The sequence below is a fragment of the Alkalicoccobacillus gibsonii genome (assembly GCF_016798245.1).
Classification (GTDB): Bacteria; Bacillota; Bacilli; order Bacillales; family Bacillaceae_D; genus Alkalicoccobacillus; species Alkalicoccobacillus gibsonii.
Window position 1 is genome coordinate 115,344 of the sequence record NZ_JAEUZA010000004.1, and the last position, 57,671, is coordinate 173,014.

Below are 57,671 nucleotides of genomic sequence, written 5' to 3' on the forward strand. Positions count from 1 at the left end.
TGAAACAAGTGACAGAAAAGGTTGAAGAGGCCATCTCATTGATTGAAGCGAATGATGAATTAATTGCTGAAACCATCAAGTCAGCAGAGCTAGCAGAACGAGTGATTCAGTACAGTAATCGATATCGTAATCGTAGTGAAGAAGCTCGTCAATTACTTGCTCAAGCCGAACGATTGTTCAGAAATTATGAATATGATGAAGCGATTGAATGTGCTGTACGTGCTGTGGAACCCTATGAAAAAGGGGTCGTAGAGCGAGTATCAGAGCATGTTTCTGCGTAGAGAAAAGCTCCTTCTATGGAAGGAGTTTTTTTACGCCTTTTTCATGCCCACCTTTGTCAATTTCATAAGATGATGCTACTATATACGGATGCACAAAAAGGAGAATGAACGACATGATTTATTTAGATAACAGTGCAACAACCGCTCCAAATGAAGAGGTTTTGAAAACATATCTAACGGTGTCCAAGCAATTCTTCGGAAATGCCTCATCTCTTCATCGACTAGGTGTTGAATCTGAAAAAGTGCTTAACCGGTCTCGGGCATTGATGGCTGAGTTACTTGAAGTGGCACCGTCTTCGATTCTATTTACAGCGAGCGGAACAGAAAGCAATAACTTGGCGATTAAAGGAACGCTTTTATCTTCCTTTCAAAAGGGAACCCATCTCATCACAACAGCTAGCGAACATGCTTCCGTTAATGAAACATTTAAATGGCTTGAAACAAATGGTTATCACGTGACGTATCTGCCTGTTGATGAATATGGTTGCCTTTCTATGAAAGAGCTGGAGCAAGCTATTACAAAGGAAACGTCCTTAGTATCAATTAGTCATGTGAATAATGAAACAGGTACGATTCAGCCTGTGGAGGAAATTGGTGCATTACTAGCGGGTTACCCACAAGTGCGGTTTCATGTTGATCATGTTCAAGGAGCTGGTAAGGTTCCATTATCCATTAAAAAAGCTAAAATTGACCTTTTAACCATGTCAGCTCATAAGTTCCATGGCTTAAAAGGTACAGCTATCCTTTACATTCGACCAAATCTTCAATTAACCCCATTGCTTCACGGCGGTGATCAAGAGTTTGGTTATAGAGGCGGAACCGAACATGTAGCAGGAGCCGCAGCGATGGCGAAAGCATATAAAATGGAGCTTGAGAGGTTAAAAAATGAAAAGCAGAAGCTTCCAAGACTTCGTAAACGTCTAGTGGATTATGCGAACGCATCTAATGCACTGGTTTTAAATTCCGACCCTGAGCAAGGTGCGCCACATATTATTAATTTTTCAGCACCCGGTTATAAGCCTGAGGTCATTATCCAAGAGCTTGCTGAACAAGAGATCTATGTGTCAACACAGTCGGCATGTTCCTCTAAACAGCTTGAACCAAGTAGAGTTTTACTAGCGATGGGAAAAACAGAGGAAATAGCAAGCAGCGCCATCCGTATTAGCTTGTCTTATGAATCAACTGATCAAGAGATAGACGTATTTATATCGGCAATGGATACACTCCTGCCTAGAATTAGAAAAGTGGTGAAAGAACGAGTATGAAGTATGATCATGTTTTAATACGTTATGGAGAATTAGCGTTAAAAGGGAAAAATCGTGTCGCTTTTGAGAAGCAGCTCCTTTCAAATATCCGACAAGTACTAAAGTCTATACAAGGCATTAAGGTCAAACGCACATTTGGTCGAATCATTATTGAATTAAATGGGGCAGAACCAGCACCTATTGTTGAATTATTAAAAGATATCTTCGGCATTCATTCATTTAGCTTGGCAATACGTGTTGATCATGTCGTTGAGGATATGCAAAAAGCCGCATTAAAAGCGGTACAGGAATCAGAAGGCACCATCCGCACGTTTAAAATTGTCACACGTCGTGCGTATAAGCCATTTCCCGTTGATTCACAAACGTTGAATCACAAAATTGGTGGGTATGTACTAGCAAATACTGAGCACTTAACGGTTGATGTTCATCATCCGGATGCAACCATTCATGTAGAGGTCAGAGAGACGGCTGCATACATTACAACCAGTTCGTTTAAAGGGGCTGGAGGATTGCCGGCAGGGACAAGCGGCAAGTTATTGTTGATGCTTTCTGGTGGGATTGATAGCCCGGTTGCAGGTTACTTAGCGATGAAACGCGGCGCTGATCTTGAAGCCATCCACTTTCATAGTCCACCGTACACAAGTGAGCGTGCAAAGCAAAAGGTCATGGACTTAGCGAAACGGTTAAATTCGTTTGGAGGCAATATCAAACTTCATATTGTGCCGTTTACGGATGTCCAAACTCATATTCGCGATGAAGCTCCAAGCAATTTTCAAATGACGATTATGCGACGAATGATGATGCGTATCGCGACAAAGGTAGCAGAAGAAAAAGAATTCCTTGGAATCGCAACGGGTGATAGCTTAGGCCAGGTGGCAAGTCAAACATTGCACAGTATTCATACCATTAACGAAGTGACGAACTATCCCGTGATTCGCCCATTGATAACAATGGATAAGCTTGAAGTCATGGATATGGCAAAGAAAATCGGCACATATGAAACATCGATTTTGCCATATGAAGATTGCTGTACCATCTTTTTACCTTCAGATTCAAAAACAAAGCCTTCACGTAAGCATGCGAATAAGTTCGAACAGTACATTAAGGTTGAGGAACATGTAGCGCGTGCTGTAGAAGGAATAGAGACCATAGATCTAACAAACTTAAACGACGTGGAACAAGCCATTGAAGATTTATTTTAATTAATAAATTTTACCAAATTTATTTTTGCATGTTTCTCCTCTCTCGGGTCATTCTATAATTACCGAGGGAGGTGAAACAACATGGCAGACAACAAAAGTTCAAACGATCTTTTAGTACCTGGAGTACAACAAGCTCTTGACCAAATGAAGTACGAAATCGCTTCTGAATTTGGTGTTCAACTTGGAGCTGATACTACAGCACGTGCTAACGGTTCTGTAGGTGGAGAGATCACTAAACGTCTTGTACAAGCGGCTGAAAAGCAACTTGGTGGCGGAAGCTATTAATTTCATACGTATTGGATTCGAGGGGAAGCATTGAGCTTCCTCTCTTTCGTTGTGGACAAAAATATTGCCGAACAGGAATGTTTCTGTCACGATAGAAAGACGTAGGCAACATTACACGAAGGGAAGATTACGATGGGGACTCTTTGGCAAAATGGAACGTTTTTTACGCTTGGTGATCAAAACGAAACAGTTGAAGCGGTTTATGTTGTAGATGGAAGAATTGCAGCGATGGGAGCAAAAGAACAGTTACTTGAACAATTTAAAGAGAGTATTACAGAGATCAAGGATGTAGCAGGAGGTTATGTATATCCAGGGTTTGTTGATAGTCACTTACATATGATTGGTCATGGAGAAAAACTGCTGAGGCTTGATTTGTCACAAGCAACCTCCTCTCTTGAAATGGAACAATGGCTAACTAAAAAAGCTCAGGCAAATGAAGATGAAAAATGGGTCATTGCTGAAGGCTGGAACGAATATAATTTTCCAGATGAAAAAATATTTACGCGATATGAATTAGATAAAATGAGTCCACACAAACCATTATATGCGTCTAGAGTATGTCGTCACGCAGCCTTAGTTAACTCGGAAGCTCTTATGCTTGCTGGAATTACAAAAGAAACACCGAATCCTCAAGGTGGAGTGATCGAGCGCGATGAACAAGGTGAACCGACCGGGTACTTAATGGATACGGCAGTTGATCTCATTAAAGAGGTGATGCCTCCTGTAGATCGCAAGTATGTCTATCAAGCCTTAAAGCTCTCCGTTCAAGACTTGCTCGCTCACGGAATTACTGGTGGACATACAGAAGATATGAACTATTATAATGGATTTTCTGAAACCTTAGATGTGTTTCAATCGTTAATACATAAGGAAGGGTTTCGCTTTAGGACTAATTTTCTCATTCACCACGAGCAAATGGATGCGATGAAAAAAAGCGGGTATGGTTCGGGCAAGCTCACGGATTATCTTGAAATTGGGTCGATGAAAATTTTTGCCGATGGTGCATTAGGAGGCCGTACAGCAAGACTTTCAGAGCCATATTCAGATGATCCTGAAAACTATGGCGTGTTTATGCATTCTGAAGATGCATTTAAAGAGCTTGTTCAAAAAGCGAGAGATTACCAAATGCCAGTAGCTGTGCACGTCATAGGAGATGCAGCACTCGAACAAGCCCTTGACGCACTTGAGGAATGTCCGCCGGTAGAAGGACGTGATCGTTTGATCCACTTACAAGTTGCACGTCCTGAACTCATTGAACGGATCAAGCCATTAAAAGTCATTCTCGACCTGCAGCCACGTTTTGTCGTAACGGACTTTCCTTGGGTAGAAGACCGGTTAGGCTCTGAACGACTCGCTTCGTCATTTGCATGGAAAACGTTATTAGATGAAGGGTTGCACTGTGCTGGTGGATCGGATGCTCCTATTGAACCGCCTGGACCATTACTAGGGATGCATGCTGCCTTAACTCGACGCCATCCTGATGATAAAGTGCATGAAGGGTATTTGCCTGAACAGAAATTAAGTCGATATGAAGCCGTCCAGTTATTCACATCGGGAAGTGCGTATGCTACTGGAATGGAAGAAAGACGGGGGAAAATCGCATTAGGATTTGATGCGGATTTTACTGTGTTATCTCATAATTTATTTACATGTGACATTGAAGAGTACTTAACAGCGGATGTGTTAATGACGATTGTAGATAACACGGTGATGTATGAAAAAGAAGCTCGGTAAACTGGTTTTTTATGGTATAGTGATAGGTGATTTAAATTGCTTTAAAGGAGTGGAATGATGAACTGGAAACGTTGGACAGCTTTAGCGGTCGTAGTAGGATTACTAATTATCTCAACCATTACAAATCTTGCAGTCGGTTTTGCGAACTTAGACTTGGATGAGTACACTGGCTCCGAATTTGGAGAGGAAGTGATTCAACCAGGAACAAGTGGAAAAATTGTTGTCTTAAATTTAGATGGGGTTATTCAAGATTTAGGAGCTCAATCCATTTTTGATACTGGTATGTATGATCATCAGGCATTCCTTACTCAAATTGAAAATGCAAGCAATGATGATGAAGTCGACGGCATCATTATCCGAGTGAATACTCCAGGTGGTGGGGTACTCGAAAGTGCTGAAATCTATGAAAAGATTGTCGAAGCGAAGGAAGAGCATGATAAAACCGTGTACATATCAATGGGTGGAATGGCAGCCTCAGGTGGGTATTATATTGCAGCTCCAGCTGACAAAATTGTTGCCAATCCTAATACCATAACAGGGTCGATCGGAGTCATTATGGAATCCATAAACTTCGCAGAGCTAGCAGAAAATTATGGAGTGAAATTTAATACGATTAAGAGCGGTCCATATAAAGATATTATGTCTCCATATAAAGAAATGACAGATGAAGAACGTGAGATCCTTCAATCATTTGTTGATGAGTCCTACGATGAATTTGTTCGAATTATTTCAGAAGGACGAGGCATGGATGAAGAAACCGTTCGAAGCGTTGGGGATGGTCGAATTTATAGTGGAAAACAAGCACTAGAGAACGGCCTTGTAGATGAACTTGGCAGTCTTGATGACACCATTGAGCTATTAAGTGAAGATTTAGGTGGCGGAACCTACCAAGTTGTGAGCTACAATTACTCGATGGGTCTTTATAATTTCCTTGGATTAACGGCTCACAAAATGTTTGGTCAGGATCCAGAGATTACAATGCTGCAAAAACTTATTTTTGAAAATCGTGCGCCGTCTTTAAAATATTTATACGCTGAATAGGAAGGGGAGTTTCTTATGATGAATCAACACGCGTCAACTCCTCTTTCTCGCTCAAGGAGGGCTCGCTTAAAGAAAAATCAGGAACCCATTCAAACGGATGAGCTGCACTTAGAGAGCCAGCAACCACAGGCAAACGAATCAACAGTCATTCAAAAAGAAGAAGCGACCGTGCAATATGCTGGATTTTGGGTTAGGTTCTGGGCATTCCTGCTTGACCAGGTTGTACTATTATCATTAAATAGTATCCTTATTAACTGGTGGTTTACTTTCTTAGGCGAAGGAGTCAGAAGCATTGGTCCGTTTGCGACATTAACATTTGTGCATGCCATAACGTTCTTTATCTACTATGCACTTATGACCAAATTTATAGGCAAAACCGTGGGGAAAATGGTTCTTGGGATAAAGGTTGTTTCAGACAATGGTCAGCCTTTAAGCTGGAAGCAAATGATCTTTCGCGAAGGAATCGGTCGATTATTTTATCACCTTCAAATCTTTACCTTACCGATTTTCTTAATTCTTTACTTGTTTGTTGCGTTTGTTCCAACGAAACGGGGACTTCATGATCTCGTAGCGGATACAAGCGTCATTCATGACAAGAAATAAGTCACCATAACCTGTCCATTTTGGGCAGGTTATTTTTGGTTATAACGGACACAATAAGAGCCTGAAAGGAGCGAAATCATGATCTGGATTGGGATTTTATTAACCATCACTTCTCTTATAATTTGGTTGTGCTTTTTAAAGATTAACGTAAGCTTAGATTACTCCTTTATTGATCAGAAACAATCGCTACAATGTACATTCACAGTCCTCGCCCTTCGAATCTACACATATGAATTACCAGATGATCGTAAGACGGCTAGTGTTGTAAAAACGGAACCCGAACAAAGTGATAGTCAAGAAACAACAAAGAAAAAAACACTTAGTCTCCTTAATCTGTTAGCGGTTTTTCAAAAGATCAAGGAATGGGAAGGCTATCTCCTTAGCTTTCATACATTGATTCGAGCAAGGTTCAAACACATCTATATACATAAACTGAAATGGCAAACAGAGTGTGGAGTAGGAGATGCCATGGTCACAGCCCAAACAATCGGTTATTTATGGACGATTAAATCACTGCTTGTAGGTCTCCTTAATCTATACGTAACATTCCCTCGTTTACCGGAACTTCAGATTGCTCCGTTGTACCGGTCACCAGGGACGCACACTCATGTACAGTGCATGTTTTCCTTTCGGATCGGACATGCTATTCGAGCAGGACTATCGGTTTTATGGCATTGGAGAAAACGTCCAATGGCCGAGTCAAACTAAAAGATAAGAAATAAAGGAGGATACATCATGTCAGATCACCCAATTCAAGGCTTAATGAAAACAGCCATGGAAAACTTAAAAGAAATGGTCGATGTTAATACAATTGTAGGGGACCCTGTTGAAACACCTGACGGAAGCGTTATTATGCCTGTTTCTAAAGTAGGATTCGGTTTCGCGGCAGGTGGTAGTGAATTCATTATTGAACATAAAGGTCAACAGTCACCTGAGCACACACACCCGTTTGGAGGAGGAAGTGGTGGTGGAGTTTCAATTACACCTATTGCTTTCTTAGTTGTTGGAAAGTCTGGTATTAAGATGATTCATTTAGACAGCCAAACTCACCTTTATGAAAGACTTCTTGATCTAGCTCCACAGGTTGCTGAAAAAATTCAAAGCATGCTTCGAACTTCTTCTCATGAAAAAGGAAGAGATCCTGAACATCCACCAATCTAAAACTTGCCCACATTCCTTGCTAGTCCTCTCCTTCATAAAGTATGATATAGATTGAGGAAACGCAATCTAAGGAGGAACTAAAGACATGGCAACTATTACATTTAAAGACAATCCAATGACGATTTTAGGAACAGAAGTAGAAATGGGCCAAAAAGCTCCTGATTTTTCCGTTTTAGCAAACGATCTATCTGAATATCGGCTAGCAGACGCGAAGGAAAGTGTAAAGCTTATTAGTGTCATTCCTTCTATTGACACGGGTGTGTGCGATGCACAAACACGTCGTTTTAACGAAGAGGCTGGTTCCATTGATAACGTAGAGGTACTAACAATTAGTGTTGATCTACCATTTGCACAAAAGCGCTGGTGTGCAGCATCAGGACTTGAGCACGTACAAACTCTTTCTGACCACAAGGACCTTTCATTTGGTAAAGCATACGGTTTAGTGATGGAAGAGCTACGCTTACTCGCACGTGCAGTGTTTGTTATTGATACGAATGGTACTCTTGTACATGCTGAGTACGTGTCAGAAGCAACAAACCACCCTGATTACGAAAAGGCAATTGCTGCTGCAAAAGAAGCTAAATAAATTTCTGGGATCCCGCTGAATGGTCAGCGGGATTTTATTGTGTAAGGACAGAATCTCCTGTACAATAACGAACAGTGTCATAAACCGGAATAAGGAGTTGTACAAGCTTTGGCTACTTTAACATTTGATGAATTATATCGTTGTATAGATGAAGGGGCAATGCGAATCGAGAAACAAACAGATGTTACGTATCTTGAGGCGATTGCTAAAGTAGGAGAAATCATTTTTCAAGACCGAACGGGACAAGTTGATGAAATAGATGAAGAGCTTCTGCGCATACTAAGCCAGATAGATAGCGAATCACTAGAGAGAGAAACTGTACGAAAAGTGTTTCAAATGTGCGTATTAAAAGGAATGAAAGGGGCAGTACAGCCACATCATTCTATGACGCCTGACGCGGTCAGTCTCTTTGCTTCATACTTGATTAATAAAGTCACGTCAAAACAAACGTCTCCTGTGCGTGTATTAGACCTAGCTGTAGGAACGGGAAACTTATTAACGACGATTTTAAATCACTCTCCACTCAATATGGAGGCAAGTGGTTTTGAGGCAGATGAAACGCTTCTTCAAATTGCATACATGAATGCGAATCTTCAAAAGCACCAAATTGACCTATTCCACCAGGATAGTTTACAAGTAGCATTAGCACCTGGTGAGCTTGTTGTTACTGATTTGCCAATTGGGTATTACCCTAAGGATGAGGTCGCTTCAACCTATGACCTTAAGGCTGAAGAAGGACACGCGTATATTCACCATCTAATGATTGAACAAGGTATTCGTTCTCTTCATCCAGGTGGTTATGCCTTGTATCTTGTGCCAAACTTCCTATTTGAAAGTGATCAAGCTGAGTCTCTTCACGCCTATTTAAAAGAACATACAACAATTCTTGCTTTGCTACAATTGCCTAAAACCATGTTTAATGAAAAGCAGCATGGTAAAAGCTTTTTACTTGTGCAAAAGAAAAGTGAGAAAACCATTGTGCCTAGACATGCGCTTCTAGCTGAACTTCCTTCCTTTGATAAAAAAGAAGCATTGGCAGATATGATGAAACAAATCAATAAATGGTTTGAAGAGGAATTAAAGCTGTAATACAACACAGAATATGTAGGATCCATGTGATAAAAAATGAAGCGCTTTAAAGACGTTTAAAAGGGCAAAATTAGCAATTACTAGAACAGTTTTCATAACAACGAAACGTGTTCAGAATTCACTGACTTTACTTTAAAATCGCCTGTAACACTTGAAATACAAGGATTTCGGTGCTTAAATATGATAAGAAGGACAACCTTATGATAAAGAGATAGGTGTCTAAAAAAGGAGTGGGCTTTTTTAATGTCTAAAATTATTGCAATTAATGCTGGAAGTTCATCTTTGAAATTTCAGTTACTTACCATGCCTGAAGAAGAAGTCTTAACAATTGGTTTAGTAGAACGAATTGGTTTAGAGAACGGAGTATTCCAAATCTCTGTTAATGGAGAAAAGGATGAAACGATTACTGATATTCCAAACCATGAAGTAGCAGTTAAGCTTTTACTTGAGAAATTAACGGGTCTTGGGATTATTCAGTCTCTTGATGAAATTAATGCCATTGGCCACCGTGTTGTACATGGTGGAGAGTTATTTAACGATTCAGTTCTGATTACGGATGAAGTGCTAAAAGGAATCGAAACGGTTTCAGAGCTTGCACCTCTTCATAACCCAGCTAATATTGTTGGAATCAAAGCATTTAAAGAGATTCTTCCAAATGTTCCTGCTGTAGCCGTTTTTGATACGGCGTTCCATCAGTCGATGCCTGAAGAATCATTTTTATACAGTCTTCCGTATGAATACTACAAAGAATTCGGTATTCGTAAATATGGATTCCATGGTACCTCTCACAAGTATGTATCTGAGCGTGCCGCTGAGCTACTAGATCGTCCAATTGAACAGCTACGCATCCTTTCGTGCCACCTTGGAAATGGAGCAAGTATTGCTGCAATCGAAGGTGGAAAATCAATTGATACATCAATGGGCTTTACGCCACTTGCAGGTGTAACAATGGGAACACGTTCTGGTAACTTAGATCCAGCGCTTATTCCTTTCATTATGGATAAAACGGGCCAAACAGCAGTTGAAGTTCTTGATACACTTAACAAAAGAAGTGGATTACTTGGCTTAACTGGCTTCTCAAGCGACCTTCGTGATATTCAAGAGAAGGCAGATGCTGGAGACGAGCGTGCCGAAACAGCTCTTAACGTGTTCACTTCGCGTATTCATAAGTATATTGGGTCTTATGCAGCACGTATGAGTGGTGTTGATGCGATCGTCTTTACTGCTGGTATCGGTGAAAATAGTATTACAATCCGTGAGCGTGTCTTGCGTGGACTTGAGTTTATGGGTGTATACTTTGATCCATCTCTTAACGAGGTTCGTGGAAAAGAAGCTTTTATTAACTTCCCGCATTCACCAGTTAAAGTCATCATTATTCCAACAAATGAAGAAGTAATGATCGCTCGTGATACAGTAAGACTAGCAAGTGTATAAGCATTCATAAAAGGTGCTACTCTCTACTTTTAAGAGAGTAGCACCTTTTTTGTATATTTTCTTAATCTGAACTTAGTTATGCATAAAAAAATGTTAAAGAAATATGCAGTTTCCTCTTGCAAAATGAGCAAAGCCTTGTTAAAGTTATGTATATTAATAAGAAAAGATGATTGCTTATGCAATTATTCTTCATCTAAATCATATGTAGATGCATTTTTTTTGAATATGTTTGTATAAAAATAATAAAAAGAGTATGAATATTCATTGGAGGGACTAGTTATGAGTAAAGAGAAAGTGGTTTTAGCTTATTCCGGAGGATTAGATACATCAGTCGCTGTAAAGTGGCTTACAGATAAAGGGTATGACGTCATTGCAGTAGGTCTTGACGTAGGTGAAGGAAAAGATCTTGATTTCGTAAAGCAGAAAGCATTGTCTGTGGGAGCTATTCAATCCTATTCAATTGATGCGAAAAAAGAATTTGCAGAAGACTTTGTTCTTCCTGCACTTCAGTCTCACGCGATGTACGAGCAAAAATATCCACTGGTTTCAGCTCTTTCTCGTCCACTAATCTCCAAAAAATTAGTTGAGATTGCTGAGCAAGTAGGTGCAACAGCTGTTGCTCATGGTTGTACAGGTAAAGGGAATGATCAGGTTCGGTTTGAAGTATCTATTCAAGCACTAAATCCAGATCTAAAAGTATTGGCTCCTGTTCGTGAGTGGGCTTGGTCTCGTGATGAAGAGATTGAATATGCAAAAAAACACAACATTCCAATTCCAGTTGATCTTGATAACCCTTATTCAGTGGACCAAAACTTATGGGGTCGTAGTAATGAATGTGGAATTCTTGAAGATCCATGGGCTACTCCACCAGAAGGTGCATACGAGTTAACAGCTCCACTTGATAAAACACCGGATGTGGCAGATGTCATTGAAATTGGATTCGATAAAGGGGTTCCTGTTTCCATTGATGGCGTTGCGTACCCATTAGCAGAGCTTATCCTACACTTAAATGATGTAGCAGGAAAACACGGCGTAGGACGCATCGATCATGTTGAGAACCGTCTTGTAGGAATTAAATCACGTGAAGTGTATGAATGTCCAGGTGCGATTACACTACTTAACGCTCATAAAGAGTTAGAGGACTTAACACTGCCTAAAGAAATGGCTCATTTTAAACCAGTTGTTGAAAAGAAACTAACAGAACTAATCTATGAAGGTCTTTGGTTCTCACCATTACAACCAGCTCTTCAAGCATTCTTAAAAGAGACACAAAAGTCTGTAACAGGTGTTGTACGTGTGAAACTATTTAAAGGTCATGCGATTGTAGAAGGTCGTAAGTCTGAGTTCTCTCTATACAATGAGAAGCTTGCTACGTATACACCAGACGATGAGTTCGATCATAATGCTGCAATCGGATTTATCTCACTTTGGGGTCTTCCAACCAAGGTTCATAGCATGATTAATAAAGAAACAAAAAAAGAGGTTACTCTGTGACAAAGCTTTGGGGTGGAAGATTCACAAAAACGGCTGAGGAATGGGTGGATGCATTCGGTGCATCCATCGGTTTTGATCAGGCCCTTGTTATGGAAGATATACAAGGAAGCATCGCTCATGTAACGATGCTTGGTAAATGTGGAATTCTGACTTCTGAAGAAACAGAGCAAATTAAAGCAGGTCTTGAAACATTAAAAGAAAAAGCCAAAGCCGGTGAGCTTGAGTTTTCTGTTCAAAATGAAGATATTCATTTAAATCTTGAGAAATTTTTAATCGATGAGATTGGACCAGTGGGTGGAAAACTTCACACTGGTAGAAGCCGGAATGATCAGGTTGCCACTGATATGCATTTGTACTTACGCAATGAAACCAAGAATATTATGGAAGCTCTGCGTAACGTTCAACAAGCTCTTTTAAATCAAGCCTCAAATCACGTTGAAACGTTAATTCCTGGATATACTCATCTTCAACGCGCCCAACCGGTTTCGTTTGCGCATCATTTGATGGCTTACTTTTGGATGCTAGAGCGTGATTTTGGTCGCTTTCAAGATAGCTTAAAACGCGTGAATGTGTCCCCTCTTGGTGCAGGTGCACTAGCTGGTACAACGTTTCCGATTGACCGAGCGTATTCAGCAGAGCTGTTAGGCTTTGATAGCATCTACGAGAATAGCTTAGATGCTGTAAGCGACCGCGATTTTATTGTTGAATTTTTAAGTGCTGCTTCTGTTACAATGATGCACCTTTCCCGTTTATGTGAAGAATTGATTCTTTGGTCTTCCCAAGAGTTTCAATTCATTGAAATGGACGATGCGTTTGCAACAGGAAGCAGTATTATGCCTCAAAAGAAAAATCCAGACATGGCAGAATTAATTCGCGGTAAAACAGGACGAGTATATGGGGGATTATTCTCACTGCTTACTACATTAAAAGGTCTTCCTCTTGCCTATAATAAGGATATGCAGGAAGACAAGGAAGGTATGTTTGATGCGGTTCATACAGTAAAAGGATCGTTAAAGATCTTTGCTGGTATGATCGACACGATGGACGTGCGGACCGAAGTGATGGAAAAAGCAGTGCATAACGACTTTTCAAATGCGACGGAGCTTGCTGACTATCTGGCAGCAAAAGGTCTTCCGTTCCGTGATGCACATGAAGTTGTAGGAAAACTTGTGTTAACAGCCATTAATAAAGGTGTATTCTTACTTGATCTTAGCTATGAAGACTTCCAAGCGGCTCATCCATTATTTGAGCAGGATATCTATGAGGTATTAGAGCCAAAAACGGTCGTTGCGAGACGGAATAGTGCGGGTGGAACAGGCTTTGAGCAAGTGAAGATCGCTTTAAAAAAAGCAGCATCTATTTTAGAGAACGAGTAACACATAATTTAGCAAACCTCTTGCCATACTAGGACTGTAAATAGACTAGTGGCAGGAGGTTTTTGTTATGGTTAAAGAGAACCAAGAAAATGAATGGGTAAGTGAAATGTCTGAAGGCGAAAAAGAAGTCAATCAACAATTAATGGATTCCTATAACATGGGAACGATTGAACAAGATGTGAAGTCAGCTTCTCCAAAAAAATCGACGAACGAACGATTTTAACGAGGGATTACTATGAAACGACTAACGCGTATTCTTTTAAGTATCATCCTTTTTTCGAGTCTGAGCTCTCCATTGCAAGCAGTGGCTAGCGGTTTTGAGCTTATGGAAGTCTTCTCACTTCGAGTGACCGTGGTAGAAGGCGGAATTGAACATGAATGGGAATATGATAGTCCAAACCAATATGAATACGAAACGGGTCATACGGTCATAAAGGGAAACGAAGCGAAAATAAAGGTTGATCAAATGGTTCAGACCCTTCAGATAGACAAAGATCGTACGAAAGAACAGTATAAAGCTATACTTGAACAAACATTTCCAAAGCTTGAGTCCTTTGATATCCGCTTTATTGATGAAACGGATCATCTATATACATGGGGCTGGTATAAGTCTTGATAGACAAAAGAAACGGCCCCATTCGTTGGGACCGTTTCTTTTATATTAGCTCGTTGGCTTCACAATCTGTAATTCTTTGGGATACTTCGTTAAGAGCTCGTAGCTATCTTCAGTAATTAACACATCATCTTCAATGCGAACGCCACCTTTATTTGGCAAATAGATACCGGGTTCAATGGTGAACGTCATACCAGGCTTTAGCGTCTCGGTATTTGTTTCATTAATTGAAGGGAGTTCATGGACGTCAGCACCTAACCCATGGCCAAGGCGATGTGGAAAGTACTCTCCAAATCCTGCTTCTGTAATGATCGAACGAGCTTTCCGATCAAGAGCTCCAAGCTCTGTTCCAGGTTTACAGAGGGATACGGCTCCCATTTGCGCATCTAATACCGTTTGATATACATGACGTAACTCATCAGTTAAATCGCCGTAAGCAACCGTACGAGTAATATCTGAGCAATACCCATCAAGAACAACACCAAGATCAAATAACACAAGATCCCCATGTTGAATCGTTTTTGTGCCCGGTTTTCCGTGGGGATCCGCAGAATTCGCTCCACTAATCACAGTTGTTTGAAAAGCCATTTCTGTGATGCCTTTACGTTTTAATTCGTATTCAATCGTCGCTAAAATGTCGATTTCCTTACGTCCCTCAGCAATTGCTTCAACACCGATTTGGACACCAAAATCAGCAAGGCTTGCAGCTTCGCGTAAAACGGCAATTTCCTTCTCCGTTTTGATTGAACGAAGGCTCATTAAAGCGGGTTCTGCATCATGCATCTGATTAATACCAAACAATGCTTGAAGTGCCTCCGCTCTTTCAAGAGGAATGAGGCGTTTTTCTACCCATAACGAGTCGCCCTTTAATGTGTAACGAGATAAAGCCTGTCCAAGAACTGTCCAAGGATTATCCGTGTCGCTGTATGTAAGGATGTCCCCTGTCCAACCGGCTTTTTGAACCAAGGATTTCTCCATACCTGGTACAATTAAAAAAGGTGCTTCATTTGGTAAAATAATAAGTGCGACCATTCGTTCATGCGGATCCGTCCGGAACCCAGTTAAGTAGAATACATTTTCCTTGCCTTGAATGAAAGCAGCAGCAACCTGTTGATCACGAAGGGCTTGCTGGATCGTTTCGAGTCGTGTGAGTGACATGATCATCCTCCTTTGTTGTTTGTTCTACTTTACCATAATTATGCGAAGTCGTTCGAATGTAGCGTTTTAAAGAGGGGATTATCGGTTACAGATAAGAGTGATAAAATCATAAAAGGGAGATGAGCGTATGAAGATCAGCTACCACGGACATTCGGTTGTCAAAATTGAAACAAATGGGACAACGATTTTGATTGATCCCTTTATTAATGGGAATGAACAAACTGATTTGAAGGTTGAAGACCAAAAAGTAGATGTGATTTTACTTACACATGGCCACAATGATCATGTGGGAGACACGGTAGAACTCGCAAAGAAAAATGATGCACTCGTTATTGGAACCTTTGAGCTTGCAACTTATTTAAGCTGGCAAGGTGTTAAAACACAGCCTCTACATATTGGTGGAGCGCATGAGTTTGAATTTGGTAAAGTAAAATTAACGCAAGCCTTTCATGGATCATCTGCAATTGATGAAGAAAATCAAACCATTGTCTATACAGGAATGCCTGCGGGAATTCTTTTTACAGCGGAGGGCAAAACCATTTATCATGCAGGAGACACAGCGTTATTTGGAGACATGAAGATCATTGGCGAGCGAAATAACATAGATCTTGCTTTCTTGCCGATCGGAGATACATTAACAATGGGACCTGAGGATGCGGCGGCAGCGGCAGAATGGATTCAAGCAAAAACAGTTGTGCCGATTCATTACAACACGTTCCCCGGAATTGAGCAGGATCCAGATGCATTTGTTTCCAAGCTTGAAGCAGGCGTTGGACAAGTCATGCATCCAGGTGACGAACTGACATTATAATCATAGCAAGACTAGGACCAGCTAAAGGCTGGTCTTTTTTTGTACAAGCTCACATAGGATAGCAAAAAGGAGTGTGAGTACAGTTGAAACAGCGATACTTAATTTGTTTGTTACTAGCAGGCGTCCTTATCTCATATGGCATTCAATATTTACCTTTAGGTGAAGGAGGTGCGAGCGGGTGGTTTGCGCTTAGTTGGCTTGTGTTTGCAGGAATGGTCTTACTAAGTAATCTGTTTGCTTGGGTTCGCTCCCATCCTAAAAATCAAGCTCGCAAGCAAACACAAAGAGAAACCGTTCTTACCAGAGTCAGACAAAACGAATACGAATGAACTTGAAGCCCTATTCTTTCAGACGTATAATAAGGCTATACATGAATCATTGATGAGCTGGAAGAATAAGGGCGTGAGAGCAGATGGCTACAAAGCATGAGCAAATTCTTGATTACATAACGCAATTGCACGTGGGCGAAAAAATATCGGTCCGTCGAATTGCCAAAGCTCTTTCCTTAAGTGAAGGTACAGCATATCGGGCAATAAAAGAAGCGGAGAATCAAGGTCTGGTCAGCACCATTGAACGTGTGGGGACCATTCGGATTGAGAAAAAGAAAAAAGAAAACATTGAAAAACTAACATATGCCGAAATTGTTAATATCGTTGAAGGCCAAGTTCTCGGTGGAAAACAGGGCTTGCATAAAACGTTAAATCGTTTTGTAATCGGTGCGATGACAAAAGATGCGATGATGCGTTATGTCACTGCAGGGAATTTATTAATTGTCGGAAATCGTTATGACTCACACAGGTTAGCATTAGAAGCTGGATCTGCAGTCCTAATAACAGGTGGCTTTGATACAGACCCTCATATTGTAAAACGAGCAGATGAGCTGGATTTGCCAATCATTTCAACGACATATGATACATTTACAGTAGCAGCCATGATCAATCGGGCTATTTATGATCAATTAATAAAAAAAGAAATTGTCCTTGTGAACGATATACTCATACCACTAGAAGAGACTTCACTCCTGTATACAGATGATATTGTTCATCGTTGGCATGAGCTTAATGAACAAACTGGACATAGTCGGTACCCTGTGGTGGACAAGCTAACAAAGGTTAAAGGAATGATTGCCGCAAAGGATGTTGTCGACATCTCAAAGCAGACTACCATTGATAAAGTGATGACAGCGGATCCGATAACAGTTAGCGAGAGGACATCTGTAGCTTCAGCTGCTCATGTCATGGTATGGGAAGGAATCGAGTTACTACCGGTTGTCGACACGCATAATCATCTTACGGGAATTGTGAGCAGGCAGGACGTCTTAAAAGCCTTGCAGATGATTCAACGTCAACCACAAGTAGGAGAAACAATTGAAGATATTGTTGTTAGTCGAATGGAACAAGTCCCAGGTATAGAAGGGCAGTATCAATGTTTGATTTCACCTCAAATGAGTAATCATCTTGGTACGGTTTCTTATGGAGTAATGACCACACTTGTTACGGAGGCAGGGAGCAGGGTTTTACGGTCACGTTCTAAAGGAGATCTTGTGGTTGAAAACATGACCTTGTATTTTTTGAAGCCAGTTCAAATTGATAATTTGATCACAGTCATTCCAAATGTCCTGGAGCTTGGAAGAAAGCACGCAAAAATAGATGTAGAGCTTTATGACGCGGAACGAATCGTAGGGAAGGCGCTCGTGATGGCTCAATTAATTGATTAACTTGATAAAAAACAGGAACCCATAAGCCAATCATATGGCTTATGGGTTCAACGGCTTTCATTTAAGACGGCTCAGCTTGAGCAATATAATGTTTATATGCTTTATAACCATAAATGGTATTGGCAAGTGCAAAGACAATTAGCACAAGTCCAATGATAATATCTATGATTCCTCTAGGAATAATTAATAAGTTTAAGCTGAATACAAGTAAGAACAATCCCAGAAAAAGTCTGGAGCGAGTTTCGTAAATCTTTTTAATTAATGAATCTGGTTTTCTCCAAGCCTGGATACGGTTATAGAGAAAAAAGACCCCCGTTAAAACAATTAAAATGATGAGTAGCTTGTCCATTGTTCACCCTCCCTAAAAAACAGATCATAGTTGCATTGTAGCGTGACACGTTCGAAATTACTAGATCTTACATTAAATGATCCTAAAGGAGCCACAAAAAATGAAGAACGAAATAGTAGATTTAATTCAAGCACATGAAACGATCATTATTCACAGGCATAGCAGACCTGATCCGGATGCACTAGGTTCACAATTGGGATTAGCAATGCTTTTGAAAGAGTCCTATCAAGAGAAACAGATTTACACGGTTGGGGATGTGGAGCCATCGCTTCAATTTTTAGGTGAAATGGATACAATCTCTGATGAGGTCTATAACGGAGCACTTGTCATTGTATGTGATAGTGCGACAAAAGAGCGCATCAGCGATGATCGATACCAGAATGGCGCGAGGCTCGTTAAGATTGACCATCACCCAAACGTTGAACCTTATGGTGATGTAGTATGGGTGGATGTAGAGGCAAGTTCTACAAGTGAAATGATTGTTGAACTGGTTGCGCAGTCTGATTCCCTCCATCTATCAGAAACCTCATCCCTGTTATTGTATGCTGGGATTGTTGGGGACACAGGTAGATTTAGATATCCAAATACCAAGCCAGAAACGTTACGTCGTACTGCCTTGCTTCTAGAGCACAATATTGATGTAAATGCTTTTTATGCGGAACTTTATAAAAGAGACCTGAAAATGACTCGATTTGAGGGACATGTACTGCAACATTTCGACATTCAAGAAGGCCAAGTAGGTGTAATGAAGCTTCAAAAAGAAGTGCTTAAACAATTTGATGTGACAAGTAACGAGTCATCTCAGTTAATTAATAGTTTTTCATCAGTAGAAGGGCTTAAGGCTTGGGTGTTCTTTGTGGAAGAAGAGGACCGAATTCGAGTCAGATTACGTTCGCGTGGACCTGTCATTAATACAATTGCTGCAGAGCATCAGGGTGGCGGTCATGCGTTAGCTTCTGGAGCTACGGCCTATTCTTGGGAAGAGACTGATGAGATTGTACGTAAGCTCATTCAAGCATGCAATAGCCACTAACGTGCAAAAAAAAGAGGCCTTCAGCAGAAGTCCTCTCCTTACTCTCTTATTCACTTTTCTCTGTCTCAGGGATAAACCAGGCGCCTAAATCGGTATGATCTTCTTGAAAAGCCACGCCATCTTCCTTGGCAAGCTTTCGCAAGAGTTCAGCAACTTCATTTGTTTCTGCGAAGGCACTTTGACCTGCTTTAAGCTTTGCAAGTTTTTTTCGTGCCATATCCTTACGATTAATGACCATATCTTTACCAGTCATGTCCATAGTGGATGGCCTCCTATCCTTATGTCTATATTCTAGTATAAAGGAAAAGTAAGCTAAATCCAGTCTTTTGATGAAATTTCAGATAAATTAACGATGATCCACTTCGATTTCGGCATAAAGATGCAATGTTGTAAATAAATACACTTCATTAATTTTTACCCGATAGTTTTTATCTTCGACAGTGAAGGTCTTATTTTCAATGGTTCGTATCAGCAGGTCCTTTGTATGATGAACGGATTCAATATCTTTTCGTTCCAAATAGGCAAGCTCAGATAAAATGGATTGACGAATATCATAGATTGTTAATTGATCAAGTGTCAGACGTGGATCTGTTTTAAAGTGCACCTCAATTTGCTGGATGGTTAGTTTCTTTTGATTCTCTGCGTTTTGGCTTTTTTGTTCGCTAACGAGCTGATCAATTCGTTCTTGAAGCGTTTCAATTTTCAAATCCTGCTGAATTCGTGTCACAATCAACCCATCATAAATTTGTCCATACTGATATAAAAAGAAGACCCATCCTACAATACTACCGAGCATGATTCCTGCAAAAAAACGTAACCAGCCTGGTCGTGATACTTTAGATGGAATGCGCATTATGAAATAGGTTCTCCAACAATCCACTGGATCAGAATTGTTCCAGTGTGAGCACCACATAAAGCAGCAAACACCATCATGAGCGTTTTATAAATATCATCATGAATTCCACTGAAAAGACCTCTTTCAAGTGTTGTGATTGCGTCAAAGGTTCCACCAAGAGCGGCTACAATGGCCCAAATCTTCAAACTACCTGCCAGATTATGAATAGCTAGTAACGGTGGTTTGCCAAGTAGAAAGGCTCCGATACCGCCGATTAATGCACCACCAATTATGACACCAAATGCAACAAAGAAATCAATTACAAGCGTTGCAAGCATTTCTCTCGTCAATTCAGGCGCCTCCTCGTGTAGGGTCGTCCTTATACATATGAGTCAAGCCTTTAAAAGTATGACAGTTAATCCAATAGAAAAAGAAAGGAGAATGAAAAATGGGTGTTGTTCAGACCGCAATCTATAGTGAATACAGTTTATTGAACTCATCTATACGTATCGATGAGCTTGTTCAAACCGCTAAAAAACGTGGGTATGATGCGCTAGCTCTGACGGATCACCATGTCATGTATGGTGCTGTTCCTTTTTATCAGGCATGTATTAAATACGGTATTAAACCACTGATCGGCTTGGAGATTACGGTATCTGAACCAACAAAGAATGGTCAAAATGAATACTTTCCTCTTCGTGTAATCGCGAAGTCTAACGAAGGATATCGTTACTTGCTGGAGCTCGCTACATTGATTGGAATGAAGGAAGATAAAAAGCAATATCTGACAAAGCAAGAGTGGTTAGCGGCTGAAATCACAGACTGTGCCATCATAATCCCTTACAAGCAAGTGTTTGTATCACGTTGGCTCAAAGCGAACAGTCAAAAGTCAATCATTCAATGGATGGATAGCTGGAGTGGGCCAAATCAAACATGGTACGTTGAATTACAACAGGATGGTGATGAGGCCTTTCAGAAACAGGTAGCGTTGTTTGCTGAGCAGGAGGGTGTAAATGTAATCGCAGCTAAACCTGTTCGTTATCTAAACAAGGAAGATCAAACGAGCTATAAGCTACTACGAGCAATTGATTTAGAGATACATCCGGATCAAGTTGAGGTTGAAGAAGGTAGCTTACCATCCGCTGAAGAGATGACTCATTGGTTTCAAGCTTTTCCGCAAGCCCTTGAACAAAGCCAAGAGCTAGCTGATTCAGTTAACATTGCTTTGCCTTTGGACCGCCAGTTACCTAAGTATCCACTTGCGAATCAGTCAGTCTCAGATTATTTACGCTCATTATGTGAACAAGGATTGCGTGAAAGATATACGAATCTGACTAACATAGATGCTGTCACAGAGCGGTTAGATTATGAACTCTCGGTTATTCATGATATGGGATTTAATGATTACTTCTTAATCGTGTGGGATTTTATGAGGTTTGCCAGAAACCAAGGAATATTAGCTGGGCCGGGACGTGGGTCAGCCGCTGGTTCTCTTGTTGCGTATTGCTTGTATATTACTCATGTAGATCCAATTCATTATAACTTGTTGTTTGAGCGTTTTTTAAATCCTGAACGAGTTACATTACCAGATATTGATATTGATTTTCCAGATCATCGCCGCGACGAAGTCATAGAGTACGTTGAAGAAAAGTATGGACCGAACCATGTAGCGCAAATTCTGACGTTTGGTACATTTGCTGCAAGGGCTGCTTTACGAGCAACCGCTAAGGTTATGGGAACCGAGCCGGGATTACTTGAACGTATTGTGAAGGAAGTGCCAGCTACTCCGAAAATGACCATTCAAAAGGCATTAGAACAGAGTAAGACGCTTCACCAGCTTTATGTAGATAACCCAAAAGCCATTACTTTAATTGATGCAGCTCAAACGATTGAGGGGTTACCAAGACATACATCAACGCACGCAGCTGGGGTCATTATTAGTGCGGAGCCATTAACGAATCGTGTAGCACTTCAGAAAGGCAGGGACCGAGTTGCCCTAACACAAGCTTCGATGGAGGTTGTTGAAGATATAGGATTGTTAAAGTTCGACTTTCTTGGTCTTAGAAACTTAACATTACTCGAAACGATTGCAGCGAATATTAACCAACAAACGAAACAATCATTCTCGCTCCAACACCTGCCGTTAGATGACAGTGCAACGTTCGCATTACTTGCAAGTGGAAACACGACCGGAGTCTTTCAGTTGGAATCTGATGGGATGAGGAGTGTATTAACTCGATTAAAGCCTACTGAGTTTGAAGATATTGTTGCAGTGAATGCCCTGTATCGACCGGGCCCAATGGATTATATTCCTGTTTACATTGAAGGAAAACAACAGAAGCGAACAGTTGATTATTTGCATAAAGATGTTGAAATGATTCTGAAACCAACTTACGGAGTCCTTGTTTATCAAGAGCAAATTATGCAACTCGCGTCTAAGCTTGCTGGTTACTCTTTAGCTGAGGCAGATCTTTTAAGAAGAGCCATCAGTAAAAAAGACGAGGGGACGCTTCTGCAACAAAAAGAGACCTTTATTTCTCGTTCCATCGATCTCGGATATGACGAGTCTATTGCTACACGTGCGTACACGTTAATAGAACGATTTGCTAATTATGGGTTTAATCGAAGTCACGCGGTTGCATACAGCTTATTGAGTTATCAGCTTGCTTATGTAAAAACCCACTACTCTTCTGCATTTTATACTGCACTTCTTTCATCAGTATGGCATAATCAAGAGAAGTTAGCATTATACCTAACCGAAGCTAGACAGCAGGGACAAACGATATTACCTCCATCCATTAGTAAGAGTGGGCACTTATTTACATATGACGAGAAGGGAATTCGATTTGGGCTGCTATCTATTGAACATGTTGGAGTGAAAGCTGTACAAGAACTGGTTCGTGAGCGTACTATCAAACCGTTTGAACATTTATTTGATCTTTGTACAAGGCTACATCCACAAATTGTGTCAAAACGGGCGGTTGAAAGCTTGATTAAAGCAGGTGTATTTGACGAGTGGGGACTTGAGCGATCTACTCTGCTACGATCGTTAGATGAAGCGGTTGAATACGGGGAAAGCGTAAGAGAGTTTCAAGCGGAAACAGAAGGTTTGTTCACACTTAATCCTGACTTGCCTGATTATTTAGAAGCAGAACCCCTTCTTCCTACAGAAAAGCTGATGTATGAGAAGCAGGCACTCGGATTTTATTTGTCCGGACATCCTGTCACTGAATTTAAACGGGTGTTAAGTCAGTATCGTCGTGTGACAATTGAACAAGCCTTCACGGAAAAAGGGAAAGTGCGAATCGCGGGTCTGGTGGAAGATGTACGTAGAATTACAACCAAAAAAGGGGACCCTATGGCATTCTTAAAGCTTGGCGATGAGAGTGGTCATTGTGAAGTGACGGTCTTTCCTAATGCATGGAAAGAGTGCGGAGAACTACTTAAGCCAAATGGTTTGCTTTTTCTTGAAGGCAAGATAGATAACAGCCGTGATAGACAACAATTTATTATGGATAAGGCAGTCCCGTTAGAAACATTAAAGGGAAGACATAAAGATCGTTTATTTATCCGATTATCTAAACAGTCATCAAGAAAATGGTCACAAATTGAGCCTATGCTTTTGGAAACAAAGGGTAACACGCAAGTCGTGCTTTATTTTGCAGATACAAACGAAAGAAAAGTCCTATCAAGTGATTATGATATTGACCTAAACCAATCTCTTTTAAATGAATTAAAGGAACTGGTAGGAGAAGAGAATGTCGTCATTCAATGATGAGAGTGTAAATAAGAGAATCATAGACTTTTTAAACTAAAAAAATTGAGATTTTCTGAACTTACCCTTCCATGTACTTGGCGGGTTCGAAACTTTTGTTTATAATGAGTGTGTTTGTTAGAGGACAGGCCGGGAGTAGGTCATTGTATATAAAAAAAGAGGAGAGTGGATATTTTGCCAACGACAAGAGAAGAAGCCCTGCACATTCACAGATTAAACAAAGGGAAACTAGAATCGAAAGCGAAAGTTCCAGTCAAAAATGCTAGAGATCTCAGCTTAGCTTATTCTCCAGGTGTAGCAGAGCCTTGCAAAGAGATATTTGAAGATGTTGAAAACGTATTCGAATACACAATGAAAGGAAACATGGTAGCAGTTGTAAGTAACGGTACAGCAGTCCTTGGGCTTGGAAACATCGGACCTGAAGCTTCTTTGCCTGTAATGGAAGGAAAGGCCGTACTATTCAAATCATTTGCTGGTGTAGATGCATTCCCAATTTGCTTACGTACAAACAGTGTTGACGAGATCGTTCAAACTGTTAAGCTTCTTGAGCCAACATTTGGTGGGGTTAACCTAGAGGATATTGCTGCTCCTGATTGCTTTGAAATTGAAGAAAGATTAAAGAAAGAAACAAATATTCCTATTTTCCACGATGATCAACACGGAACGGCAATCGTTACTCTTGCTGGATTAATTAATGCGCTTAAATTAAGCGGCAAAAAACTTTCTGAAATTAAAGTTGTAGCGAACGGTGCTGGAGCAGCAGGAATTGCGATTATTAAATTAATGCTAAGCATGGGTGTGCGTGAAATCGTAATGTGTGATACAAAAGGTGCCATTTTTGAAGGCAGATCTTACGGTATGAACCCAGTTAAAGATTCGGTTGCGAAGCATACGAATGCAAAACGCCAAGAAGGTTCACTTGCTGATGTCATTAAAGGAGCCGATGTCTTTATTGGTGTATCTGCAGAAGGTGCTGTAACCAAAGAGATGGTTGAGGACATGAATGATGATCCGATCATATTTGCTATGGCGAATCCAGTTCCAGAAATTATGCCAGAAGATGCAAAAGCAGCAGGAGCATCTGTAATTGGTACAGGACGCTCAGATTTCCCTAACCAAGTAAACAATGTACTAGCTTTCCCGGGGATTTTCCGTGGTGCACTTGATGTAAGAGCCACACATATTAACGAGGAAATGAAAGTAGCAGCAGTTTATGCTATTGCAAACCTAATCGATGAATCCGATTTAACAACAGACTATGTTATTCCAGCACCATTTGATGCGCGTGTAGCACCAGCTGTAGCTGCAGCAGTTGCAAAAACAGCGATGGAAACAGGGGTTGCTAGAATCAAAGTAGATCCTGAAGAAGTAGCAGCACGTACAAGAGAGTTAACGTTAATTAACGAGTAATACACTAGATCAATTATACATACAACAAGCCGGAGGATAACCGCCGGCTTGTTGTATGTTATAATTGATTTCGGCAGGAATGCTTGGACCGGTCATAGAATATAGTCAAGGTAAATCATTCTTTTTTTAAAGGTTGATTGAAATTGACATGTGGTTCTTATATATTATTTTTAGAAATTATATTGTATATGTTTTATCTGGATCTCTTTTTAGAGACCCTACTACTACTTGTTCAGCAATTGACGATTCTATAAGGAGCGTCGGATGCTAGTGAGGTGCAAATATGCTTAAAGATTTATTTTCAAAGAAAAAACGTTACGCAACCATTCCTTCTGAAAGAGCAAAGCAAGAAGTACCAGAAGGATTAATGACAAAGTGTCAAAACTGTGGAACCATCCTCTATACGAAGGATTTCAAAAAGAATCTGCAGGTTTGTCCTTCGTGTGGTCACCATCACCGGATGAGTGCATACGAACGTATTGACTTTTTACTCGACGAAAATTCATTCGTTGAATACGACAAAGGAATGATTGGCAAAAACCCTCTTAACTTTCCTGATTATGATGAGAAACTAGCGTCTGATCGTAAAAAGACTAAGCTTAACGAAGCTGTCGTAACAGGAGAAGGGACTATCAATTCGTATCCGGTAGTTATTGCAATTATGGATTCTCGTTTCCGTATGGGGAGCATGGGTGCTGTTGTAGGAGAAAAAATCACAAGAGCGATTGAAAAAGCGATTGAGCTTAAACGACCTCTTATTTTGTTTACGGCATCTGGTGGTGCACGTATGCAAGAGGGTGTATTAAGCTTAATGCAAATGGCTAAAACAAGCTCAGCTCTTCAAATGCTGAACCGTGCAGGTGGATTATATATTTCCATTATGACACATCCAACAACGGGCGGAGTATCAGCAAGTTTTGCGTCTCTTGGAGACTATAATTTTGCAGAACCACGTGCATTAATTGGCTTTGCAGGACGTAGAATTATTGAACAAACAACAAGACAAGAACTTCCAGAAGACTTTCAGACGGCGGAGTTTTTATTGAAGCATGGACAACTAGATAAAGTTATCCCAAGGCATGACATGAAAGATACACTTACAAAAATTCTAGACATGCACACGCCGTCCTAAAGAAGGGAGTCACGTACTAATGGGAAATGAAATGGTGTTTGAAAAACCAATTAATGAATTAAAAGAGAAAATAGAAGAATTACAAACCTTTGCACATGAAAAAGACATCGATCTTTCAGCTGAGATTAAGCGAATGGAAGACCGTCTACATGAACTGGAAAAAGAAATTTACGGCAATTTGAAGCCTTGGGAACGGGTTCAAATTGCACGTAATAGCAAAAGACCAACAACGCTTGACTACATTAACTTTTTGTTTGAGGATTTCATCGAGCTTCACGGTGATCGGTTGTTCAGTGAAGATGAAGCCATTGTAGGTGGAATTGCAAAATTTAATGGACAGGCGGTTACCGTTATTGGTCACCAGAGAGGTAAGGATACGAAGGAAAACATTCGCCGTAACTTTGGATCACCTAGACCTGAAGGGTATCGAAAAGCTTTACGATTAATGAAGCAGGCTGAGAAGTTTAAGCGGCCAATTATTTGTTTTATTGACACAAAGGGTGCAGACCCTGGGAAAGAATCAGAAGAACGTGGACAAAGTGAAGCCATTGCACGCAATCTTCTCGAAATGGCAGGGTTAAAAGTACCTGTTATCTCAATTGTGATTGGAGAAGGTGGAAGTGGTGGAGCTCTGGCACTAGGAGTAGCCGATCATATCCATATGCTTGAGAACTCTACGTACTCTGTAATCTCTCCTGAAGGAGCGGCTGCACTGTTGTGGAAGGATGCAACACAAGCACAACGAGCTGCAGAATCAATGATGATTACTGCTCCAGATTTAAAGAAGCTTGAAGTAATCGATGAAATCATCTATGAACCTAAAGGTGGAGCGCATCTGGACGTTAAGACACAAGCCGAGAGTATTGGGCGTGTCATTGAACAATCATTACAAGAATTAAGTGTGCACACAGAGGACGAACTTCTTTTATCAAGACACGAAAAGTATAAGCTAATGGGTAGCCATTCAATAGAAATACTGTGAATAGATAGGAGAAAGAAGGATTCTTGACACAAGAATCCTTCTTTTTTTGTTGAAAGTTTGTATTCTTTATATGAACATGGTATTTTTTTTAATTGAGAGCATGATAAAATAGAATGGAAACATGTTGAATGTTTTTTCGAGTGAGTGAAGGAGGAAATAGTTTGAAAAGAATTGGTGTGTTAACAAGTGGTGGAGATTCTCCAGGTATGAATGCTGCAATTCGTGCAGTTGTGCGAAAAGCCATATACCATGACATAGAAGTGTACGGAATTTACTACGGTTATGCTGGTTTAATTGCTGGAGATATAAAGAAAATGGAACTTGGTTCTGTTGGAGATATCATTCATCGTGGTGGAACGATGCTTTACACAGCACGTTGTGAGGAGTTCAAAACACTTGAAGGTCAGCAAAAAGGAATTGAACAATTAAAGAAATTTGGGATAGAAGGTCTAGTTGTTATTGGTGGAGACGGTTCATTCCAAGGAGCTCAAAAGCTTACAGGACATGGTTTCCCAACAATCGGGGTGCCTGGTACAATTGATAACGATATTCCTGGAACTGACTTTACAATTGGGTTTGATACTGCTTTAAATACAGTCATCGATGCCATTGATAAAATTCGAGATACAGCAACTTCTCATGAGCGTACGTACATCATTGAAGTAATGGGTCGTCATGCTGGAGATTTGGCTTTATGGGCAGGTCTAGCTGATGGTGCGGAAACAATCTTGATTCCAGAAGCAGACTATGATTTTGACCAAATCACGTATCGGCTTAAGCGTGGACAAGAGCGTGGCAAAAAACATAGTATTATTATTGTAGCTGAAGGTGTAGGCAGCGGCATGGAATTTGGACAACGCTTAAAAGAAGCCACAAATATGGAAACGCGAGTAACTGTGCTTGGTCATATTCAACGTGGAGGTTCTCCGACCGGAGCCGATCGTGTCCTTGCTAGCCGCTTAGGAGCAAAGGCTGTTGATCTTTTACTTGAAGGTAAATCAGGCGTAACTGTAGGTATTCAACAGAACAAGCTTGTCTATCATGATATTGACGAAGCATTATCTAAAAAGCATACAGTAGATTTAGACATGTACACGTTATCTCAAGAGCTGTCCATCTAGCAGATATAGAGTTCTTGATTTTACAATAGAAAAGACATCTAATCATTTCAGGAGGAATTTATGCGTAAAACAAAGATCGTATGTACAATAGGACCTGCAAGTGAAACAGTAGAAAAACTGGTTCAACTAATTGAAGCGGGAATGAATGTGGCAAGATTGAACTTCTCTCATGGAGATTTTGAAGAGCATGGTGCTCGTATTCGTAATATCCGTGAAGCTTCAGAAAAAACTGGAAAAACAGTGGCTATTCTTTTAGATACGAAAGGACCAGAAATTCGTACTCAAACTCTTGAAGGTGGAGTAGCTGAATTGAAAGCGGGACAAGAGTTAATCGTTTCTATGAAAGAAGTGGTCGGGAACTGCGAAAAGATTTCGATTACATATCCGGGTCTAGTAAATGACGTAGAGCCTGGCTCTACCATTCTTTTAGATGATGGTCTAATTGGACTCGAAGTAGTAGAAATTGGGCAAGATGAGATCAAAACAAAAGTACTTAACAATGGAATTCTAAAAAATAAAAAAGGCTGTAATGTCCCTAATGTAAGTGTAGACTTACCAGGTATAACGGATAAGGATGCAGCAGATATTAAATTTGGTATTGAGCAGAATGTAGACTTTGTTGCTGCTTCTTTTGTGCGCAGAGCTTCAGATGTGCTAGAAATCCGCGAATTACTAGAGCAAAATGATGCGCATACGATCGGAATTATCCCTAAGATTGAAAATCAAGAGGGTGTCGATAACATTGACGAAATCCTTGAAGTATCTGACGGTTTAATGGTTGCTCGTGGAGATCTTGGTGTGGAAATTCCAGCCGAAGAAGTACCACTTGTCCAAAAAATGCTTATCAAAAAATGTAATGCCGTTGCAAAGCCTGTTATTACAGCTACTCAAATGCTTGATTCCATGCAACGTAACCCTCGCCCAACTCGTGCTGAGGCAAGTGACGTAGCAAATGCGATTTTTGATGGTACAGATGCCATTATGCTATCAGGTGAAACAGCAGCAGGAGACTATCCTGCAGAAGCTGTACAAACGATGCACAATATCGCGACAAGAACAGAAAAAGCTTTAAACTATGAAGCGATCCTAAGAAGAAAAACAAAAGAAGCAAAACCGTCTATTACAAGTGCTGTTGGTCAATCCGTTGTATTCACTGCTGAGTCTCTAAATGCAGCAGCAATCCTTACAGCTACTGAAAGTGGTTATACAGCTCGAATTGCTTCTAAGTATCGTCCGAAGTCTCCGATTTTGGCTGTTACTGGAAACGAACGTGAATATCGCAAGTTAAATCTTGTATGGGGTGTAGAGCCGCTTCTAGGTGAAAGAGCTGGAACAACAGATGAAATGCTTGAATCAACGGTTGAACGAGCTAGAAAATCTGGACGTATCAATCAAGGCGATCTTGTTGTTATCTCAGCAGGTGTTCCAGTAGGTGAACCTGGTACAACAAACCTCCTTAAGGTACACATTATTGGTGAGGTTGTTGCTAAAGGACAAGGAATTGGCCGACGCTCTGCTTCTGGAAAAGTTGTTGTCGCAACAACAGCAGCAGAAGCCAACGAAAAAATGGTTGAAGGTGCGATCCTTGTTACCTACAGCACAGATAAAGATATGATTCCTGCATTTGAAAAAGCGGCAGCGGTTATTACAGAAGAAGGCGGGTTAACTTCTCACGCAGCTGTTGTAGGTTTAAACCTTGCTACACCAGTTATTGTAGGTGTTGAAGGAGCCTTGAAATTATTTGTTGATGGTGAAGAAGTCACTGTTGATGGAGCACGCGGTGACATTTACAGAGGCCACGCGAGTGTACTATAATTAATGCTGGAGAAGGATTTCCTTCTCCAGTTTTTTTATCTCCATTTTTAAATATAAGGAGTTTTTAAATGAAAAAATACTTGATAGCTTTAGCGGTTATTATCCCCGCAGTCGAGATTGCAGGGTTTTATTTTATGGTCCAATGGGTTGGCATATGGGCCACAGTGGCTCTGATGATAGCGACAAGTCTACTTGGGATTGTACTTGCCCGAAAGGAAGGCTTACAGGCTGTACGTCTAATGAAAATGCAGGCAAGAAGTGGTCAGCCACCGACTGGCTCTGTAGTAGACGGAATATGCATATTCCTTGGAGCTTTATGTCTGTTTCTTCCAGGGTTCTTTACAGATCTCATAGGTATTCTACTGTTTCTTCCTTTCTCAAGAGCTGCTGTGAAGGCTCTAGCTGTAAAGTGGATGTATCATCTGTTTCAAAAAGGACAAGTTATTGTTAGAACACGTCGATAAAAGTATAATATTCTTACTTTGGTTGGCAGATTCTGCTGTAATCGACAGATATAGCGGAATGAATTAAACTATGATATGATAACTATGAATTGCTAAGAGGAAAGTTGGATAATACTTTGATTTCTCATGCGACCTTGTTTATGTTGATTCTAATGGGGATTGCAATCGTGGCGAAAAATCAGTCGCTATTGGTTGCTGTTTTATTTTTGCTCGTTGTGAAATGGGTTGGGCTCGGAGATAAACTATTCCCGCTTCTTCAGCAAAAAGGGTTAAATATTGGTGTGACTTTTATCACGATTGCTGTGTTAACACCAATCGTAACGGGTGACATCGGGTTTAAACATCTTGCTGAAGCTGCTAAGTCATCATATGCCTGGATTGCGCTCGGCTCAGGTGTACTTGTTGCGCTAATTGCTGCAAATGGAATAGATCTCTTACAGAATGACCCTCATATCACAGTTGCACTTGTCATTGGAACCATTTTTGCTGTTGCCGTTCTGAATGGAGTGGCAGTAGGTCCATTAATTGGGGCCGGTGTTGCGTATCTAACAATGAAGGCGGTCACATTTTTTATGAATCTTGGTGGATAATGTCTAATAATTCGTCAGTTTCATAAAAAATGAAGTCGCTTTTATTGAGCATTAATCACAGTCAAGGTAAGATAAATGGGATTGAATAAGTCAACTTTTAATTAGTAATGGTATCTCTAAAATGAAATGAAAGCATTTACTTTTTAGTACATTAAAGTTTGATTAAAAAGGGGAGATCTGCGTGACTACTACAAAAGGTTTAGAAGGTATTGTAGCTACAACGTCTAGTGTAAGTTCAATTATTGATGATGTTTTAACGTATCAAGGCTATGACATTAACGATTTGACTGAACATGCTAGTTTCGAAGAAGTTGTCTATATTCTTTGGAACGGTCGATTACCAAATCAAGATGAACTAAAAGATTTCTCAAATGAACTTGCTCAATACGCGGAAGTACCAGAACAAGTAATTGATCAATTAAAAGCCTTACCTTTAGATAAGGTTCATCCCATGGCTGTTTTACGTACAGCGATTTCAACACTTGGATTGTACGATCCAGATGCGGACAAGATGGATGAGGAAGCAAATCGTACAAAAGCATTGCGTATTCAGGCTCAAATTCCAACGATTGTGACAGCGTTTTCTAGAATCCGCCAAGGCAAGGAGCCTGTTAAGCCGAATTCGGATTTAAGCTTTGCTGCTAATTTCCTTTACATGCTTAAAGGGGAAGAGCCAAATGACTTAGAGGTCACTGCTTTCAACAAAGCCCTTGTTTTACATGCGGACCACGAATTAAACGCTTCTACTTTTACTGCTCGCGTCTGTGTTGCAACGCTATCTGATGTTTATTCAGGTATCACTGCAGCAATCGGTGCTCTAAAAGGACCTCTACATGGTGGAGCCAACGAAGCAGTTATGAAAATGCTTTCTGAGATTGGCGATGTAGAACAAGTAGAGTCATATATTAAGAACGCGTTCGATAATAAAGAAAAGATTATGGGATTCGGACATCGTGTTTACAAAAATGGTGATCCACGCGCGAAGTTTTTGCGTGATATGTCTAAGCAGTTAACGGACACTACAGGAGAATCAAAGTGGTATGATATGTCGGTACGTATCGAAGAACTCGTAACCAATGAAAAAGGTCTTCTTCCAAATGTAGACTTTTATTCTGCGAGTGTTTATCATAGTTTAGGAATCGATCATGATTTGTTTACTCCAATTTTTGCGATTAGTCGCACATCAGGATGGACAGCTCATATTCTTGAACAATATGCAAATAACCGTTTAATTCGTCCAAGAGCTGAATACGTTGGACCTGGCAAGCAAGAATTTGTTCCTTTAGAGCAACGTTAATCACGGTGTTACAGGAGGGGAACCCCTCCTAGTACATATAATTTTCAGTATGTCCGATCAATGCATCGGTCAAAACTTTTCAGGAGGTCTATATTATGTCTAGTGGAGAGATTATTAAAGTAAACAATGGTGTGTTGGATGTACCTAATGAGCCAATTATCCCTTATATCGAAGGAGATGGAATTGGTCCTGATATCTGGGCGGCAGCTTCTCGCGTATTAGATGCTGCAGTTGAAAAAGCATATAACGGCGAAAAGAAAATTGTATGGAAAGAAATTTTAGCGGGTGAAAAAGCGTTTAATGAAACAGGTAGCTGGCTACCAGAAGAAACGCTTGATGCCGTTCGTGAATACTTAATTGCAATTAAAGGACCTTTAACGACTCCAGTTGGTGGCGGAATTCGTTCTTTAAACGTAGCACTTAGACAAGAGCTTGATCTTTATACTTGCTTACGCCCAGTTCGTTATTTTGACGGAGTACCTTCTCCAGTTAAACGTCCTGAAGAAGTGGACATGGTTATTTTCCGTGAAAACTCTGAAGATATCTATGCTGGAATTGAGTATCAAGAAGGATCAGATGAAGTGAAAAAGCTGATCGAATTCTTAAAAAATGAAATGGGTGCTAAGAAAATTCGTTTCCCTGAAACATCAGGTATCGGAATTAAGCCTGTTTCTAAAGAAGGAACGGAGCGCTTAGTTCGTGCAGCTATTGATTATGCTCTAACTGAAGGACGTAAGAGTGTAACGCTTGTTCATAAAGGAAACATTATGAAGTTCACTGAAGGCGCATTTAAAACGTGGGGTTACGAGCTTGCTGAACGTGAGTATGGTGATAAAGTATTTACATGGGCTCAATATGATAAGATCGTAGAAGCAGAAGGAAGAGAAGCTGCAGATAAAGCACAATCTGAAGCTGAAGCTGCAGGTAAGATTGTCGTAAAAGATTCAATTGCTGATATCTTCTTACAACAAATCCTTACTCGTCCTAAAGAGTTTGATGTTGTAGCAACAATGAACTTAAACGGAGATTACATCTCTGATGCACTAGCTGCACAAGTTGGTGGAATTGGTATTGCTCCAGGAGCAAACATCAACTATGACACAGGACATGCTATCTTTGAAGCAACTCACGGAACAGCACCTAAGTATGCTGGTCTAGATAAAGTGAACCCATCCTCTGTTCTATTATCAGGAGAGCTATTACTTCGCCACTTAAACTGGAACGAAGCTGCTGATCTGATCATGAACTCTATGGATAAGACAATTGCTAGTAAGGTTGTAACGTATGACTTCGCTAGACTGATGGATGGTGCAACTGAGGTATCTTGCTCAGGCTTTGCAGATGAATTAATTAAAAACCTCTCATAATTTGCAGAGAACCAGATGATATCGAGTAAAGGAGTGGACAGCAAATGGCTATTAAACGCAGAAAGATCTCAGTAGTTGGTGGAGGCTTTACAGGAGCCACAACCGCTTTAATGGTTGCTCAGAAAGAACTGGGAGATGTGGTTCTTGTAGATATTCCAAACATGGAAGGACCAACTAAAGGGAAAGCGTTAGATATGTTTGAATCAACGCCAGTTCAAGGGACAGATGCAAAGATTACTGGTACATCAAGCTACGAAGATACAAAGGACTCTGATGTGGTTGTTATTACAGCTGGTATCGCTCGTAAACCGGGCATGAGTCGTGATGATCTTGTTAGTACGAATGCCGGTATCATGAAATCTGTGACAAAAGAAGTTGTAAAACACTCACCTAATTGCTTTATCATCGTACTTACGAATCCGGCAGATGCCATGACCTATACGGTTTATAAGGAATCTGGTTTCCCGAAAAACCGTGTGATTGGTCAATCTGGAGTGCTTGATACGGCACGATTCCGTACATTTATTGCAGAGGAGTTAAACATCTCTGTTGAAGACATTACTGGATTTGTGTTAGGTGGCCATGGAGACGACATGGTGCCATTGATTCGCTATTCGGCAGCTGGTGGCGTTCCACTTCAAAGCTTACTTTCTGAGGAGCGTATCAACGAAATTGTTGAGCGTACTCGTAAAGGCGGCGGAGAGATTGTCGGGTTGCTTGGAAATGGCAGTGCATACTATGCACCGGCCGCTTCTCTAACTCAAATGGTGGAGGCGATCCTAAAAGATAAGAAGCGAGTGTTACCAACAATCGCTTATCTTGAAGGGGAGTATGGTTACGACGATCTTTATCTCGGAGTCCCAACCATTCTTGGTGGAGACGGAATTGAAAAGATCATCGAACTAGACCTTACAGAGGACGAGAAAAACCAACTAGATCGCTCAGCAGACTCTGTTCGAAACGTAATGGAAGCTCTGCCAAACGAATAATTAATACAAAAACAAGCCACGCTTCTGTGTGGCTTGTTTTTTGCATTCGTATTTCGAATAGGGAGTAGAATCATAATGGGAGACCCTGACACCGCTACCGGAATGGCTGGCACGCTTTCCTAGGGAGGGCGTTGAACTAACCTGGCATTCGCCATATCATTTCAACCTTGCCCTTAAATCCCTTAGGAGTCGGCCTGCCATTCCGTCCGCTAGTTGGTGGGGTGCTGTAAAATTCTTTTCTTATCAATAGGTTTAAAAGCAAGTTGGAAAATGTTTCAGCTAAGCTTGTTGGTTTTAACGTTAATAATTTTTCAGTTCATGTTCCAACACAGAGCGAACAATAGAAGGTAGCTGTTTTTTTGAAGATAGAACAAGAAGACTCAAGACTAACTCATGAATTTTGTAATTAAAATTAAAGAAAAAGTGTGTGACCCGCTCCCGGGAAGGGGGACGTTGAACTAAAACTGGCTAATCGCCAGTTATTATTTCAACCCTGCCCTTTCACCCTTCAGGAGTCAGCCGCCCTTCCCGTCCGCTTTATGTGGAGGTTAATCTTTGGTGCAGCTTGTCCATTAAAAAAGATTCAAGAAAATCTAATTCTTTAATCTAAGTCTATCCAAAGATTTTTTACATAAACGAGCGGACAGAATAGCCGGCCGACTCCTAAGGGACTAAAAGGCAGAGGTGAAATGAATTGGCGCCAGCCAATTTAGTTCAGCGCCTTCCCTAGGAAAGCGTGCCGGCTATTCTGGTAGCGGATAAAATGCACGTAACATCAATTTTCCTGTAGCAATTTTTTGTTTTTAGCTTTTTGTACTCCGACTAAATATCTTAAACTCTTGTAAGCTCATCGAAGCATTTATTAACTCATGTAAAGATTATCGCAAATGTTTGAATGAAATTTGTTATACTACATGTAAATAGAGAGAAGACTGTTCAATTAAAATATAAGGAGTGTAGGGTATCCTTTATGGGAAAACGACTTTTAGTAGTAGATGATGAGGAATCAATTGTAACGTTACTCCAATTTAATCTTGAACAGGCAGGGTACGAAGTTGAAACAGCAAAAGATGGAGCAGAAGGGCTTGAGCTAGCAAAACAACAGCCATTTGATCTAATCGTGCTTGATTTGATGCTACCCGAAATGGATGGAATTGATGTGTGCAAACAACTCCGCATCAGCAAAGTGCAAACACCTATTCTAATGCTAACAGCAAAGGACGATGAATTTGATAAGGTGTTAGGTCTTGAACTGGGTGCGGATGACTATATGACAAAGCCGTTTAGTCCAAGAGAGGTTGTGGCTAGAATACGTGCCATTCTGCGGAGAGCGGCCCAAGCGAATCAGCAACCACAATCAACTGAGGATGTTTCTGAGATGATTCGAATTGGAGAGGTTGATATCTTTCCGGAGAATTATGAAGTGAACTGCAGGGGACAAGCGTTATCATTAACACCAAAAGAATTTGAACTGCTATTATATCTTGCAAATCATAAAGGTCGAGTACTTACTCGAGATCAATTACTTAATGCAGTCTGGGACTACGAGTTTGTAGGAGATACTCGTATTGTGGATGTCCACATCAGTCACTTGCGAGAAAAAATTGAACCTAATACAAAGAAACCCGTTTATATTAAAACGATCCGCGGCTTAGGCTACAAAATGGAAGAACCGTTGTTAGATGCATAAGCTGCGTTTTCGTTTAATTTCTACAGTTACACTAATTACACTCATTGTCATGTCGGGACTTGGGCTAACCATTGGACAATGGTATAAGGATTTTTATTTAAAAACGATCACGGAAAGGCTAGAGAGTGAGGCGCAGTTAGGCTCATATATGGTCCAAGAGCTTAGAAGGAATTCAACTTCTGAAGCTGATCTTGATCAGCTAGCTGAAATAATTAGTGAACGTATTCTTGCGCGAGTTACCATTATTGACCTAGAGGGTCAGGTGTTGGGTGAATCCGCAGAAACAGGACAGCCTTTAGATAACCATCTCGATCGACCAGAAATTCGGGAGGCAGATTTAGAAAAAGATGGTTTTGAGATTCGGTATAGTCAAACATTAGATCAAGAGCTCCTTTATTATGCTGTTCCTATTTATGATGAAACAAATGATCAGGTGGGATATTTTCGATTAGGGTTACCAATGGAAGATTTAAATTCTGTTGATCGAACCATTTGGTTAATTATTGGGGCAAGCTTCTTTATAGCAGTTTCACTCATTTCATTCTTAGCTTTTAGGGTAACGAAGGAAATGATGAAGCCGATTGATGAATCAGTGAAGGTTGCGAAACGATTAGCAAAAGGGGACTATTCTGCTCGTACCTTTGAGAACCAGCATGCTGAGATTGGTCAGCTAAGCAGGTCGCTCAATATGTTAGCCTATAATTTAGATTACATTTCAAAACGACATCAAGCGCAACAGGAACGAATGGAAACGCTTATTGAAAACATGGGAAGTGGGTTACTCCTTATTAATGTTCGCGGTGACATTTCTGTCATGAATAAAGCAAGTCGGATGATTTTCCAGGTTGAAGATCAGGCATGGTTAAATCGTCTATACCATGATGTCATGGATGAGTCTGGTTTAGTGCAATTTATTCAATCGGTATTTATTACTGAAACTAAACAGAGAGATCAGCTCACACTTGGAGAGCCATATATGGCGAAAGTGTATGATGTGTATGGAGCTCCTGTTTTAGATGCATCGGGTAAGATGAGAGGGATGACACTTGTCTTGCACGATATAACAGAACAGAAAAAGCTTGAACAAATTCGTAAAGATTTTGTAGCAAATGTGTCGCATGAGCTGAAAACACCAATCACTTCAATCAAAGGGTTTTCTGAGACATTGCTTGATGGCGCGATGGATCAAGAAGAATTACGTGCGAAATTCTTAAAGATTATTCTTAAAGAGAGTGAGAGGCTACAGAGCTTAATCCATGACTTACTTGAGCTTTCAAAGGTAGAGCGCTCTAATTTTCAGGTTCATTGGACAAATATGACACTCGAGCAAATCGCTGAAGAGGTTGTAACCATGCTCTCTGATAAAGCCGGAGCAAAAGAGATTAACTTATCGCTTGAAACCTCTGGTGATTCAACGATGCAGGGTGATCCTGAACGGATGAAGCAAATTTTGATTAACATCATTAATAATGCCATTATGTACACGCCAGCGAATGGCGAAGTAAAAGTGAGCATAAAGGGGAACTCAGGATCTGTTGAATTAAAGGTTTCGGATACCGGGATTGGCATTGAAGAATCAGAGATTCCAAGGGTGTTTGAACGTTTTTATCGAGTGGATCGAGCCAGAAGTCGTAATTCTGGCGGGACCGGTTTAGGGTTAGCCATTGTGAAGCATTTGGCGGAGGCTCATCATGCAAGTATTCAAGTGAAAAGTAAGCAAGGGAAGGTACAGTCTTTACTCTTGTTTTTCCAAAAGAGAAGCAAGATGAAATCTTTTAATCTTTACAAAACATTTACAATGCCTTTATGACCGTTTAACAGCTTATCCTTATACTCAATAAGTGAACGGTCTACCACGAACGATAACTCCGGTCCCACTAACCCTGGCTGGATGATATTGTTCACCCCCTTGAAGGACGAAAGCTCCCCCTTATGCTTTCGTCCTCTTTTTGTGTCTTCATTTCTCGACTTTTTCTATTTAAGTTTGCCTATGGTACAATTGTTTCAAGGATAACCAGAGAAATGAGGCGGACCCATATGAAGAAATTAATCTTAATTGATGGAAATAGTATCGCGTACCGAGCTTTTTTTGCGTTACCGCTTTTGTCAAACGATAAAGGAATTTATACAAACGCGGTGTACGGATTTACAACAATGCTTTTAAAGATTCTTGAGGATGAAAAGCCAACTCATATGTTAGTGGCTTTTGACGCCGGAAAATCAACGTTCCGACATAAGACCTTTTCAGAATACAAAGGAACAAGACAAAAAACACCACCAGAGCTGTCCGAGCAGCTTCCATTTATACGCGAGCTTCTTGATACGTACGGAATTAAACGACATGAAGCAACTGAGTATGAAGCGGATGATATTATTGGGACACTTGCCAGTCGAGCAGAGCAAGAAGGCTGGAATGTGAAAGTTATTTCTGGAGATAAGGATTTACTTCAGCTTGTTACGGATAAAGTAGAAGTTCACTTAACGAAAAAAGGAATTACCAATATGGATCGTTATGATCTTGAGGCGATCGATGAGAAGTATGGCATTTCTGCTAAACAGATTATTGATCTAAAAGGATTAATGGGCGATTCGTCTGATAATATCCCAGGAGTCCCAGGAATTGGTGAGAAAACAGCACTGAAGCTACTAAAGGAATTTGGTTCTGTGGAAACAGTGCTTGATTCTGTTGATCAAGTTTCAGGGAAGAAAATGAAGGAACGTCTTGTTGAGCACCGCGAGCAAGCCTTGATGAGTAAAAAGCTTGCGACGATTTTCACAGAAGTACCAGTAGATTTGGGGATTGAGGATCTAGCCTTTGGCGAGTACGATGTGGCAAAAGTATCGGCTTTCTTTAAGGATCTCGATTTTTCTTCCCTTTTGAACCGGTTACCTGATGAAAACGGAGAGACAGCTTCAGAAGAACTAAGTGAGATGGACATTGAACTAGTGCATGAAGTATCAGAGGAGCACTTAATTAGTCCGGCCGCCTTAGTGGCAGAGGTACTTGGTGAACATTATCATCATGCACCAATTGAAGGGTTTGCGATTTCCAATAAAAATGGAACGTTTTTCATCCCAACAACCACTGCGGTTGAATCAGAGCTGTTTGTGGAATGGGCTAAGGATGAAACGAAGAAAAAATGGGTGTTTGATGCAAAACGAACGGTAGTCGCGCTAGGCTGGCAAGATATTGAACTAGACGGTGTGGAGTTTGATTTGTTGATTGCTTCTTATTTACTCGATCCATCCGTTTCCTCACATGGTATGAGTGATATCGCGCAGCGTAAAGGCCTGTCGATTGTCCAGGATGATGAATCGGTGTATGGAAAGGGAGCAAAGCAGCGTGTTCCCGATGAAGATGCATTAAAAGACCACTTAGGACGTAAAGCATCGGCTATTTTACATTTAAAAGAAGATCTAGAGAAAGAGCTTGAAGAAAACAATCAATCCAAACTCTTCTTTGATCTAGAAATGCCTTTATCCGTGGTACTTGGGCGCATGGAAACAACAGGGATCAAGGTAGATTCCTCTCAGCTTAAACAAATGGGTGAAGACTTATCTGAGCGTTTAAAAGCTCTTGAGGAAACCATTCATGATTTAGCTGGGACAAGCTTTAATATTAATTCTCCTAAGCAGCTTGGTGAGGTGTTGTTTGAGACATTAGGATTACCACCAGTCAAGAAAACAAAAACGGGCTATTCCACGTCAGCTGATGTATTAGAAAAGCTTGCAGGCGAACATAAAATTATTGAGCACATTTTGCTGTATCGACAGCTAGGTAAATTGTATTCCACATACATTGAAGGCCTACTAAAAGTTGTAGATGAGAGTACGGGGCGCATTCACACTCGTTATAATCAAGCTCTAACACAAACGGGAAGATTAAGCTCAACCGATCCAAACCTGCAAAACATTCCGATTCGATTAGAAGAAGGGCGGACGATTCGTAAAGCATTTATTCCATCAGAACCTGGCTGGTCGATTCTAGCCGCTGATTACTCACAAATTGAGCTAAGAGTTCTTGCTCACATTTCAGAAGATCAAGGGCTGATTGAGGCGTTTAAAAAGGATATGGATATCCATACAAAAACAGCGATGGACGTTTTTCACGTAGGTGAGTCTGAGGTCACATCAGATATGAGAAGAAGCTCTAAAGCTGTAAACTTTGGGATTGTATACGGAATTAGTGATTATGGATTATCTCAAAGCTTAAATATCACCCGCAAGGAAGCGGCTGAATTTATTGAACGTTACTTGGAGAGTTATCCTAATGTGAAGGCGTATATGTCAAATGTCGTTGAAGAGGCTCGTGAAAAAGGGTATGTCTCGACGTTAATGCAACGGAGACGTTATTTACCGGAGCTCGTCAGTCGCAACTTTAACTTACGTAGCTTTGCTGAACGAACGGCAATGAACACACCAATTCAAGGGACAGCTGCAGACATTATTAAGAAAGCAATGATCGATATGGCCGAACGTCTTGAATCCGAACAATTAAAAAGTCGGATGCTCTTACAGGTACACGATGAATTAATTTTCGAGGTGCCAGAGGATGAATTAGAACAAATGAAACAAATCGTACCTGAGGTGATGGAAGCTGCTTTGGAATTAAGTGTACCTCTTAAAGCGGATGTCTCAGTTGGAGAAACGTGGTACGAAGCTAAATAGAGTTCGTAAAGTAAAGGATGCGTATAAGATATGCCTGAATTACCTGAAGTAGAAACAGTTAAACGAACGCTTGAGGAATTAGTAGTGGGAAAGACCATTCAATCGGTTGACATTGGATGGCCAAATATTATTAAACGACCTGCTGATCCAACGGAGTTCACAACAGAAGTAAAAGGACAAACGATTCATTCCATGAGAAGAAGAGGAAAGTTCTTGCTTTTTGACCTCGATGATATAGTCATGGTCTCTCACCTTCGAATGGAAGGAAGATATGGGGTGTATAAGCAAGAGGACGCGCCAGTTCCTCATACCCACGTTACATTTGGCTTTTCTGATGGAACAGAGCTCAGATATCAGGATGTTCGTAAGTTTGGAACCATGCACCTTTTTGAAAAAGGAAAAGAAGAAGAAACAATGCCGTTAACTCAGCTTGGGGTAGAGCCTTTTGACGAAGAGTTTACGGTTGAACTGCTCACAAACGCAAGCCAAAAAACCACTCGCAAAATAAAACCGTTTCTTTTAGACCAAAAAACTGTGGTAGGTCTTGGAAATATCTATGTAGATGAAGCATTATTCAGAGCGCGTATTCATCCGGAGCGGCTTGCCCACTCTTTAACAGATGAAGAGTTTCAAAAGCTTCACCATAGTATTGTTGAAACGTTATCAGAAGCTGTTCAGCTTGGAGGAAGCTCCATCAAATCCTATGTAAATGGTCAAGGGGAAATGGGCATGTTCCAACAAACGCTTGAAGTCTATGGCCGTAAAAACGAACCGTGCAAACACTGTGAAGATACGATCATCCGAATTGTTGTTGGTGGACGTGGAACTCACTATTGCCCAACGTGCCAAACGAACTAAAGGTACATTGAATAAGCTCCTTTCATATGCTAAAAAATGAACGCCTAAGGGAAGGAGCTTCTATTCATGTCTGGTTTTGTAGCGTTAATAGTGCTTGCATTCGCCCTAAGTCTAGATAGCTACGGGGTAGGAATGACGTACGGACTTCGAAAAATGAAAATTCCCTTTCTTTCTCTGCTATTTATTGCCTGTTGTTCAGGAGCATCCATTCTTATTGCAATGGGTCTCGGGAAAACAATTGTTCTTTATTTATCACAGGATGTAGCAGAAGCGATAGGGGCTATTTTACTGATTATGATTGGATTATTCACCTTATGGCAGGTGTATGCTCCAGCTAAAAAGAAACCAAAGCCGGTACGTAAGAAAAAAGAACACCCTTTCAGTTTTCAACTAAGAATCTTTGGATTTGTCATTCATGTGTTGAGAGAGCCTTTAAAAGCCGATATGGATGAGTCAGGTGCAATTACAGGCAGAGAAGCGCTGTTACTCGGAGCCGCTTTATCGCTTGATGCATTTGGAGCTGGGGTAGGAGCAGCATTACTAGGGTATGCCCCTTGGTTACTCGCCGTTTGCGTTGCTTTTATGAGTGGTTTCTTCCTTATGCTTGGTATGAAAAGTGGCTTTCGTTTTGCGAGTATTTCTTGGATCAATCGACTTGCGTTTATCCCAGGAGTTCTTCTCATTATTATTGGGATCTGGAAGATGTAAGGAGGAACAAATGATTATTGGATTAACCGGAGGGATTGCGACGGGGAAATCAACTGTTGCCACGATGATGAGGCAGGAGGGTATTCCTGTTGTAGATGCTGATGTGATAGCTAGAGAAGTAATGGAGATAGACGGTGCAGCTTATAACCAAGTGGTCCAGACGTTTGGACGTGAGATTATAGATGCCGATGGCTCCATTAATCGTGCCATGCTTGGAGAACGGATCTTTTCAAATGAAGTCATGCGTTTGAAGTTAAATTCAATTGTTCATCCTGTGGTGAGGTCGGAGTTAGTTGCCAAAGCTGAGGCTTACCAGAGGAAAGGGCACGAGCATGTAGTCATGGATATTCCGCTTTTATATGAAAGTGAGTTATTTTACTTAGTGGATAAAGTACTACTTGTTTATGTCACGCCAGAGCTCCAGCTTGAACGGTTGATGTCCCGTGATCAAGCGGGAATGGAACAAGCCCGTTCGCGAATGAATGCTCAAATGCCTATTGATGAAAAAGTAGAACGGGCAGATGCTGTCATACACAATCATGGCACCAAGGAAGAGACAAGAGACGAACTGCGAAGAATAATAAAGTCATGGAATCTATAGTTATGACCTACTAAAGATCAGTTTTGCTGGTTTTTTAGTAGGTTTTTTTATTATATTTAAGAAAATCATTCGCTCTTAAGTTTAATGTGTTATACTATATATAAATAAACAGATATAAAGTATAACATTATAAAGGTGGGGATCATGATGAAAACAAAAGTAGCAATTAACGGATTTGGACGTATTGGACGAATGGTCTTTCGTAAGGCTATGCTTGATAAGAAAGTTCACGTGATGGCTATTAATGCAACATATCCAGCAGAGACGCTTGCGCATCTAATTAAATATGATAGTGTGCACGGGATATTTCCGCTGTCTGTGGATGTTCAGAATGATCAGTTATATGTTGACGGTCAAGAAATTAAGTTATTACAATCAAGGGATCCGAAAAGTCTTCCTTGGCACGAGCTAGAAATTGATATTGTCATTGAAGCAACGGGCAAGTTTAAAACAAAAGAAACGGCAGGGTATCATTTACAAGCCGGCGCGAAAAAAGTCCTCATCACAGCACCTGCAAAGGATGAAGATGTTACGATCGTGATGGGTGTGAATGAACACGAATATCAGCCGGAGCATCACCATATGATTTCCAACGCCTCTTGCACGACTAATTGTTTGGCACCGGTTGCAAAGGTTTTAGATCAAACGTTTGGGATTGAGAGTGGAATGATGACAACGGTTCATTCTTACACAAATGATCAGAAGAATATCGATAATCCCCATAAAGATTTGCGAAGAGCTAGATCTTGTGGACAATCCATCATACCTACTTCTACCGGCGCTGCAAAAGCGATATCCAAAGTCCTGCCTCAGCTTGAAGGGAAGCTTCATGGTATGGCACTACGTGTTCCAACACCTAATGTGTCGTTAGTCGATTTAGTTGTTCAATTACAGAAGGATGTCACCGTAGAGTCGGTTAACGCAGCGTTTAGGCAAGCAGCAAGCTCTGAACTGTCAGGAATCCTTGGAATCACTGATGAGCCACTTGTTTCCATTGACTTTAATGGAGAAGAACAATCTTCTGTGATTGATGGATTATCTACAAGTGTACAAGGAAAACGTCAAGTAAAGGTACTAGCTTGGTACGACAACGAATGGGGGTACTCATGTCGAGTGGTGGATCTAATGAATTACGTAGGTGCACGCTTAAAAAAAGAAATAACAGTATGAGTTAATGCATGCGCAATTAATGACAAGTTTCTTATTTGAGTCTATTGCATTACCCCCTGAAAAACAGTATACTTGTTGTCGTGAGCCAAGAACGGCAAACAAGGTATGATCTTTACACAGAAAGGGTTAGGACCTCATCGGACTAACTTTCCCCCGTGTGTATAGGTGGTGCTGCATGCTTGGAAAGGCATGATTAATACTGTAAAGGGGGATTCAACTTATGGACACAATGGGTCGGCATGTTATTGCAGAACTATGGGGTTGTAATGTAGAAAAGTTGAATAATATGGACTTTATTGAACAGGTTTTTGTTGATGCCGCGTTAAAAGCAGGAGCTGAAGTTAGAGAGGTAGCTTTTCATAAGTTTGCCCCTCATGGTGTGAGTGGAGTGGTCATTATCTCAGAATCACATTTAACCATTCACAGTTTTCCTGAACATGGCTATGCGAGTATAGATGTATATACCTGTGGAGATTTAGATCCGCACCTGGCTTCCAATTATATAGCTCAGGAACTTCATTCAACGTCTAGCGAAGTCATTGAAGTGCCTAGAGGTATGGGACCAGTTCAGCCTAAAAAAGTGGCTGTTGAATCTAATTAATTCTAGAGTATGTAGGAAAGCAAATTTGCCTTTTGGCAGATTTGCTTTTTTAGTTTATACTAATGATAACGCTTACTGATTTTCATAGAGAAGAGGGGTTCATATGGGATTAAAAGAAACCTGGCATTTTTTAACTAGAAGCCATGCTGAAACTGGGGAAAAACATAGTGATGAATCGCTTCAGACGAGGTACTATAAAGGCAATAAGGATAAAGTCATTGAAGCAATAGAAGCAGTTGTAAAGGAGTCTGGATATACTTTAAAACGGACGGAACGTGAACGTGGAGAAATCATCATTGAGCAATCATCCGGTCAACGTTTTTTACTAGTAGCTTCTGTTATTACAGTAAGACCATTTAAAACAGCTGTAGATTTTTCTTGCTCGTATAGTACCGTATTGCCTTCTGATTTTGGGAAAAGTAAACGAATGCTCGATGCTATGTACAAAAAATTGGATAAACAACTCGTCTATATCGGGTCTGGCTTAGGGGAGCAACTATTATAACCGCTTGTCAGCGCCCGTCTTTTTTTATAAAATAAATGGTATAAAGAAGACTTGACTTGTGTAAGGTTGGAGATGATTACATGCGATGTCCCACATGCCATTATAATGGCACAAGGGTACTGGATTCTAGACCAAGTGATGAAGCTCGTTCAATACGGAGACGAAGAGAATGTGAATCGTGTGGAAACCGATTTACAACCTTTGAAACGGTTGAAGAGGTTCCATTAATTGTTGTAAAAAAGGACGGGACGCGGCAGGAATTCAGTAGAGATAAAATTTTAAGAGGGCTTATTCGTGCATGTGAAAAACGAGCAGTTTCCCTTGAAACATTAGAAAATGTAGTAAATAATGTGGAAAGAGATCTTAGAGGATCAGGGAAGAATGAAATGCTCAGCCAAGACGTTGGAGAATTAGTAATGGAACGACTGGCAGACATTGATGATGTAGCATACGTACGATTTGCATCAGTATATCGGCAATTTAAAGATATTAATGTCTTTATAAAGGAATTAACTGATTTAATGAACAAAGAGTAATGTGAGACTAGGACAACCGAAAAACGTTTTAAAGAAGGCAAATGATTCTGCAAGCGAATCATTTGCCATTCGTGTTTTATTGAACGGGCAAGTGGATTCTACCGCGGTGCAAATCTAGAAATCCAACAATCCTTTTAAAACCCTTATTTCCTGCTTTGCCAGATTTATGAGGCGCAGAAATAGAAGGAACATGTTACACTATGAGCACGATTGAAGAAACAAGGGGGGCACTACGTTGAGCTGGCACTGGAGGGAGCTGCTTCCTGTTGACAGGTATACCGTTCGAACGTCTGATTATTTAACAGATATGGATCAAAAGGTAATGGTATTACTCTATCAACCATTAATAGGTACGGTAGCAAACGGTTTATATACAACTTTATGGGCACATTTAGAACGAGACCAATGGGTTAGCTCCGAGCAAACGCATCGGCAGCTGATGTTAATGACAGAGCTCTCACTAGGAGAGATTTTTGAACAACGTAAAAAGCTTGAAGGAATCGGTCTACTCAAAAGCTACAAACAAAAAGCTGATTCTGAGAGTCGATATCTTTATGAACTTCAGCCACCTATGACACCTAAACAATTTTTTGAAAATGATGTGCTAAGCGTGTATCTTTTTAACCGGTTAGGGAAAACCCAATTTAGAGAATTGCGTAATCGGTTTTCGGTGGATGCGGTCCCGACATCAGAGTATACCGAGTTAACCTACTCATTTGATGAGGTATATACGTCCTTACATCATTCTGAAATGGTTTCAAATTTACGTTCTGAAACCGGGGAAGCATTGGCAAATCATACAAATAAAACGATTCTTTCACGTCATGATAAACAAGGTTTTTCCTTCGAGGATTTTGATATGGAACTAATGAAAAACGCACTTTCTAGCTTTGTTGTTCCAGAACAGGCGATTACGAAAGTGGTTGAAGAAACAATCATTCGATTGGCGTTTGTTTATTGCGTGGATCCGCTTGAAATGAGTAAGATTGTTTCGCAAGCGGTTGGACCAGATGAACGAGTTGATTTGGAGCTATTAAGAAAGAAAGCGCAGGATTGGTATCGCCTGGAATATGGAAGTAACCCTCCTGGACTTGGTCTGAGAACACAGCCGATGAATGAACGTACAATGAATCAGAAAGAACCAACAACAGATGAAGAGAAGACGATCCTCTTTTATGAGGAGACTTCGCCATTAAGGCTTCTTGAACTACGCTCTGAGGGTGCACAGGTTGCTCCAGCTGATGCGAAGATTGTAGAAGGACTTATTCTTGATTATCAGTTGTTACCTGGCGTTGCAAATGTCTTGTTGGATTATGTATTGTATCAATATGATATGAAGCTTTCCAAGCCACTTGTTCATAAGATTGCGGGTCATTGGTCAAGGAAAAAAGTAAAGCTTGTGCAAGAAGCGATGCAGCTAGCAAAGCAAGAGAAACAAAGCAAAGCGGAAGCCGCAGATTCATATTCCACACAGAAGCAACAAGGGAAACGAAATCGTAAGAAAGACAAGCTTCCAAAATGGCTTCTTGAAGAAAAGCAATCCCAAGAGCAGGCAAAAGCGGAAACGGCCTCAGCGAGTGAAACCAAGTCAAATCAGCAGAATGATACAGAGCAACAATCAAAACAAAGCTTTGAGAGCATGCTTGAAGAATTAAAACGATCAAAACAACAAAAGGGAGGGTAATTGTGGAACGTATAGACACAGCGCTTTCCAAATGGGATGGAAATGATGAGCTTCAAAAGCGATTGGATCGTGCGAAGGATGCTTTGCTTGAGAGTCCTTACATCATTCGCTTTTTAGACGAACATCCAAATGTGACAAGTGAGATGGTCTCAACTGGACTTAACAAGCTCTATGAATATAAAAAAGAGCGTGAGAACTGTGATAACTGTCCGGGACTTGAACGCTGTCCAAATTTAATGCAAGGGTATCAGCCAGAGCTTTATGTGGATCGTAAGCATTTAGAGCTTCGGTATCATGCCTGTAGCCTAAAGGTTCAAGCAGAAAAACAAAAGCAGGAACAAACCCTCATTCAATCACTTTATATTCCAAAAGAAGTCCTTTCCGCTAGCTTTGAACAACTGGATCACGGAACTGACCGAATGGAAGCGAGTCGCGCGGCCCTCCATTTTGCGATGAATGCAAAACCAGGAGAAGATGGGCACGGGTTATACCTATACGGCAAATTTGGCGTTGGAAAGACCTACTTGATGGGTGCGGTTGCGAATGAACTGAAGGATCGAGGCATTGAAACATTTATTATTTTCGCTCCTGATTTCTTTCGAGAGATGCGACAATCAATCTCTGATGGTTCGTTTCAAGAGAAGCTAGAAGCTGTTAAAAAAGCACAAGTATTGATCCTGGACGATATTGGTGCAGAGACGACCTCAAGCTGGACAAGGGATGATGTATTAGGTGCAATTTTGCAGCATCGAATGCTTGAAAAGCTTCCTACTCTTTTTACTTCAAACTATGATTATGATGAGTTGGAACGACATCTTGCTTATTCAGATAAAGGTGGCACAGAAGAGCTAAAGGCTATGCGTATTATGGAGCGTATTAAGCACTATACAGAGGCCATTATGGTTAAAGGAGAGAATCGGAGAAGCTAATTCAGCCTCTCCTTTTTTATTTGGTGTTGGCAATTGGAAGTTTCTATTTATCTATGATACGATGAAATCATCCTTTAAAAGGTGATGGGGGTTACAACATGAGCGTTGATGAAATACTTGAACGCGCCGTCAATGGAGAGCGAATCTCCATGGAGGACGCTGTAAAATTATATGAGAGTGATGACCTTGAAAAGCTAGGGAAAGCCGCTGATACAATTATGAAAAAATGGCACCCTGAGCCGGTTACAACATTTGTCATCGGACGAAATGTGAACTACACAAATTTCTGTGATACATATTGCAGCTTTTGTGCATTTTATCGCCCGCCTAATTCAAAGCAAGGCTATGTTCTTGACGACGAAGTAATCTTCTCGAAAATTCAAGAAACACTTGATGTAGGTGGAACAGAAATCTTAATGCAAGGTGGAACCAATCCTAATTTAAAGCTTGATTACTATACGAATCTTCTAAAAGGAATTAAGGAGCGTTTCCCTGACATTTGGATGCACTCGTTCTCTCCTGCTGAGATTTGGAAAATCGCTGAGGTGTCTGACTTATCAGTTGAAGAAGTTCTACGTGAGCTTCATGCGGCAGGACTTGACAGTATGCCAGGTGGCGGAGCTGAAATATTAACTGAAGAAACGAGACTACGTGTTAGTCGCTTGAAGGTTACGTGGGAACAGTGGATGGATGCGATGAAAGCAAGTAAGAAGGTTGGTATGTTCGGTTCGGCAACCATGGTTATTGGTTTTGGTGAGTCTTTTGAAGAGCGTGCCTTGCACCTACAGCGAGTGAGAGATGCTCAAGATGAAACTGAATGCTTTACAGCCTTTATTTCTTGGTTGCTCCAACCTGAGAACACAGGACTGCGTCGATTAAAGAAACTGACAAAAGAAGATTATCTTAAGAATGTAGCGATTTCTCGTATTTTCTTAGATAACATTCCAAACTTCCAGTCTTCATGGGTAACAATGGGACCTGAAGTAGGGAAGCAATCACTTCACTTCGGATGTAACGACTTTGGTTCAACGATGATGGAAGAGAATGTGGTGTCAGCAGCCAATACAACGCATAAGGTAAATACGAACCTAACACTTCGTTTGATTCGTGAAGCGGGCAAAATTCCTGCGCAACGTACAACGTCTTATGATATTGTCCGTGTGTTTGATGAGGAAGAATCCGCTGAAAAAGACTTTATCATGCAAAACTAAATAACTAAACGCTTCTTGTCTTAATGGCAGGAAGCTTTTTTTATTTGTAACATAACTACTAAAAATCAATACGAAAATAGCGAATGATTCGATTGCAGAACCATTCGCCTTTGTAATTTTACTGGAACAAGCGGAGGGAGAACCTGAGACTCCTACGGAATAGAACGTGGTGAAGACACTGTAGCGGCGCTCTTTCCGCGAAAGGGGCTGAGGCCGTTCCCGTGTAAAGCGAGGGATTCTCCTGTAGCGGATTTATTGCTATATTCATGTCTTACTATCTGAATTAATGTTATGTCTCACCCACCGTTTTTTTATTTGGAGGAATGTGTCGGACGAAAAAGCAAACAGATTCGGTCATGTTCTTCTTATTTATACATAGGATGAAATAGAGCCCAAGATTGGCATAAGGACACGTTGTAAAGAGTTTGATAAGGTTAGGGGGAATATCGGTTGATCGCCATTCATTTTGAAGAAAAGCTAGATTGTCACAAACTCTATCAAGAATTAACGCACTATGTTCAAAAATATCAGCCCTATGGCCTTGGTGCGGATATACAAGTTCATGATGCAGGGACGTTGTTTGTTCACTACGAAGATCGCCATGTGAGCTTTTATGATTCGTTTCATCCACTGCTAGCTTCTTTGTTAACGGACTTTGTGATTAACAGTAAGGAAGAAGAGTGGCTGCTATCAATTATTGAAACAATGTTTTATTTCACTGATCATGAAGAACAGTATCAAATCCTTTCTATTGCAAAACGCATCCTAGATGGTGACATAGAAGATTTACCGGACATCCAGTTATTTTTTAATCGAAAAGAGTTTATCTATCAAGCATTTGCCACGAACCTCGAACAAGAAACGTCTTTTTATTATGAACCCTTTTTAACGTTTCGCCTTAGAGAATATGGAGAACTACTTATAGATTGTGTAGAGATGGCGATTGATGAATATATGTTAGAACAGGATTATCAACATATGCTAGAAAATTATCGTCAGCATCTTAGGAACTCTCCTTGCAAGGTGAGTCGCGTTTATGTTGTTCATGATCAAGTATTTACGTTGTATGACTCGCAATTTCGTGAGTTAACACGTGATGAAATCCTTTTTTATTTGGAGGAAGATTTAATTTTTGAGGAAGGGTTGGATGTGCAGGATATGTTAATTAGTCCATTAGTAAGTATGGTCCCGGCTGAGGTTCATTTGTTTACGAATGAACCAGAGAATGGGCTCATTGCTTCAATTCAGTCTATCTTTGAAGAACGCCTGCAACTCTATCCGCTAAAAGATCAGGCCGATAAAAAATGTGAACCCACTTGATTTTTTCTGTATGCCTCCCTATAATATACTACATATTAAGATTATGATGATCTAAACAGTGTAGATAAGGACACGAGGCATATAAGATAGTTTTCAGAGAATGAGGCAATTGCTGAGAGCCTCTAAACTAGATGTATGAGCTTACCACCTTTGAACTGCATCGGGGAACATTTAGTAACCGGTGCCGGCACGCAGCCGTTATCTGTATGATAAGCCGTAGTACGGACATTAGGGTGGAACCGCGAACCACACTCGCCCCTTCATTGGAAGGGACGAGTGTTTTTTTGTGCTCGTATTTACAAAAAAAGGAGAGAACGTACATGGAACAGTTAGAATTAATTTTCCCTGATGGAGCGAAGAAGGAGTTTCCGAAAGGGTCAACAACAGAAGATGTCGCTGCATCAATTAGTCCTGGACTTAAGAAAAAAGCAATTGCTGGTAAGATTAATGGTCAATTAATTGATCTGAAGCGCCCGATTCCAGAGAGTGGTGAGGTTGCTATTATCACACCTGAATCAGATGAAGCATTAGAGGTCCTTAGACATAGTACGGCTCACTTAATGGCTCAAGCGGTTCGTCGTTTGTTCAAAAATGTGAAGCTTGGTGTAGGTCCAGTGATTGAAGATGGTTTCTACTATGATATCGATTCAGAGGAGTCCATTACGCAAGAGGACTTACCGAAGATCGAAAAAGAAATGAAAAAGATTGTCTCAGAAAACCTTGAGATCCATCGTCTTGAAGTAAGCCGCGAGGAAGCAAAAGTGAAATTTGGTGAAGACGAGTATAAACAGGAGCTACTTGAAGCGATTCCTGAGGGTGAGCAAGTAACGATCTATGAGCAAGGCGAATTCTTTGATTTATGCCGTGGCATTCACGTTCCATCAACTAATAAGATCAAAGCGTTCAAACTACAGAACTTAGCTGGTGCTTATTGGAGAGGGAATAGCGACAACAAGATGTTACAACGCATTTATGGGACAGCATTCTTTAAGCAGGCTGACTTAGATGAGCATCTAGAGCTATTACGTCAAGCAAAAGAGCGTGATCACCGTAAGCTGGGTCGTGAATTAGAACTATTCATGTTTTCAGAAGAAGCACCAGGTATGCCGTTCTTCCTTCCAAACGGACAAACGATCCGCACAGAGCTTGAGAATTTTTCACGTAATCTCTATACAAAAGCAGGGTATCAAGAAGTTCGTACGCCTTTAATGATGAATCAACGTCTATGGGAGCAATCAGGTCACTGGGATCACTACCATGAGAATATGTACTTCTCTGATGTAGATGATAAACGTTTTGCCCTTAAGCCAATGAACTGTCCTGGGCATATGTTAATTTATAAAAATGCACAGCACTCGTATCGTGATCTTCCAATTCGTATGGCTGAATTCGGGCAAGTTCACCGTCATGAGCTAAGTGGATCGTTAAACGGAATGCTTCGTGTTCGTACGTTCACGCAAGATGACGCGCATATCTTTGTGGCACCGAACCAAATTGAAGATGAGCTAAAGCAAGTATTCGGTCTTGTTGACCAAATCTACAGCACGTTCGGATTTGACTACTCTGTAGAGCTTTCGACTCGTCCAGAAGACTCCATGGGAGCAGACGAGCTTTGGGAACAAGCAGAGCAGTCGCTTGAAAATGTCTTAAAGGACTTAAATGTAGATTACATTTTAAATGAAGGAGACGGAGCATTCTACGGTCCTAAAATTGACTTCCACATCAAGGATGCACTAAAACGTAGTCACCAATGTGCAACGATCCAGCTTGATTTCCAAATGCCAGAGAAATTTGATCTGACTTATGTAAATGAGCAAGGCGAAAAAGATCGTCCGATTGTTATTCACCGTGCTGTATTTGGTTCAATCGACCGCTTTATCGCCATCTTAATCGAACACTTCGGAGGAGCCTTCCCGACGTGGTTAGCGCCTGTACAAGTTCAAGTGATCCCAGTTTCTCCAGAAGCACACTTAGAGTATGCACAGGAAGTGAAATCATTGTTCGAAGGAATGGGTGTGCGCGTTCAGCTTGACGAGCGTAACGAGAAAATCGGTTATAAAATCCGTGAAGCTCAAATGAAAAAAACACCTTACATGCTTGTACTTGGAGACAAAGAAGTAGCAGATGGTACAGTAAATGTTCGTAAATATGGAGAGCAGGATCAACAGGTAGTAGATAAAGACGCGTTCCTTGCTCAAGTAGTTGAAGAAATCTCAACACACCGACTGTAATAAATAAACGAAGGGAGGGGACTCATTTGGATTTTCAAATGACCGAGCACGGATTTACACATACTACTTCATTTGATACGCTACATGTGTCTGGGGATGAAACGTACGGGTTTAGACCGTATCAATTACTTGTTTCTTCTATTGCAGTGTGTAGCGGGGGCGTTTTCAGGAAAATCCTTAAAAAGAAACGCATTTCCTTTGATGACATGTCACTGTCGGCTGACGTGGTCCGAAATGTTGATGGAGTGAACGAAGTGACGGATGTCTCCCTCCATTTTGTGATAACAGGAACGGACGCTTCAGAGAGCACGATTCAAAAAGCATTGGATCTCGCAACGAAAAATTGTCCAATCGTCCAATCTGTAAACAAAAGCATTCGAATTACAGAGACTTTTACTTTAATTAAATGAGTAGGTTGACAGCCTGTTTCGCCTATGATATTATTCTAAGAGTGTGTTAAACAAACTATAGGAAAGCAGAAGCGCCCGCTTCTCACCTGATCGACCGGAGTCGGTAGGTATCATTCGTTTTCAGTATTAACGAGTATTCAGTGTGGGCGCAGTGCGTCCGCACTTTTTTGTGTGGAATCTTGTTAAAGCGTACTGCTGTTACTTTCTTGTACACACGTCAATGATGATGACCTGTTTAGACGATATACAGTCTGCAAGATCAAAATCCAGTGGAGGTGGCTCATTATTAGTAAAGACATGTTGGTCAATGAAGGGATTCGTGCCCGTGAAGTAAGGCTTATTGGTGCAAATGGCGATCAAATTGGTGTGAAATCGAAGTTTGAAGCGCTAGAAATGGCCCAAAACGTCAATCTTGACCTTGTGTGCGTCGCACCAAATGCAAAACCGCCTGTTTGCCGCATAATGGATTATGGAAAATACCGCTATGAGCAGCAGAAGAAAGACAAAGAAGCACGCAAAAACCAAAAAATCATTAACACTAAAGAAGTCCGTCTGAGCCCAACGATTGAGGATCATGACTTCAATACGAAACTACGTAATGCACGTAAGTTTCTAGAGAAGGGCGACAAGGTTAAGGCAGCTATTAGGTTCCGTGGACGTGCAATTACTCACTCTCAAATTGGTCGTGTTGTTCTTGAACGCTTGGCTAAAGAGTGTGAAGACATTGCCACTGTTGAAGCGAAACCAAAAATGGAAGGCCGTAGCATGTTCCTTGTGCTTGCTCCGAATGCGGAGAAATAAAAGCCTGTCTTGAACCACATTAAAGGAGGATTAGATTCATGCCAAAAATGAAAACACACCGAGGCGCTGCTAAGCGTTTCAAACGTACTGGAAGCGGCAAGCTAAAACGTTCACACGGTTTTACTAGCCACATGTTCCGTAACAAGTCTCAAAAGCAAAAACGTAAGCTACGTAAGTCAGCTATGGTTCATTCTGGAGACTTCAAACGCATTCGTCAAATGTTAACGTACAAAAAATAATTGATCTGGTTGGATTATAAAGGAGGGATTAGCGATGCCAAGAGTAAAAGGCGGATATGTCGCTCGTCGTCGTCGTAAGAAAGTTTTAAAGTTAGCTAAAGGATATTATGGTTCTAAGCATACGTTATTCAAATCAGCACAAGGACAGGTAATGAAAGCATTACTTTATGCTTACCGTGACCGTCGTCAAAAGAAACGTGATTTCCGTAAGCTTTGGATCACACGTATTAACGCAGCTGCACGCATCAACGGTTTGTCTTACAGCCGTTTAATGCACGGATTAAAGCTTGCTGAAATCAACGTGAACCGTAAAATGCTTGCTGACCTAGCAGTGAACGATGAAGCTGCTTTCACAGCTCTAGCTGAAAAAGCAAAAACTAGCCTTAAAGGTTAATGATAAGAGAAAAGCGCTGTCTGTTGACTGCGCTTTTTTTCTTTTATAGAGGGTGAGGAATCATTATGTACGAACTTGCAGCTATTCTTCTAATATATTATTTTATCATGTCAATTGTAGGATATATAAGTATGGCACAAGACAAACAAAGGGCGATTAAACAGATGCGAAGAACACCGGAAAAGACTTTGCTTGGCATTGCATTACTGGGTGGGGTTTTCGGTTCATTTCTTGGAATGCGAATTCGTAGACACAAAACGAAGCATCTGACATTTTCACTCGGACTCCCCATTTTAATGCTTGTTCATCTTGGTCTACTTTTATTCATCCTAGGAGCGATACAAGCATAAGGTATGCAAGAGGGGAGTTTGTTGCAGCTTGAAAGAATATGTAGAACCAATTACTCAATTTATTGAACAGGCAGGATGGATGGGACCTTTATTCTTTATTCTATTTCATTTGATTAGACAGGTATTATTTATTCCTGTTTTACTCATTTGTATCGTAGGAGGATTTTTATTTGGCGGTGTATTCGGATCGATCTATTCGTTTATTGGCTTAATGGGATCGTCTCTTAGTTTTTATCTATTATTATCTTACGTCCCTTGGCTCCATAGGCGGCTAGCCAGGTTAAAAGAAAAGGTGTTAAAGAAAGATCCTGCTCTTAATGTATGGCAGCTTTCATTATTCCGGTTGGTTCCTTTTGTTCATTTTCATGTTCTATCCTTTTATGCTATGGAGAAATCAGCAAATGTAACAGAATATATGAAGCAGTCATTTATTATGAACATTCCAATGGCCATTGTGTACACATCATTTGGTCATTTACTTTATAACTTGAACACAGTAGGATTAGTGATTCTTGCTAGTTGCTTGATCTTATTAATGATACTTAGTAGAAATTGGAGCGACCAAGTCGTGACACGATAAAAAAGTTAGGATGAAATTTTGTGTTTTATGGATATTAGCGAAAGGAGAACCCGAGACTCCTATGGAATAGTATGGGGTGAAGACACTGTAGCGGTGCATTTCCGCGGAAGGGGCTGAGGCCGTATCCATGGAAAGCGAGGGATTCTCCTGTAGCGGATATCGTGCTATATTCGTGTTTTATTATCTTCTTTAGTGGTAATTTCGATCTTAGATTAATTATGAAAGCGCTTTAATTTTTAATTGACAGACCCTTCCACCTATTTTACATTAATAGTATGTTAGACTTTTTGACTGCAAATATACTGCTAAAGAGAGAAGGGTGATTCAGTTGAGTCAGGTTAAATCAAAGTCAGACGCAAATCCTCCACTTCAGTACAGTCAGGTCGAAGAAAGCACCAAGTTCAAAGAACTGATGCAAGAGAAAAAACGCTTTATCATTCCGCTTACCGTCTTCTTTTTACTCTTTTACTTTTCACTTCCCATCTTAGCTTCGTACACCACGATTTTAAACAATCCTGCCATCGGTAGTATCACATGGGTCTGGATACTCGCCATTGCCCAGTTTGTGATGACATGGACTCTTTGTATTCTTTATGTAAAAAAGGCAGCTCGATTTGATCAGAAAGCAGATGAAATCTTGTCGGAGTATAAAGGGGGACATTCTAAATGAGCTGGATGGTGATCGCTCTCTTTTTCCTCATTGTAGGAAGTACCCTTGTCATAACTTATTATGCAGCAAAACGAACAAAAACAGCTAGTGAATTTTACACGGCAGGTGGGGGACTTACGGGTTGGCAGAACGGGTTAGCCATTGCTGGTGATTATCTTTCGGCAGCCTCGTTTCTAGGAATAGCTGGAGCCATAGCTCTGTTTGGATTTGATGGTTTCTTCTATAGTATTGGTTACCTAGTAGCCTATCTGGTCGTTCTTTTTATTGTTGCGGAGCCTCTGCGGAATCTTGGTAAGTATACACTGGCCGATATGATTCATGCCAGGTTTGACGCCAGAAAAGTTCGTGGTGTAGCTGCCTTTAGTACAATCACAATTGTTATCTTTTATATGATTGCACAGCTTGTTGGAGCAGGAGCACTCATTCAATTACTCTTCGGAATTAACTATTCTTGGGCGGTTGCCCTTGTTGGAGTTATGATGACCATCTACGTTTTATTTGGAGGA

59 protein-coding genes and 1 other annotated feature (2 of these 60 cut by a window edge) are annotated in these 57,671 nt (G+C 40.7%); of the genes, 54 read left to right on the top strand and 5 right to left on the bottom strand.

Going from position 1 to position 57,671, the window contains the following annotated elements:
• The 16 genes from ezrA to JNO66_RS15705 all read left to right on the top strand — a co-directional run.
• Positions 1-281: the end of a septation ring formation regulator EzrA gene (gene ezrA, locus JNO66_RS15630; RefSeq protein WP_203089575.1), read on the top strand. It extends 1,408 nt beyond the left edge of the window; only the last 281 of its 1,689 coding nucleotides appear in the window; its start codon lies beyond the left edge, outside the window; it ends in the stop codon at positions 279-281.
• A gap of 113 nt (positions 282-394) precedes the next feature.
• Positions 395-1,546, top strand: coding sequence for a cysteine desulfurase family protein (locus JNO66_RS15635; protein WP_203089577.1), 1,152 nt, complete (start codon positions 395-397; stop codon positions 1,544-1,546).
• Positions 1,543-2,748, top strand: coding sequence for a tRNA uracil 4-sulfurtransferase ThiI (thiI, locus tag JNO66_RS15640; RefSeq protein WP_203089579.1), 1,206 nt, complete (start codon positions 1,543-1,545; stop codon positions 2,746-2,748). Before JNO66_RS15635 ends, thiI begins: the two co-directional genes overlap by 4 nt.
• A gap of 81 nt (positions 2,749-2,829) precedes the next feature.
• A complete protein-coding gene (locus JNO66_RS15645) occupies positions 2,830-3,033 on the top strand; it encodes an alpha/beta-type small acid-soluble spore protein (RefSeq protein ID WP_203089581.1) in 204 nt (67 codons plus the stop codon).
• 132 nt (positions 3,034-3,165) lie between these two features.
• Positions 3,166-4,767 (top strand): amidohydrolase, encoded by a 1,602-nt coding sequence (locus JNO66_RS15650; protein WP_203089583.1) that lies wholly within the window; start codon positions 3,166-3,168, stop codon positions 4,765-4,767.
• A gap of 57 nt (positions 4,768-4,824) precedes the next feature.
• Positions 4,825-5,808: a signal peptide peptidase SppA gene (gene sppA / locus JNO66_RS15655; protein WP_203089585.1), complete on the top strand. Its 984-nt coding sequence runs from the start codon at positions 4,825-4,827 to the stop codon at positions 5,806-5,808.
• Between the two features lie 15 nt (positions 5,809-5,823).
• Complete coding sequence (locus tag JNO66_RS15660) at positions 5,824-6,411, top strand: RDD family protein (RefSeq protein ID WP_203089586.1); 588 nt, start codon at positions 5,824-5,826, stop codon at positions 6,409-6,411.
• Positions 6,412-6,489: 78 nt separating this feature from the next.
• Positions 6,490-7,119 carry a DUF2953 domain-containing protein gene (locus tag JNO66_RS15665; protein WP_203089588.1) on the top strand — a complete coding sequence of 210 codons (630 nt, stop codon included), beginning with the start codon at positions 6,490-6,492 and terminating at the stop codon, positions 7,117-7,119.
• Between the two features lie 27 nt (positions 7,120-7,146).
• Positions 7,147-7,572, top strand: coding sequence for a GerW family sporulation protein (gene ytfJ / locus JNO66_RS15670; RefSeq protein ID WP_203089599.1), 426 nt, complete (start codon positions 7,147-7,149; stop codon positions 7,570-7,572).
• An 85-nt stretch (positions 7,573-7,657) separates the two neighbouring features.
• Entirely contained in the window at positions 7,658-8,158 is a 501-nt protein-coding gene (tpx, locus tag JNO66_RS15675) for a thiol peroxidase (RefSeq protein ID WP_203089601.1), read from the top strand.
• 108 nt (positions 8,159-8,266) lie between these two features.
• Positions 8,267-9,247, top strand: a complete 981-nt coding sequence (locus tag JNO66_RS15680) for a class I SAM-dependent methyltransferase (protein WP_246483323.1) — start codon at positions 8,267-8,269, stop codon at positions 9,245-9,247.
• Positions 9,248-9,490: 243 nt separating this feature from the next.
• Positions 9,491-10,681 (top strand): acetate kinase, encoded by a 1,191-nt coding sequence (locus tag JNO66_RS15685; protein ID WP_203089603.1) that lies wholly within the window; start codon positions 9,491-9,493, stop codon positions 10,679-10,681.
• Between the two features lie 279 nt (positions 10,682-10,960).
• Entirely contained in the window at positions 10,961-12,175 is a 1,215-nt protein-coding gene (locus JNO66_RS15690; protein WP_203089605.1) for an argininosuccinate synthase, read from the top strand.
• Entirely contained in the window at positions 12,172-13,551 is a 1,380-nt protein-coding gene (gene argH, locus JNO66_RS15695; RefSeq protein ID WP_203089607.1) for an argininosuccinate lyase, read from the top strand. Before JNO66_RS15690 ends, argH begins: the two co-directional genes overlap by 4 nt.
• Positions 13,552-13,618: 67 nt before the next feature.
• Positions 13,619-13,774, top strand: a complete 156-nt coding sequence (locus JNO66_RS15700) for a hypothetical protein (RefSeq protein ID WP_203089610.1) — start codon at positions 13,619-13,621, stop codon at positions 13,772-13,774.
• A gap of 12 nt (positions 13,775-13,786) precedes the next feature.
• Positions 13,787-14,167: a hypothetical protein gene (locus tag JNO66_RS15705; protein WP_203089612.1), complete on the top strand. Its 381-nt coding sequence runs from the start codon at positions 13,787-13,789 to the stop codon at positions 14,165-14,167.
• A gap of 45 nt (positions 14,168-14,212) precedes the next feature.
• Here the strand turns inward: JNO66_RS15705 and JNO66_RS15710 are convergent, their stop codons facing one another.
• Entirely contained in the window at positions 14,213-15,322 is a 1,110-nt protein-coding gene (locus JNO66_RS15710; protein ID WP_203089614.1) for a M24 family metallopeptidase, read from the bottom strand.
• A gap of 127 nt (positions 15,323-15,449) precedes the next feature.
• Here JNO66_RS15710 and JNO66_RS15715 point away from each other — a divergent pair, with 127 nt between their 5' ends.
• From JNO66_RS15715 to JNO66_RS15725, 3 genes are all read left to right on the top strand, one after another.
• Positions 15,450-16,133: a metal-dependent hydrolase gene (locus JNO66_RS15715; protein WP_203089616.1), complete on the top strand. Its 684-nt coding sequence runs from the start codon at positions 15,450-15,452 to the stop codon at positions 16,131-16,133.
• Between the two features lie 83 nt (positions 16,134-16,216).
• A complete protein-coding gene (locus JNO66_RS15720) occupies positions 16,217-16,462 on the top strand; it encodes a hypothetical protein (RefSeq protein WP_203089618.1) in 246 nt (81 codons plus the stop codon).
• Between the two features lie 83 nt (positions 16,463-16,545).
• The gene (locus JNO66_RS15725; RefSeq protein WP_203089625.1) at positions 16,546-17,850 is read left to right on the top strand and encodes a DRTGG domain-containing protein; all 1,305 of its coding nucleotides are present in this window, start codon (positions 16,546-16,548) and stop codon (positions 17,848-17,850) included.
• A 61-nt stretch (positions 17,851-17,911) separates the two neighbouring features.
• Here JNO66_RS15725 and JNO66_RS15730 read toward each other — a convergent pair whose 3' ends face one another.
• Positions 17,912-18,199, bottom strand: a complete 288-nt coding sequence (locus JNO66_RS15730; protein WP_203089628.1) for a YtpI family protein — start codon at positions 18,197-18,199, stop codon at positions 17,912-17,914.
• A 100-nt stretch (positions 18,200-18,299) separates the two neighbouring features.
• Here JNO66_RS15730 and JNO66_RS15735 point away from each other — a divergent pair, with 100 nt between their 5' ends.
• Positions 18,300-19,232, top strand: coding sequence for a DHH family phosphoesterase (locus tag JNO66_RS15735; RefSeq protein ID WP_203089630.1), 933 nt, complete (start codon positions 18,300-18,302; stop codon positions 19,230-19,232).
• Between the two features lie 46 nt (positions 19,233-19,278).
• On the opposite strand, the gene JNO66_RS15740 is transcribed toward JNO66_RS15735, so the two are convergent.
• The 3 genes from JNO66_RS15740 to JNO66_RS15750 form a co-directional block, all read right to left on the bottom strand.
• Positions 19,279-19,491 carry a hypothetical protein gene (locus JNO66_RS15740; protein ID WP_203089632.1) on the bottom strand — a complete coding sequence of 71 codons (213 nt, stop codon included), beginning with the start codon at positions 19,489-19,491 and terminating at the stop codon, positions 19,279-19,281.
• Positions 19,492-19,578: 87 nt separating this feature from the next.
• Positions 19,579-20,085, bottom strand: a complete 507-nt coding sequence (gene ytrI, locus JNO66_RS15745; protein WP_203089634.1) for a sporulation membrane protein YtrI — start codon at positions 20,083-20,085, stop codon at positions 19,579-19,581.
• On the bottom strand, positions 20,085-20,417 hold the full coding sequence (locus JNO66_RS15750) for a YtrH family sporulation protein (protein WP_273753523.1): 333 nt from the start codon (positions 20,415-20,417) through the stop codon (positions 20,085-20,087). Before JNO66_RS15750 ends, ytrI begins: the two co-directional genes overlap by 1 nt.
• 98 nt (positions 20,418-20,515) lie before the next feature.
• Between JNO66_RS15750 and dnaE the strand changes: the two genes are divergently transcribed.
• The 34 genes from dnaE to JNO66_RS15920 form a co-directional block, all read left to right on the top strand.
• Entirely contained in the window at positions 20,516-23,842 is a 3,327-nt protein-coding gene (dnaE, locus tag JNO66_RS15755; protein ID WP_203089636.1) for a DNA polymerase III subunit alpha, read from the top strand.
• A gap of 174 nt (positions 23,843-24,016) precedes the next feature.
• The gene (locus JNO66_RS15760; RefSeq protein ID WP_203089639.1) at positions 24,017-25,252 is read left to right on the top strand and encodes an NAD(P)-dependent malic enzyme; all 1,236 of its coding nucleotides are present in this window, start codon (positions 24,017-24,019) and stop codon (positions 25,250-25,252) included.
• A gap of 283 nt (positions 25,253-25,535) precedes the next feature.
• Positions 25,536-26,384 carry an acetyl-CoA carboxylase, carboxyltransferase subunit beta gene (accD, locus tag JNO66_RS15765; RefSeq protein WP_203089641.1) on the top strand — a complete coding sequence of 283 codons (849 nt, stop codon included), beginning with the start codon at positions 25,536-25,538 and terminating at the stop codon, positions 26,382-26,384.
• A gap of 19 nt (positions 26,385-26,403) precedes the next feature.
• Complete coding sequence (gene accA / locus JNO66_RS15770) at positions 26,404-27,366, top strand: acetyl-CoA carboxylase carboxyl transferase subunit alpha (RefSeq protein ID WP_203089643.1); 963 nt, start codon at positions 26,404-26,406, stop codon at positions 27,364-27,366.
• 161 nt (positions 27,367-27,527) lie between these two features.
• Positions 27,528-28,487, top strand: coding sequence for a 6-phosphofructokinase (pfkA, locus tag JNO66_RS15775; RefSeq protein WP_203089645.1), 960 nt, complete (start codon positions 27,528-27,530; stop codon positions 28,485-28,487).
• Positions 28,488-28,547: 60 nt separating this feature from the next.
• The gene (gene pyk, locus JNO66_RS15780) at positions 28,548-30,302 is read left to right on the top strand and encodes a pyruvate kinase (protein WP_203089647.1); all 1,755 of its coding nucleotides are present in this window, start codon (positions 28,548-28,550) and stop codon (positions 30,300-30,302) included.
• A 68-nt stretch (positions 30,303-30,370) separates the two neighbouring features.
• Positions 30,371-30,766, top strand: coding sequence for an FxsA family protein (locus tag JNO66_RS15785; protein ID WP_203089649.1), 396 nt, complete (start codon positions 30,371-30,373; stop codon positions 30,764-30,766).
• A gap of 140 nt (positions 30,767-30,906) precedes the next feature.
• Positions 30,907-31,356, top strand: coding sequence for a DUF441 domain-containing protein (locus tag JNO66_RS15790; RefSeq protein ID WP_373367179.1), 450 nt, complete (start codon positions 30,907-30,909; stop codon positions 31,354-31,356).
• Positions 31,357-31,537: 181 nt separating this feature from the next.
• Entirely contained in the window at positions 31,538-32,653 is a 1,116-nt protein-coding gene (gene citZ / locus JNO66_RS15795; protein ID WP_203089651.1) for a citrate synthase, read from the top strand.
• A gap of 92 nt (positions 32,654-32,745) precedes the next feature.
• Positions 32,746-34,020: an NADP-dependent isocitrate dehydrogenase gene (gene icd, locus JNO66_RS15800; protein WP_273753589.1), complete on the top strand. Its 1,275-nt coding sequence runs from the start codon at positions 32,746-32,748 to the stop codon at positions 34,018-34,020.
• A 44-nt stretch (positions 34,021-34,064) separates the two neighbouring features.
• Positions 34,065-35,009, top strand: a complete 945-nt coding sequence (gene mdh, locus JNO66_RS15805; protein WP_203089655.1) for a malate dehydrogenase — start codon at positions 34,065-34,067, stop codon at positions 35,007-35,009.
• A gap of 970 nt (positions 35,010-35,979) precedes the next feature.
• Positions 35,980-36,699, top strand: coding sequence for a response regulator transcription factor (locus JNO66_RS15810; RefSeq protein WP_203089658.1), 720 nt, complete (start codon positions 35,980-35,982; stop codon positions 36,697-36,699).
• A complete protein-coding gene (pnpS, locus tag JNO66_RS15815; protein ID WP_203089660.1) occupies positions 36,692-38,509 on the top strand; it encodes a two-component system histidine kinase PnpS in 1,818 nt (605 codons plus the stop codon). The genes JNO66_RS15810 and pnpS overlap by 8 nt, the downstream gene beginning before the upstream one ends.
• A gap of 227 nt (positions 38,510-38,736) precedes the next feature.
• Entirely contained in the window at positions 38,737-41,367 is a 2,631-nt protein-coding gene (gene polA, locus JNO66_RS15820; protein WP_203089662.1) for a DNA polymerase I, read from the top strand.
• A gap of 30 nt (positions 41,368-41,397) precedes the next feature.
• Positions 41,398-42,225, top strand: coding sequence for a DNA-formamidopyrimidine glycosylase (mutM, locus tag JNO66_RS15825; RefSeq protein ID WP_203089664.1), 828 nt, complete (start codon positions 41,398-41,400; stop codon positions 42,223-42,225).
• Positions 42,226-42,291: 66 nt separating this feature from the next.
• On the top strand, positions 42,292-42,933 hold the full coding sequence (gene ytaF / locus JNO66_RS15830; protein WP_203089666.1) for a sporulation membrane protein YtaF: 642 nt from the start codon (positions 42,292-42,294) through the stop codon (positions 42,931-42,933).
• 10 nt (positions 42,934-42,943) lie between these two features.
• On the top strand, positions 42,944-43,534 hold the full coding sequence (gene coaE / locus JNO66_RS15835; RefSeq protein ID WP_203089668.1) for a dephospho-CoA kinase: 591 nt from the start codon (positions 42,944-42,946) through the stop codon (positions 43,532-43,534).
• Positions 43,535-43,681: 147 nt separating this feature from the next.
• Positions 43,682-44,704, top strand: a complete 1,023-nt coding sequence (locus tag JNO66_RS15840; RefSeq protein ID WP_203090249.1) for a glyceraldehyde-3-phosphate dehydrogenase — start codon at positions 43,682-43,684, stop codon at positions 44,702-44,704.
• A 220-nt stretch (positions 44,705-44,924) separates the two neighbouring features.
• On the top strand, positions 44,925-45,305 hold the full coding sequence (speD, locus tag JNO66_RS15845) for an adenosylmethionine decarboxylase (protein WP_203089670.1): 381 nt from the start codon (positions 44,925-44,927) through the stop codon (positions 45,303-45,305).
• Positions 45,306-45,408: 103 nt separating this feature from the next.
• On the top strand, positions 45,409-45,810 hold the full coding sequence (locus tag JNO66_RS15850) for a DUF1499 domain-containing protein (RefSeq protein WP_203089672.1): 402 nt from the start codon (positions 45,409-45,411) through the stop codon (positions 45,808-45,810).
• Positions 45,811-45,890: 80 nt separating this feature from the next.
• The gene (nrdR, locus tag JNO66_RS15855) at positions 45,891-46,346 is read left to right on the top strand and encodes a transcriptional regulator NrdR (protein WP_203089687.1); all 456 of its coding nucleotides are present in this window, start codon (positions 45,891-45,893) and stop codon (positions 46,344-46,346) included.
• 235 nt (positions 46,347-46,581) lie between these two features.
• Positions 46,582-48,030 carry a replication initiation and membrane attachment family protein gene (locus JNO66_RS15860; RefSeq protein ID WP_203089688.1) on the top strand — a complete coding sequence of 483 codons (1,449 nt, stop codon included), beginning with the start codon at positions 46,582-46,584 and terminating at the stop codon, positions 48,028-48,030.
• 2 nt (positions 48,031-48,032) lie between these two features.
• Positions 48,033-48,959 carry a primosomal protein DnaI gene (dnaI, locus tag JNO66_RS15865; RefSeq protein WP_203089690.1) on the top strand — a complete coding sequence of 309 codons (927 nt, stop codon included), beginning with the start codon at positions 48,033-48,035 and terminating at the stop codon, positions 48,957-48,959.
• A gap of 98 nt (positions 48,960-49,057) precedes the next feature.
• Positions 49,058-50,170 carry a cyclic dehypoxanthinyl futalosine synthase gene (gene mqnC, locus JNO66_RS15870; protein ID WP_203089692.1) on the top strand — a complete coding sequence of 371 codons (1,113 nt, stop codon included), beginning with the start codon at positions 49,058-49,060 and terminating at the stop codon, positions 50,168-50,170.
• A 450-nt stretch (positions 50,171-50,620) separates the two neighbouring features.
• Entirely contained in the window at positions 50,621-51,490 is an 870-nt protein-coding gene (gene ytxC, locus JNO66_RS15875; protein WP_203089694.1) for a putative sporulation protein YtxC, read from the top strand.
• Positions 51,491-51,810: 320 nt separating this feature from the next.
• On the top strand, positions 51,811-53,721 hold the full coding sequence (thrS, locus tag JNO66_RS15880) for a threonine--tRNA ligase (RefSeq protein WP_203089695.1): 1,911 nt from the start codon (positions 51,811-51,813) through the stop codon (positions 53,719-53,721).
• A gap of 26 nt (positions 53,722-53,747) precedes the next feature.
• The gene (locus tag JNO66_RS15885) at positions 53,748-54,131 is read left to right on the top strand and encodes an OsmC family protein (RefSeq protein ID WP_203089697.1); all 384 of its coding nucleotides are present in this window, start codon (positions 53,748-53,750) and stop codon (positions 54,129-54,131) included.
• Between the two features lie 57 nt (positions 54,132-54,188).
• Positions 54,189-54,306, top strand: a sequence feature (ribosomal protein L20 leader region).
• 122 nt (positions 54,307-54,428) lie between these two features.
• Positions 54,429-54,932 (top strand): translation initiation factor IF-3, encoded by a 504-nt coding sequence (gene infC / locus JNO66_RS15890; RefSeq protein WP_210340910.1) that lies wholly within the window; start codon positions 54,429-54,431, stop codon positions 54,930-54,932.
• 38 nt (positions 54,933-54,970) lie between these two features.
• Complete coding sequence (gene rpmI / locus JNO66_RS15895) at positions 54,971-55,171, top strand: 50S ribosomal protein L35 (RefSeq protein ID WP_203089699.1); 201 nt, start codon at positions 54,971-54,973, stop codon at positions 55,169-55,171.
• A 34-nt stretch (positions 55,172-55,205) separates the two neighbouring features.
• On the top strand, positions 55,206-55,565 hold the full coding sequence (gene rplT / locus JNO66_RS15900) for a 50S ribosomal protein L20 (RefSeq protein WP_203089702.1): 360 nt from the start codon (positions 55,206-55,208) through the stop codon (positions 55,563-55,565).
• Between the two features lie 65 nt (positions 55,566-55,630).
• Positions 55,631-55,915, top strand: a complete 285-nt coding sequence (locus JNO66_RS15905) for a DUF1294 domain-containing protein (RefSeq protein WP_203089705.1) — start codon at positions 55,631-55,633, stop codon at positions 55,913-55,915.
• Positions 55,916-55,943: 28 nt separating this feature from the next.
• Positions 55,944-56,495, top strand: coding sequence for a VTT domain-containing protein (locus JNO66_RS15910; RefSeq protein ID WP_203089708.1), 552 nt, complete (start codon positions 55,944-55,946; stop codon positions 56,493-56,495).
• A 328-nt stretch (positions 56,496-56,823) separates the two neighbouring features.
• On the top strand, positions 56,824-57,165 hold the full coding sequence (locus JNO66_RS15915) for a DUF485 domain-containing protein (RefSeq protein WP_273753507.1): 342 nt from the start codon (positions 56,824-56,826) through the stop codon (positions 57,163-57,165).
• Positions 57,162-57,671, top strand: partial view of a solute symporter family protein gene (locus JNO66_RS15920; protein ID WP_203089710.1) — the 5' end (the start) only. The gene runs 1,029 nt beyond the window's last position; only the first 510 of its 1,539 coding nucleotides appear in the window; it begins with the start codon at positions 57,162-57,164; its stop codon lies off the right edge, out of view. Before JNO66_RS15915 ends, JNO66_RS15920 begins: the two co-directional genes overlap by 4 nt.

Bases quoted from the DNA above. Each gene is read 5' to 3' on its own strand.
- JNO66_RS15635 (WP_203089577.1), top strand. From the start codon at position 395: ATGATTTATTTAGATAACAGTGCAACAACCGCTCCAAATGAAGAGGTT.
- thiI (WP_203089579.1), top strand. From the start codon at position 1,543: ATGAAGTATGATCATGTTTTAATACGTTATGGAGAATTAGCGTTAAAA.
- JNO66_RS15645 (WP_203089581.1), top strand. From the start codon at position 2,830: ATGGCAGACAACAAAAGTTCAAACGATCTTTTAGTACCTGGAGTACAA.
- JNO66_RS15650 (WP_203089583.1), top strand. From the start codon at position 3,166: ATGGGGACTCTTTGGCAAAATGGAACGTTTTTTACGCTTGGTGATCAA.
- sppA (WP_203089585.1), top strand. From the start codon at position 4,825: ATGAACTGGAAACGTTGGACAGCTTTAGCGGTCGTAGTAGGATTACTA.
- JNO66_RS15660 (WP_203089586.1), top strand. From the start codon at position 5,824: ATGATGAATCAACACGCGTCAACTCCTCTTTCTCGCTCAAGGAGGGCT.
- JNO66_RS15665 (WP_203089588.1), top strand. From the start codon at position 6,490: ATGATCTGGATTGGGATTTTATTAACCATCACTTCTCTTATAATTTGG.
- ytfJ (WP_203089599.1), top strand. From the start codon at position 7,147: ATGTCAGATCACCCAATTCAAGGCTTAATGAAAACAGCCATGGAAAAC.
- tpx (WP_203089601.1), top strand. From the start codon at position 7,658: ATGGCAACTATTACATTTAAAGACAATCCAATGACGATTTTAGGAACA.
- JNO66_RS15685 (WP_203089603.1), top strand. From the start codon at position 9,491: ATGTCTAAAATTATTGCAATTAATGCTGGAAGTTCATCTTTGAAATTT.
- JNO66_RS15690 (WP_203089605.1), top strand. From the start codon at position 10,961: ATGAGTAAAGAGAAAGTGGTTTTAGCTTATTCCGGAGGATTAGATACA.
- JNO66_RS15700 (WP_203089610.1), top strand. From the start codon at position 13,619: ATGGTTAAAGAGAACCAAGAAAATGAATGGGTAAGTGAAATGTCTGAA.
- JNO66_RS15705 (WP_203089612.1), top strand. From the start codon at position 13,787: ATGAAACGACTAACGCGTATTCTTTTAAGTATCATCCTTTTTTCGAGT.
- JNO66_RS15710 (WP_203089614.1), bottom strand. From the start codon at position 15,322: ATGTCACTCACACGACTCGAAACGATCCAGCAAGCCCTTCGTGATCAA.
- JNO66_RS15715 (WP_203089616.1), top strand. From the start codon at position 15,450: ATGAAGATCAGCTACCACGGACATTCGGTTGTCAAAATTGAAACAAAT.
- JNO66_RS15725 (WP_203089625.1), top strand. From the start codon at position 16,546: ATGGCTACAAAGCATGAGCAAATTCTTGATTACATAACGCAATTGCAC.
- JNO66_RS15730 (WP_203089628.1), bottom strand. From the start codon at position 18,199: ATGGACAAGCTACTCATCATTTTAATTGTTTTAACGGGGGTCTTTTTT.
- JNO66_RS15735 (WP_203089630.1), top strand. From the start codon at position 18,300: ATGAAGAACGAAATAGTAGATTTAATTCAAGCACATGAAACGATCATT.
- JNO66_RS15740 (WP_203089632.1), bottom strand. From the start codon at position 19,491: ATGGACATGACTGGTAAAGATATGGTCATTAATCGTAAGGATATGGCA.
- ytrI (WP_203089634.1), bottom strand. From the start codon at position 20,085: ATGCGCATTCCATCTAAAGTATCACGACCAGGCTGGTTACGTTTTTTT.
- dnaE (WP_203089636.1), top strand. From the start codon at position 20,516: ATGGGTGTTGTTCAGACCGCAATCTATAGTGAATACAGTTTATTGAAC.
- accD (WP_203089641.1), top strand. From the start codon at position 25,536: ATGCTTAAAGATTTATTTTCAAAGAAAAAACGTTACGCAACCATTCCT.
- accA (WP_203089643.1), top strand. From the start codon at position 26,404: ATGGGAAATGAAATGGTGTTTGAAAAACCAATTAATGAATTAAAAGAG.
- pyk (WP_203089647.1), top strand. From the start codon at position 28,548: ATGCGTAAAACAAAGATCGTATGTACAATAGGACCTGCAAGTGAAACA.
- JNO66_RS15785 (WP_203089649.1), top strand. From the start codon at position 30,371: ATGAAAAAATACTTGATAGCTTTAGCGGTTATTATCCCCGCAGTCGAG.
- JNO66_RS15790 (WP_373367179.1), top strand. From the start codon at position 30,907: ATGTTGATTCTAATGGGGATTGCAATCGTGGCGAAAAATCAGTCGCTA.
- mdh (WP_203089655.1), top strand. From the start codon at position 34,065: ATGGCTATTAAACGCAGAAAGATCTCAGTAGTTGGTGGAGGCTTTACA.
- JNO66_RS15810 (WP_203089658.1), top strand. From the start codon at position 35,980: ATGGGAAAACGACTTTTAGTAGTAGATGATGAGGAATCAATTGTAACG.
- pnpS (WP_203089660.1), top strand. From the start codon at position 36,692: ATGCATAAGCTGCGTTTTCGTTTAATTTCTACAGTTACACTAATTACA.
- polA (WP_203089662.1), top strand. From the start codon at position 38,737: ATGAAGAAATTAATCTTAATTGATGGAAATAGTATCGCGTACCGAGCT.
- mutM (WP_203089664.1), top strand. From the start codon at position 41,398: ATGCCTGAATTACCTGAAGTAGAAACAGTTAAACGAACGCTTGAGGAA.
- ytaF (WP_203089666.1), top strand. From the start codon at position 42,292: ATGTCTGGTTTTGTAGCGTTAATAGTGCTTGCATTCGCCCTAAGTCTA.
- coaE (WP_203089668.1), top strand. From the start codon at position 42,944: ATGATTATTGGATTAACCGGAGGGATTGCGACGGGGAAATCAACTGTT.
- JNO66_RS15840 (WP_203090249.1), top strand. From the start codon at position 43,682: ATGAAAACAAAAGTAGCAATTAACGGATTTGGACGTATTGGACGAATG.
- speD (WP_203089670.1), top strand. From the start codon at position 44,925: ATGGACACAATGGGTCGGCATGTTATTGCAGAACTATGGGGTTGTAAT.
- JNO66_RS15850 (WP_203089672.1), top strand. From the start codon at position 45,409: ATGGGATTAAAAGAAACCTGGCATTTTTTAACTAGAAGCCATGCTGAA.
- nrdR (WP_203089687.1), top strand. From the start codon at position 45,891: ATGCGATGTCCCACATGCCATTATAATGGCACAAGGGTACTGGATTCT.
- mqnC (WP_203089692.1), top strand. From the start codon at position 49,058: ATGAGCGTTGATGAAATACTTGAACGCGCCGTCAATGGAGAGCGAATC.
- thrS (WP_203089695.1), top strand. From the start codon at position 51,811: ATGGAACAGTTAGAATTAATTTTCCCTGATGGAGCGAAGAAGGAGTTT.
- infC (WP_210340910.1), top strand. From the start codon at position 54,429: ATGTTGGTCAATGAAGGGATTCGTGCCCGTGAAGTAAGGCTTATTGGT.
- rpmI (WP_203089699.1), top strand. From the start codon at position 54,971: ATGCCAAAAATGAAAACACACCGAGGCGCTGCTAAGCGTTTCAAACGT.
- rplT (WP_203089702.1), top strand. From the start codon at position 55,206: ATGCCAAGAGTAAAAGGCGGATATGTCGCTCGTCGTCGTCGTAAGAAA.
- JNO66_RS15905 (WP_203089705.1), top strand. From the start codon at position 55,631: ATGTACGAACTTGCAGCTATTCTTCTAATATATTATTTTATCATGTCA.